General features: G+C 64.2%; 57 protein-coding genes and 2 pseudogenes (1 of these 59 running past the window's edge). 27 read left to right on the top strand and 32 right to left on the bottom strand.

Annotated features, from left to right (window positions below; genetic code table 11):
• A protein-coding gene (locus HWX53_RS15970; RefSeq protein ID WP_175942596.1) for a PDR/VanB family oxidoreductase crosses the window boundary here: on the top strand, nt 1–521 show its 3' portion. Its footprint begins 442 nt before the window's first position; the window shows 521 of its 963 coding nt (coding positions 443–963); the start codon falls outside the window, past its left edge; it ends in the stop codon at nt 519–521.
• Here the strand turns inward: HWX53_RS15970 and HWX53_RS15965 are convergent.
• Nucleotides 518–1,438, bottom strand: a complete 921-nt coding sequence (locus tag HWX53_RS15965; protein WP_175942594.1) for a LysR family transcriptional regulator — start codon at nt 1,436–1,438, stop codon at nt 518–520. The two genes, HWX53_RS15970 and HWX53_RS15965, sit on opposite strands and share 4 nt — an antisense overlap.
• 155 nt (nt 1,439–1,593) lie before the next feature.
• Here HWX53_RS15965 and HWX53_RS15960 point away from each other — a divergent pair, with 155 nt between their 5' ends.
• The 9 genes from HWX53_RS15960 (at nt 1,594) to HWX53_RS15920 (ending at nt 8,636) form a co-directional block, all read left to right on the top strand.
• Nucleotides 1,594–2,877 carry an aromatic ring-hydroxylating dioxygenase subunit alpha gene (locus HWX53_RS15960; RefSeq protein ID WP_175942591.1) on the top strand — a complete coding sequence of 428 codons (1,284 nt, stop codon included), beginning with the start codon at nt 1,594–1,596 and terminating at the stop codon, nt 2,875–2,877.
• Nucleotides 2,874–3,374 (top strand): aromatic-ring-hydroxylating dioxygenase subunit beta, encoded by a 501-nt coding sequence (locus tag HWX53_RS15955; RefSeq protein ID WP_175942589.1) that lies wholly within the window; start codon nt 2,874–2,876, stop codon nt 3,372–3,374. The genes HWX53_RS15960 and HWX53_RS15955 overlap by 4 nt, the downstream gene beginning before the upstream one ends.
• A gap of 19 nt (nt 3,375–3,393) precedes the next feature.
• On the top strand, nt 3,394–3,768 hold the full coding sequence (locus tag HWX53_RS15950) for a tautomerase family protein (RefSeq protein WP_175942587.1): 375 nt from the start codon (nt 3,394–3,396) through the stop codon (nt 3,766–3,768).
• Between the two features lie 63 nt (nt 3,769–3,831).
• Complete coding sequence (locus HWX53_RS15945; protein ID WP_175942584.1) at nt 3,832–4,209, top strand: hypothetical protein; 378 nt, start codon at nt 3,832–3,834, stop codon at nt 4,207–4,209.
• Nucleotides 4,202–4,717, top strand: coding sequence for a nuclear transport factor 2 family protein (locus HWX53_RS15940; protein WP_175942581.1), 516 nt, complete (start codon nt 4,202–4,204; stop codon nt 4,715–4,717). The genes HWX53_RS15945 and HWX53_RS15940 overlap by 8 nt, the downstream gene beginning before the upstream one ends.
• Nucleotides 4,714–5,856, top strand: coding sequence for an amidase (locus HWX53_RS15935; RefSeq protein ID WP_175942578.1), 1,143 nt, complete (start codon nt 4,714–4,716; stop codon nt 5,854–5,856). Before HWX53_RS15940 ends, HWX53_RS15935 begins: the two co-directional genes overlap by 4 nt.
• A gap of 12 nt (nt 5,857–5,868) precedes the next feature.
• Entirely contained in the window at nt 5,869–6,612 is a 744-nt protein-coding gene (locus HWX53_RS15930) for an SDR family NAD(P)-dependent oxidoreductase (protein ID WP_175942576.1), read from the top strand.
• A gap of 121 nt (nt 6,613–6,733) precedes the next feature.
• Nucleotides 6,734–7,279, top strand: coding sequence for a 4-hydroxyphenylacetate 3-monooxygenase, reductase component (gene hpaC, locus HWX53_RS15925; protein WP_175942574.1), 546 nt, complete (start codon nt 6,734–6,736; stop codon nt 7,277–7,279).
• A 220-nt stretch (nt 7,280–7,499) separates the two neighbouring features.
• The gene (locus tag HWX53_RS15920) at nt 7,500–8,636 is read left to right on the top strand and encodes a hypothetical protein (protein WP_244140148.1); all 1,137 of its coding nucleotides are present in this window, start codon (nt 7,500–7,502) and stop codon (nt 8,634–8,636) included.
• A gap of 35 nt (nt 8,637–8,671) precedes the next feature.
• On the opposite strand, the gene HWX53_RS15915 is transcribed toward HWX53_RS15920, so the two are convergent.
• On the bottom strand, nt 8,672–9,646 hold the full coding sequence (locus HWX53_RS15915; RefSeq protein ID WP_175942570.1) for a helix-turn-helix domain-containing GNAT family N-acetyltransferase: 975 nt from the start codon (nt 9,644–9,646) through the stop codon (nt 8,672–8,674).
• A gap of 187 nt (nt 9,647–9,833) precedes the next feature.
• Entirely contained in the window at nt 9,834–10,778 is a 945-nt protein-coding gene (locus tag HWX53_RS15910) for a LysR family transcriptional regulator (protein ID WP_175942568.1), read from the bottom strand.
• Nucleotides 10,779–10,882: 104 nt separating this feature from the next.
• On the opposite strand from HWX53_RS15910, the gene HWX53_RS15905 reads away from it, so the two are divergent.
• The 3 genes from HWX53_RS15905 to HWX53_RS15895 all read left to right on the top strand — a co-directional run bounded on the left by HWX53_RS15905 (nt 10,883) and on the right by HWX53_RS15895 (nt 12,386).
• Nucleotides 10,883–11,650, top strand: a complete 768-nt coding sequence (locus HWX53_RS15905) for an SDR family oxidoreductase (protein ID WP_244140147.1) — start codon at nt 10,883–10,885, stop codon at nt 11,648–11,650.
• 177 nt (nt 11,651–11,827) lie between these two features.
• On the top strand, nt 11,828–12,118 hold the full coding sequence (locus HWX53_RS15900) for a hypothetical protein (RefSeq protein WP_244140146.1): 291 nt from the start codon (nt 11,828–11,830) through the stop codon (nt 12,116–12,118).
• A gap of 10 nt (nt 12,119–12,128) precedes the next feature.
• Nucleotides 12,129–12,386 carry a hypothetical protein gene (locus HWX53_RS15895; protein ID WP_175942566.1) on the top strand — a complete coding sequence of 86 codons (258 nt, stop codon included), beginning with the start codon at nt 12,129–12,131 and terminating at the stop codon, nt 12,384–12,386.
• A gap of 118 nt (nt 12,387–12,504) precedes the next feature.
• On the opposite strand, the gene HWX53_RS15890 is transcribed toward HWX53_RS15895, so the two are convergent.
• The 3 genes from HWX53_RS15890 to HWX53_RS15880 form a co-directional block, all read right to left on the bottom strand.
• On the bottom strand, nt 12,505–14,061 hold the full coding sequence (locus HWX53_RS15890) for a phospholipase D family protein (RefSeq protein ID WP_175942564.1): 1,557 nt from the start codon (nt 14,059–14,061) through the stop codon (nt 12,505–12,507).
• Nucleotides 14,062–14,395: 334 nt separating this feature from the next.
• The gene (locus tag HWX53_RS15885; RefSeq protein ID WP_175942562.1) at nt 14,396–15,385 is read right to left on the bottom strand and encodes a chemotaxis protein CheB; all 990 of its coding nucleotides are present in this window, start codon (nt 15,383–15,385) and stop codon (nt 14,396–14,398) included.
• A 322-nt stretch (nt 15,386–15,707) separates the two neighbouring features.
• Nucleotides 15,708–19,799, bottom strand: coding sequence for a CheR family methyltransferase (locus tag HWX53_RS15880; RefSeq protein ID WP_244140191.1), 4,092 nt, complete (start codon nt 19,797–19,799; stop codon nt 15,708–15,710).
• On the opposite strand from HWX53_RS15880, the gene HWX53_RS27680 reads away from it, so the two are divergent.
• Nucleotides 19,720–19,893, top strand: a complete 174-nt coding sequence (locus HWX53_RS27680) for a hypothetical protein (RefSeq protein WP_241270094.1) — start codon at nt 19,720–19,722, stop codon at nt 19,891–19,893. The two genes, HWX53_RS15880 and HWX53_RS27680, sit on opposite strands and share 80 nt — an antisense overlap.
• A gap of 377 nt (nt 19,894–20,270) precedes the next feature.
• Here HWX53_RS27680 and HWX53_RS15875 read toward each other — a convergent pair whose 3' ends face one another.
• Nucleotides 20,271–20,930 (bottom strand): HD domain-containing protein, encoded by a 660-nt coding sequence (locus HWX53_RS15875; RefSeq protein WP_175942557.1) that lies wholly within the window; start codon nt 20,928–20,930, stop codon nt 20,271–20,273.
• 166 nt (nt 20,931–21,096) lie between these two features.
• Between HWX53_RS15875 and HWX53_RS15870 the strand changes: the two genes are divergently transcribed.
• The 3 genes from HWX53_RS15870 (at nt 21,097) to HWX53_RS15860 (ending at nt 23,513) form a co-directional block, all read left to right on the top strand.
• Nucleotides 21,097–22,509 (top strand): PLP-dependent aminotransferase family protein, encoded by a 1,413-nt coding sequence (locus tag HWX53_RS15870; protein ID WP_175942555.1) that lies wholly within the window; start codon nt 21,097–21,099, stop codon nt 22,507–22,509.
• A 107-nt stretch (nt 22,510–22,616) separates the two neighbouring features.
• Nucleotides 22,617–23,033: a cupin domain-containing protein gene (locus tag HWX53_RS15865; RefSeq protein ID WP_175942553.1), complete on the top strand. Its 417-nt coding sequence runs from the start codon at nt 22,617–22,619 to the stop codon at nt 23,031–23,033.
• 24 nt (nt 23,034–23,057) lie between these two features.
• Entirely contained in the window at nt 23,058–23,513 is a 456-nt protein-coding gene (locus tag HWX53_RS15860; protein ID WP_175942551.1) for a carboxymuconolactone decarboxylase family protein, read from the top strand.
• 146 nt (nt 23,514–23,659) lie between these two features.
• On the opposite strand, the gene HWX53_RS15855 is transcribed toward HWX53_RS15860, so the two are convergent.
• The 12 genes from HWX53_RS15855 to HWX53_RS15800 form a co-directional block, all read right to left on the bottom strand.
• A complete protein-coding gene (locus HWX53_RS15855) occupies nt 23,660–25,603 on the bottom strand; it encodes an EAL domain-containing protein (RefSeq protein WP_244140145.1) in 1,944 nt (647 codons plus the stop codon).
• The gene (locus tag HWX53_RS15850) at nt 25,600–26,040 is read right to left on the bottom strand and encodes a YfiR family protein (protein ID WP_175942549.1); all 441 of its coding nucleotides are present in this window, start codon (nt 26,038–26,040) and stop codon (nt 25,600–25,602) included. Before HWX53_RS15850 ends, HWX53_RS15855 begins: the two co-directional genes overlap by 4 nt.
• Before the next feature lie 83 nt (nt 26,041–26,123).
• Nucleotides 26,124–28,124 carry a TonB-dependent receptor gene (locus tag HWX53_RS15845; RefSeq protein WP_175942547.1) on the bottom strand — a complete coding sequence of 667 codons (2,001 nt, stop codon included), beginning with the start codon at nt 28,122–28,124 and terminating at the stop codon, nt 26,124–26,126.
• 225 nt (nt 28,125–28,349) lie between these two features.
• Nucleotides 28,350–29,048, bottom strand: coding sequence for an SDR family NAD(P)-dependent oxidoreductase (locus tag HWX53_RS15840; RefSeq protein ID WP_175942545.1), 699 nt, complete (start codon nt 29,046–29,048; stop codon nt 28,350–28,352).
• A gap of 46 nt (nt 29,049–29,094) precedes the next feature.
• A complete protein-coding gene (locus tag HWX53_RS15835; RefSeq protein WP_175942543.1) occupies nt 29,095–29,439 on the bottom strand; it encodes a response regulator in 345 nt (114 codons plus the stop codon).
• Nucleotides 29,440–29,468: 29 nt separating this feature from the next.
• Nucleotides 29,469–29,765, bottom strand: coding sequence for a hypothetical protein (locus HWX53_RS15830; protein WP_175942541.1), 297 nt, complete (start codon nt 29,763–29,765; stop codon nt 29,469–29,471).
• Between the two features lie 345 nt (nt 29,766–30,110).
• Nucleotides 30,111–30,488, bottom strand: a complete 378-nt coding sequence (locus HWX53_RS15825; protein WP_175942539.1) for a copper resistance protein CopC — start codon at nt 30,486–30,488, stop codon at nt 30,111–30,113.
• Between the two features lie 13 nt (nt 30,489–30,501).
• A complete protein-coding gene (locus HWX53_RS15820) occupies nt 30,502–31,398 on the bottom strand; it encodes a hypothetical protein (protein ID WP_175942537.1) in 897 nt (298 codons plus the stop codon).
• 102 nt (nt 31,399–31,500) lie between these two features.
• Entirely contained in the window at nt 31,501–31,878 is a 378-nt protein-coding gene (locus HWX53_RS15815; protein ID WP_175942534.1) for a DUF2946 domain-containing protein, read from the bottom strand.
• Nucleotides 31,879–32,020: 142 nt separating this feature from the next.
• Nucleotides 32,021–33,133 carry a hypothetical protein gene (locus HWX53_RS15810; protein ID WP_175942532.1) on the bottom strand — a complete coding sequence of 371 codons (1,113 nt, stop codon included), beginning with the start codon at nt 33,131–33,133 and terminating at the stop codon, nt 32,021–32,023.
• A 165-nt stretch (nt 33,134–33,298) separates the two neighbouring features.
• Nucleotides 33,299–34,798: a SulP family inorganic anion transporter gene (locus tag HWX53_RS15805; RefSeq protein ID WP_175942530.1), complete on the bottom strand. Its 1,500-nt coding sequence runs from the start codon at nt 34,796–34,798 to the stop codon at nt 33,299–33,301.
• A 175-nt stretch (nt 34,799–34,973) separates the two neighbouring features.
• Complete coding sequence (locus tag HWX53_RS15800) at nt 34,974–35,978, bottom strand: serine protease (RefSeq protein WP_175942528.1); 1,005 nt, start codon at nt 35,976–35,978, stop codon at nt 34,974–34,976.
• Nucleotides 35,979–36,402: 424 nt separating this feature from the next.
• On the opposite strand from HWX53_RS15800, the gene HWX53_RS15795 reads away from it, so the two are divergent.
• The 3 genes from HWX53_RS15795 (at nt 36,403) to HWX53_RS15785 (ending at nt 37,839) form a co-directional block, all read left to right on the top strand.
• Complete coding sequence (locus HWX53_RS15795; protein ID WP_175942526.1) at nt 36,403–36,684, top strand: hypothetical protein; 282 nt, start codon at nt 36,403–36,405, stop codon at nt 36,682–36,684.
• 41 nt (nt 36,685–36,725) lie between these two features.
• Nucleotides 36,726–37,025: a hypothetical protein gene (locus HWX53_RS15790; protein WP_175942524.1), complete on the top strand. Its 300-nt coding sequence runs from the start codon at nt 36,726–36,728 to the stop codon at nt 37,023–37,025.
• 100 nt (nt 37,026–37,125) lie between these two features.
• Nucleotides 37,126–37,839: a TetR/AcrR family transcriptional regulator gene (locus HWX53_RS15785; RefSeq protein WP_175942521.1), complete on the top strand. Its 714-nt coding sequence runs from the start codon at nt 37,126–37,128 to the stop codon at nt 37,837–37,839.
• 18 nt (nt 37,840–37,857) lie between these two features.
• Here HWX53_RS15785 and HWX53_RS15780 read toward each other — a convergent pair.
• Nucleotides 37,858–38,729 (bottom strand): annotated as a pseudogene (locus HWX53_RS15780) (LysR family transcriptional regulator).
• 97 nt (nt 38,730–38,826) lie between these two features.
• Here HWX53_RS15780 and HWX53_RS15775 point away from each other — a divergent pair.
• The gene (locus HWX53_RS15775; RefSeq protein ID WP_175942519.1) at nt 38,827–40,026 is read left to right on the top strand and encodes a YbfB/YjiJ family MFS transporter; all 1,200 of its coding nucleotides are present in this window, start codon (nt 38,827–38,829) and stop codon (nt 40,024–40,026) included.
• 47 nt (nt 40,027–40,073) lie between these two features.
• On the opposite strand, the gene HWX53_RS15770 is transcribed toward HWX53_RS15775, so the two are convergent.
• From HWX53_RS15770 to HWX53_RS15755, 4 genes are all read right to left on the bottom strand, one after another.
• Nucleotides 40,074–40,610 carry a DUF2934 domain-containing protein gene (locus tag HWX53_RS15770; protein ID WP_175942517.1) on the bottom strand — a complete coding sequence of 179 codons (537 nt, stop codon included), beginning with the start codon at nt 40,608–40,610 and terminating at the stop codon, nt 40,074–40,076.
• Between the two features lie 189 nt (nt 40,611–40,799).
• The gene (locus HWX53_RS15765; protein ID WP_175942515.1) at nt 40,800–41,219 is read right to left on the bottom strand and encodes an organic hydroperoxide resistance protein; all 420 of its coding nucleotides are present in this window, start codon (nt 41,217–41,219) and stop codon (nt 40,800–40,802) included.
• Nucleotides 41,220–41,266: 47 nt separating this feature from the next.
• Entirely contained in the window at nt 41,267–41,485 is a 219-nt protein-coding gene (locus tag HWX53_RS15760; RefSeq protein WP_175942513.1) for a DUF4148 domain-containing protein, read from the bottom strand.
• A gap of 70 nt (nt 41,486–41,555) precedes the next feature.
• Nucleotides 41,556–41,774 carry a DUF4148 domain-containing protein gene (locus tag HWX53_RS15755; RefSeq protein WP_175942511.1) on the bottom strand — a complete coding sequence of 73 codons (219 nt, stop codon included), beginning with the start codon at nt 41,772–41,774 and terminating at the stop codon, nt 41,556–41,558.
• 364 nt (nt 41,775–42,138) lie between these two features.
• Here HWX53_RS15755 and HWX53_RS27930 point away from each other — a divergent pair, with 364 nt between their 5' ends.
• The 3 genes from HWX53_RS27930 to HWX53_RS15745 are packed head-to-tail and all read left to right on the top strand — an operon-like array spanning nt 42,139 to nt 44,349.
• Nucleotides 42,139–42,261: a hypothetical protein gene (locus HWX53_RS27930; RefSeq protein WP_256443438.1), complete on the top strand. Its 123-nt coding sequence runs from the start codon at nt 42,139–42,141 to the stop codon at nt 42,259–42,261.
• Nucleotides 42,262–42,268: 7 nt separating this feature from the next.
• Nucleotides 42,269–43,009, top strand: coding sequence for a response regulator (locus tag HWX53_RS15750; protein ID WP_175942509.1), 741 nt, complete (start codon nt 42,269–42,271; stop codon nt 43,007–43,009).
• Nucleotides 43,006–44,349, top strand: coding sequence for a HAMP domain-containing sensor histidine kinase (locus tag HWX53_RS15745; protein WP_175942507.1), 1,344 nt, complete (start codon nt 43,006–43,008; stop codon nt 44,347–44,349). Before HWX53_RS15750 ends, HWX53_RS15745 begins: the two co-directional genes overlap by 4 nt.
• 770 nt (nt 44,350–45,119) lie before the next feature.
• Here HWX53_RS15745 and HWX53_RS15740 read toward each other — a convergent pair.
• The gene (locus tag HWX53_RS15740; protein WP_175942504.1) at nt 45,120–45,416 is read right to left on the bottom strand and encodes a DUF4148 domain-containing protein; all 297 of its coding nucleotides are present in this window, start codon (nt 45,414–45,416) and stop codon (nt 45,120–45,122) included.
• Between the two features lie 162 nt (nt 45,417–45,578).
• On the bottom strand, nt 45,579–47,348 hold the full coding sequence (locus tag HWX53_RS15735) for a cytochrome c biogenesis protein DipZ (RefSeq protein WP_175942502.1): 1,770 nt from the start codon (nt 47,346–47,348) through the stop codon (nt 45,579–45,581).
• Between HWX53_RS15735 and HWX53_RS15730 the strand changes: the two genes are divergently transcribed.
• Together HWX53_RS15730 and HWX53_RS15725 are read left to right on the top strand one after the other, a co-directional pair.
• The gene (locus tag HWX53_RS15730) at nt 47,347–47,529 is read left to right on the top strand and encodes a hypothetical protein (RefSeq protein WP_175942500.1); all 183 of its coding nucleotides are present in this window, start codon (nt 47,347–47,349) and stop codon (nt 47,527–47,529) included. The two genes, HWX53_RS15735 and HWX53_RS15730, sit on opposite strands and share 2 nt — an antisense overlap.
• A gap of 25 nt (nt 47,530–47,554) precedes the next feature.
• Nucleotides 47,555–48,118 carry a thioredoxin family protein gene (locus tag HWX53_RS15725; RefSeq protein WP_175942498.1) on the top strand — a complete coding sequence of 188 codons (564 nt, stop codon included), beginning with the start codon at nt 47,555–47,557 and terminating at the stop codon, nt 48,116–48,118.
• 57 nt (nt 48,119–48,175) lie between these two features.
• On the opposite strand, the gene HWX53_RS15720 is transcribed toward HWX53_RS15725, so the two are convergent.
• The 4 genes from HWX53_RS15720 to HWX53_RS15705 form a co-directional block, all read right to left on the bottom strand.
• On the bottom strand, nt 48,176–48,967 hold the full coding sequence (locus tag HWX53_RS15720) for an SDR family oxidoreductase (protein ID WP_175942496.1): 792 nt from the start codon (nt 48,965–48,967) through the stop codon (nt 48,176–48,178).
• A gap of 51 nt (nt 48,968–49,018) precedes the next feature.
• Nucleotides 49,019–49,759 (bottom strand): 3-oxoacyl-[acyl-carrier-protein] reductase, encoded by a 741-nt coding sequence (gene fabG / locus HWX53_RS15715; protein ID WP_175942494.1) that lies wholly within the window; start codon nt 49,757–49,759, stop codon nt 49,019–49,021.
• 22 nt (nt 49,760–49,781) lie between these two features.
• Nucleotides 49,782–51,131 (bottom strand): MFS transporter, encoded by a 1,350-nt coding sequence (locus HWX53_RS15710; protein WP_175942492.1) that lies wholly within the window; start codon nt 51,129–51,131, stop codon nt 49,782–49,784.
• Nucleotides 51,132–51,207: 76 nt separating this feature from the next.
• Nucleotides 51,208–52,146 carry a 3-keto-5-aminohexanoate cleavage protein gene (locus HWX53_RS15705; protein WP_175942490.1) on the bottom strand — a complete coding sequence of 313 codons (939 nt, stop codon included), beginning with the start codon at nt 52,144–52,146 and terminating at the stop codon, nt 51,208–51,210.
• 147 nt (nt 52,147–52,293) lie between these two features.
• Between HWX53_RS15705 and HWX53_RS15700 the strand changes: the two genes are divergently transcribed.
• On the top strand, nt 52,294–53,319 hold the full coding sequence (locus HWX53_RS15700; protein ID WP_175942489.1) for an AraC family transcriptional regulator: 1,026 nt from the start codon (nt 52,294–52,296) through the stop codon (nt 53,317–53,319).
• A gap of 15 nt (nt 53,320–53,334) precedes the next feature.
• Here the strand turns inward: HWX53_RS15700 and HWX53_RS15695 are convergent, their stop codons facing one another.
• Together HWX53_RS15695 and sdhB are read right to left on the bottom strand one after the other, a co-directional pair.
• Entirely contained in the window at nt 53,335–54,216 is an 882-nt protein-coding gene (locus HWX53_RS15695; RefSeq protein WP_175942487.1) for a LysR substrate-binding domain-containing protein, read from the bottom strand.
• A gap of 319 nt (nt 54,217–54,535) precedes the next feature.
• Nucleotides 54,536–54,668, bottom strand: a pseudogene (sdhB, locus tag HWX53_RS15690) (succinate dehydrogenase iron-sulfur subunit); the annotation flags it as partial.

The following is a 54,668-nucleotide window of genomic DNA, read 5'->3' as shown; positions in this document are numbered from 1 at the left end:
CCTTCATGACGCTGCTCACGCGCGCGCCTTTCGAAAGCCACGTGAAGCTGCATTTCGGCGTGCAGCGCGATGCGCTTCCCGCCGCACTCGATGCATGTCTGCGCGATGCAGGTCCCGATGCGCATGTGTACACATGCGGCCCGGCTCCGTTCATGGATCTCGTCGTCGACAGAGCGCAGGCGCGTTTGCCGGCCGAATCGATTCATCTCGAACGCTTCAAAGCCGAGCCTGCGCCGGCGGTCGAAACATCGCTCGATAGCTTCGACGTGCAGCTTGCGAGCACGGGGCAGACGGTGCATGTCGATGCGAAGACGTCCATCGTCGATGCGCTCGCCTCTATCGGCATCGAGGTGGATACGTCGTGCGGCGAAGGCGTGTGCGGCACTTGCATGGTGGATGTCGTGAGCGGAGAGCCGGAGCATCGCGACCATTGCCTGAGCAAAGCGGAACGCGCGAGTAACACGGTCATCTGCTGTTGCGTGTCGCGTTCGCGTTCTCCTGTGCTGGTGCTGGACCTCTAGGACTTCGTGAAATTCGCGAGGATGTCGGAGATGAGCCCGCGCATCCACGCTATGCCTTCGTCCTCGTGGAAGTGCTCGTGCCAGTGCATCGTGACAGCGGCCTTCGGCAGGGGCACCGGCAACGCATAGATGCGAAAGGCGTCGTTGCGATTGAGAATATGCGCGAGCCGCTCGGGCAGCGTCGCGAGCAGATCGGTCGCGGCGAGCACGCCCGGCACGGCGACGAAATGCGGCAGCGCCAACGCGATATTTCGCCCCACGCCTTGCGCGCGCAACGCATCGTCCAGTGCGTGATGACTGTGTTCGAGCGATCGCACCTGCACATGCGATGCGGCAAGAAACTGCTCCAGCTTGAGCGTATTGCCCGCGGGCAGATCGCTGCGCTTGCGCGTCATGCACACATACGACTCCTCGAACAACAGTTGATGACGCGTGCGCGGCAGCAACGCAGGCAGATTGCCGATGGCGAAGTCTAGCCGGCTCGACCGCAACGCTTCTTCTATGTCTTCAACCGGCAGCGGCTCGACGACGAGCTTCACGCGCGGCGCGGCGCTCTGCAATGCGGCGCACAGCGCCGGCAAGTACGCCATTTCACCCGCGTCGGACAGCGAGAGACGGAAGCTGCGCGTGCTCGTCGCCGATTCGAATCGCTCCGCATAACGCAGCGCCTGACGCACCGTATCGAGCGCGCGTCCGACGATTTCCGCGAGCTCCAGCGCCACGGGCGTCGGCTGCATGCCCGCTTTGGTGCGGATGAAAAGCGTGTCGTCGAAGAGCGTGCGCAGCCGTCCGAGCGAGTAACTCACTGCGGGCTGCGATAGGGCAAGCCGCTCGCCCGCTTTCGTCAGACTGCGCTCTTCCACGATGGCCTGAAACACGCGCAGCAGATTGAGATCGATGTGGTCAATGGAAGTCATGGCGGCTCGGTAATATCGGCCGCGCTTATCCGGCGACCTGTTTTTAATCGATTTGACGCATGATCTTCGTAAAGCGAGACTGATGTCAACGAGAGGATGCGCTGATGTCGATGCCTTTCCTCATCTGAGCCACTCAACTACTTCCCACGATCACGATGAGTACGCCGACCTATCAAACCATCGACACGAGCGCGCTCGCGAAGCGCGCCGAGGCCGATCGCATCGCGCCTTCCCTGTACTACGATCCGCAGTTGTTCGAAGAAGAACTCGAACGCATCTTCTATAAAACGTGGGTCTGGGTCGCGCATGAGAGCGAGTTGCCGAAACCGGGCGACTTCGTGACGACCACCATCGGCCGACAGCCGGTCATCGTGGTGCGCGACAAGACGGGCGCGGTGAACGTGCTGCAAAACCGTTGCCGTCATCGCGGCGCGACCGTCTGCGAAGAGCACAAGGGCAACGCGAAGGGCTTTACGTGCCCGTATCACAGCTGGTCCTATGCGCTCGACGGCACGCTGCGCGCGCTGCCCTATGGCGACGGTTATGAAGGCGTGTGCGAGAAAGGCGATCTGCCGCTCAAGAAGCTGCGCGTCGGCGTGTATCAGGGCTTGATCTTCGCGAGCTTCAATGAAAGCATCGAATCGCTCGAAGACTTTCTCGGCGGCGCGAAGCCCTGGATCGATCTCTTCATGAAGCAAGGCGCGGGCTATCCGATCAAGGCCAACGGCGAGCACAAGTTCAAGTTCAAGGGCAACTGGAAGATCCAGCTCGAGAACACGACGGACCTGTATCACTTCCCGGTCGTGCACAAGTCATGGATGAAGTCCATCGACGATGAAACCGCCGCCGCCATCACGAGCTTTATGACGAGCGACGAAGCGTTCTGCCGTTCGCTCGGCAATGGTCACAGCCTCGCGGTGCTGGTGCCGGAGATCGTCGATCTCGACAAAGACGACGGCGCGCCCTTGCCCGAGCGTTTCAATGAACTCGCCGCGCAACTCGCGCAAAAGCATACGCCCGAGGAAGTGCGCCGCATTGTGCGTTCGCTGATGGGCGTGGGCTTCAATCTGAACCTCTTTCCGAACCTTGCGTTGTCGATGGCTTTCTTCCGCGTGCTGCGGCCCATTTCCGCAGAGGAAACGGAAATTCGCCACGTCGCGCTGGGAATGGACGGCGGCCCCGAGGAAGCGAACCGAGTGCGTCTGCGCATACACGAACACTTTCAGGGTCCGTTCGGATTCGGCAGTCCCGACGACGCCGAAGCTTGGGAGCGCGTGCAGCGCGGCTCTTACGCCGGCCCCGATGTACCGATCCTCGTGAACCGCGGCCTGAACCGCGAAACCACCGCGCCGAACGGCGAAAAGACCGCGCACGCTACCGACGAAACCGGCATGCGCGAAGCGTACAGGCAATGGCGCGCAATGATGGAGCAAGCATGATGGACGACCGCAACACACTCTTATCCGACCAGACGTTCGCACGCGCGATCGAGTTCATCTGGCGCGAAGCCGAACTTCTGGACCGCCGTGATTACCGCGCGTGGCTGGAGTTGTGGGACCCGAAAGGCATCTATGTCGTGCCGATCGATCCCGATACGACCGACTACGCCGCGACCTTGAACTACGCGTTCGACGATCAGCACATGCGCGAGTTGCGCGTGCAGCGCATGACGTCGGGCTACTCGGCGTCCGCATCCGATGCGGCGCGCACGGTGCGCACGGTGTCGCGCTTCACGCGTTCGTCGGAGAGCGCCGATCTCGTCGAAGTGAAGTCGTCGCAGATCATCATCGCGTACAAGCGCGGCGTGTCGACCATCTTCGCGGCCGATCTCACGCACAAGATCAGCATGACCGACGGCGAGCCGCGTCTCGTCGAGAAGGTGATTCGGCTGATTAACTCGACGGAAGCACTGAGTTCCATCGGCTTTCTGCTTTGATGCTCGTGGATGAACTGCCATGCCGACTCTCGAAGTCTATCTGCCGCAAGGCCATGCCGATGATCGCAAGGCCTCGCTCATTCACGGTCTGACACAGGCGACCGTCGATGCGATCGGCGCGCCGGCTGAATCGGTGCGCATTCTGTTGTCGGAGTTGCCGGCGTCGAACATCGGTCTGGGCGGAAAACTCACGCGTGATGCGTTGCCGGTCATCATCGCGATTCTGATTGCGGGCCGCACGGAAGCGCAAAAAGAAGCGCTGATCGCGCAGCTGTGTCAAACGAGCGCCGCCGAACTCGACGTGCCGTTGCAGTCCACGCGCGTGATGATCAAGGACATACCGAATACGGATTTCGGTCTGGGCGGAAAGACCGCTCGCGCGCTCGGTCGATAGCGTGCAGTGCAATGCGGCTATCTGTAATCGCCCCATGCAAAAAGGTTGAACAGGAACCTGACGATGCCCGATACGCGAAACCTGCCCCTGCGCGTGCTGTTCTGCTGCGGCGTCTCGCAGAATTTCTTCGATCTGCCGCGCGAGCAGATCGGCGAGGTGTGGCAAGCCTACGGCAAGATGCTCAACGCCATCGAAGCGATGGACAACGTGCGGGTGCTTGGCGTGATGGATGACGACCGGCTCGTCGTCGGCAACGCGGACGGCGCGCCGTGGACCTTCTACATCATGGCCGATGTCGCCGATTTCGACACCGCCGTCGCCGTCTGCAATCTGTATCGCACGACGCCGGTCGGCGAGTACAACTTGTGGCGCTACGGCAAGATCGAAGCACGCGTGGGCCGCGCGCTGACGGTGCCGCCCGCGGTCGGCAATCATGGGTGATGCGATGAACGAGACCATCGTCGAGCGCTTGCGCGCGCTGGAGGCGCACAACGCGGTCCGCAGAAGCATCGCGCGGTACATGGCGCTGTGCGACGTGCCCGCGCGCGCGCTCGAAGGCGAATCGCTCGCCGCCCTCTTCTCCGACGATGCTGTGTGGGAAGGCATCGGCCCGCAGTATGCAAACAAGTTCGGTCGCTTAGTCGGACCGGCAAATATCGTCGCGATGCTGCAGCGCTATCTGCCGCCCACGCCGCATTTCACGACGAACACGCACTTTCTGACAAGCGAGCATATCGAAGTGCACGGCGAGTCGGCGAAAGGCCGCTGGATCATGTTGCAGGCTTCCGGTTATGTCGATGGCCGGGCCGAACTCATCGCAGCGCGGCTCGAAGTGGACTTCACGCCCTCATCGCACGACGAAGCCATCTGGCTGATCCGCCACTTCCGCACCGAGCGTCTCTTCGACGCACCGTGGTCCGTCAATCCCGCTCACGGAGTCATTGCATGAGCGCCTTCTTGCACGAGTTCGATCTCATCGCGCATGCACGTCCGGACGCGCCGACGATTGCGATCAAGGACAGCATCGATATCGCGGGCTACGCGACGACCGCCGCGAGCTGCGCGCTCGCCGATGCGCCGCCCGCCACGCGCCACGCCGAAGTCGCCCAGCGCCTGCTCGACGCGGGCTGGCGCATCACCGGCAAGACCAACATGCACGAGCTGGCGTTCGGCATGACCGGCATCAACGACTTCTGCGGCACGCCGCGCAATCCACAGGATGCGGCGCGCATTCCGGGCGGATCGTCGAGCGGTTCGGCGTCCGCGGTCGGCCTGCATCTCGTCGATGCCGCGCTCGGCACCGACACCGGCGGGTCGGTGCGCGGCCCGGCGGCATGCTGCGGCGTGATCGGCCTCAAGCCGACGTTCGGACGCGTATCGCGCGATGGCGTCGCGCCGCGCGAGACCACGCTCGATTGCGTCGGTCCGTTCGCGCGTGACATGAACACGATCATCGACGTGATGCTCGCAATCGATCCGTCGTTTCAGGCGGGCCGCGCGCGCCGCGATGTTGCGAATGCGCGAGTCGCGATGCTCCATGTGGATGCGGACGACAACATCAGGCACGCGGTTGCCTCTGCGATGACACGCAGCGGCTTGTCCACGCGTCCTGTGGCGCTCGCGTCGATGCGCGATGCCTTTGCAGCGGGGCTGGCCGTCATCAACGCGGAGACGTGGCGCGCGTTTGGCCATCTCATCGATACCGGCAAGCTCGGCGCCGATATCGAAGCCCGCCTGCGCGCGGCGGCCAATACGAACGCCGCCGATCTCGAGAACGCGGAACGCATCCGCCGCGCGATCACGGATGAAGTCGACCGCACGCTCGATGACGCGGACGTGCTCATCCTCCCGACGCTTCCGTCGCTTCCGATCACCATCGAGGCGGCGCGCGCGGGAACGTCGGTCATCGCGATGTCGTCGCTCATACGGCCGTTCAATCTCAGCGGGCATCCTGCCATCACGTTGCCGGTGCCGATAAACGGAACGCACATGAAGGCCGGATTGCAGATCGTCGGCCGCAAGGGCGAGGACGAGACCGTGTGCGCGGTCGCGGCGCGCATCGAATCTGCGCTCGCATCCAACGAATGACGAGGACATGTCATGTCGAAGAGAGTCGTGCTCATTACAGGCGCCGCGCGTGGACTGGGCGAGGCGCTCGCGCGCCGCTTTCATGACGCGGGCTACAAAGTGGCGCTCGGCGATATCGCGTTTGATGCCGCGCAGAGGCTCGCGCGTGAGTTGAGCGGCGACGGGTCGAGCGCACTCGCGCTCAGGCTCGATGTCACCTCAAAGGCCGACTTCGAGGCCGCGCGCGATGCGCTGATCGACCGCTGGGGCGCGATCGATGCGCTCGTCAACAACGCGGGCGCGTCGAAGGTGGTGCCCGTCATGGAGATCACGGCGGAAGAGTTCGATCAGGTCATCGACGTGAACTTGCGTAGCGTGCTGTTCGGCTGTCAGGTGTTCGGGCAGTACTTCGCGACGCATGGCGCGGGGCGCATCGTGAATATCGCGTCGCTCGCGGGGCAGAACGGCGGCTCGGCGACCGGCGCGCATTACGCGGCGGCCAAAGGCGGCGCCATCACGCTCACCAAGGTCTTCTCACGCGATCTCGCGGCGCATGGCGTGACAGTCAACGCGATCTCGCCGGGACCGCTCGATCTGGCGATCGTGCATGAGAGCGTGCCCGCGGACAAGCTGGAGAAGGTGATTGCCGGCATTCCGGTGGGACGCCTTGGCTCTGCCTCTTACATTGCCGATGTCGCCGTCATGCTCGCTTCCGCCGATGCGTACTTCGCCAACGGTGCGTGCTGGGATATCAATGGTGGGCTTTTCATGCGCTAACGATATGGCGCGTGCATGCGAATTTCGAACGGCCATCGTAACCACTCAAAAGTGCGCTAGCCAAGCCACATTTCATCCATGTATCTGCATTCATGGCAGATCAAGCCGGAGACTCAACATCATGTCCGCACAAGCCGCATCCGTCCACACCGAACTCGATTCGCAGCGCCAACAGTTCCGACAAGCGATGGCCCACCTCGGCGCAGCCGTCAATGTCATCACCACGGCCGGCGCGCACGGACGATGCGGCATCACGGCGAGCGCGGTCTGCTCCGTCACCGACGCGCCGCCGACGCTGCTCGTGTGCCTGAACCGGTCGAGCGCGATGCATTCGGTCTTCGACGGCAATCGACAGGTTTGCATCAACGTCCTGCCGGCGAGTCTGGAGAGCATCGCGCGACACTTCGCGGGCATGACGGGGTTATCGATGGAAGAGCGCTTTCAATTGCCGGTTTGGGACGAAGGCGAGAACGGCGTACCCGTTTTGCGTGGCGCGCTAGCGAGCTTGCAAGGCACGATCGTCGAAGCAAAAGATGTCGGCTCGCATGCGGTGATGTTCGTGCAAACGACGCACATCAAGGTGCGAAGCGATGGCGACAGCCTGATCTATTTCGACCGCAACTTTCATCGCGTGCCGCGAGCATGGAAGGCAACGACTCAATCGTAAGGATGAAAAGTCATTTGCTTTTCGATACTTATTACTAAAATGAAGTGTCGGGCGGTTTGGACGCTTTCGGGCTTGCTCCTTCGTGGCCACAACATCCTACATTCCGCGACATCGACTTTTCGAATGGTCGTGCATTTCGATGACGCGAAATGGAGGACGTATGCCGCACGCTACACAGGTTAGCCGAAGCATCGCTGCCACGTTGCGAGCCTTCTACGCAATGCTGTTGATCGCAACCGCGCACGCCGCCCAAGCGCAGACGATCACTACCTTCGCAGGCGGGGAAGGCGCGCAGAGCATTCAGGCCGAAGCCATCGCGGCGGACCGATGGGGCAACATCTATACGGCCGAACCGACGCATCACGTGGTTAGGCGCATCGACCACAGGAACGGCACGGTGACGATCATCGCCGGCACCGGGCAAGCAGGCTATAGCGGCGACGGCGGCCCCGCCACGCAAGCCCTGCTCGACTATCCGACAGGCGTCGCGCTCGACCGCGCCGGTAACGTCTTCATCGGCGATTCGGGCAATGCCAGAGTCGTTCGAAGGGTCGATCGCGAGACCGGCGTCATCACCACGGTCGCGGGCCCCGGAACGCCGAATGTGCCCAATCGCGGTGACGGCGGTCCGGCCACGCAAGCAACGGTATTCGCCAACGATGTCGCGGTGAACCGCGAAGGCGATCTCTACATTGCCGATTCAGCGGCCGGTCTTATCCGGCGAGTGGACCATCGAACCGGCATCATCTCGACCGTTGTCGAGCTGGGCGCCACGTACATCGTGACCATGGCGTTCGACCGGCACGGCGTTCTGTACGTGGTGGATCCGGCGCCGCCGAATGTCGTCCGCTTCGACGCATCGACCGGCACGGTCACCAAGGTAGCCGGCGCGGGGCCCACATGCCAGCAGATTGGCGGCTCCGCGTGCTACAACGGAGATGGCATTCTCGCCACCGACGCGCTCTTGAACTTCCCCACGCACATCACGTTCGATTGCGCGGGCAACCTGACGATCAGCGATACCTTCAACTACCGCGTGCGCCAGGTGAACAGGCACACCGGCATCATCACGACCATTGCCGGCAGTGGAATGGACGGTCATAGCGGCGACGGCGGCCCCGCCACTCAGGCTGGCATTTTGAGCGGTCCCAGAGGACTCGCGTTCGGGCCGGAAGGCGATTTGTATTTTGCCGAAGCGGCGCAGAGCACCGGATACATTCGCAAGGTAAGCGGCCTGCCGAAAGCCGGGCACCGTTGCGAAGAACATGACGAGGATCATCACCACGGGCATGACGGGAGCCGCGGTCACCACATCGATCCAGACGAGCGAGGCTCTTTGCGTCCATGGTGGTGGTGAGATAGCGGGCGTTACGTCAGCAGCGGGTACAGCCACTAGGGGCAGGCGGTTCGACGAACAAAGCGTTGTTCCGTGACGCTTGTTCCCCATTGCGTGCCCTGAGCTTCTTCGCACAGTTTGAAGCCGAATGACTCATACAGGTGCCTCGCTGCGTCCAGACCCTTGAAGGTAGACAGGTACGTCTCGGCGAAATGCGCGTCGACGAACTCCATTGCGCGCGTCATGAGTTGCCTTCCTATGCCCGTACCGCGCAACGCGTCGTCCACGATGAACCAACGCAGATGCGCTACTCCGCTCTTGAGATTCCCATCGATGGCAAGGGATGCAAGCGTGCGGCCGTCGCGTTCACCGAGCCAGAGCGCTTTGCCCTCTTGCGGCAACGCTTCGGCGAACGCGGCCAGTTCCGTCGCGACTCTCTTTTCGAAGAAGGCGCCGAAACCCCAGTGCTGCGCATAAAAGCGCCCGTGCAAGCTGGCCACATCACCGATGCAGCCGGGCCGGTACCCCTCGACTATCGACGCAGAAAGCGTTTTGTTCATCGGTGCGTTGGCTCCATTGTCTTGCCCCAATGCATCGGCATACAGTCCGACTGTACGCACCAAGGCCAATTGATCGGAATGGCTCAAGCGCCCGAGCGCCTTCGACACCTGAGTAGACGCGAAGCGGTCGATCTTCTGCCTGAGTAACTTTCCTGCATGCGTCAAATAGAGTTCTGAAGAGCGGGCGTCGCCGTCGGACGCGCGTCGCTCGACGATTCCGGCCGCCTCCAGACGCGCGATTTGCCTGCTGCTGTTGGACTTATCCAATCTCAGCAGCTCTGCCAGTTCCTTACCGTTCATTCCGGGACTTGCGCCGATTTCGAGCACTGCATGTACGGCAGACGGCGAAAGGTCGGTGCCTGCCAGCGTTGCGCTCATGAATCCTAGTTCGCGAACCAGCTTGCGGGAGGAATCACGGACCTGGCGCACGGTGTTCGACGACGGGGCGGTCTGACGATTTTCGGGTGACATAGAAAGGTTTTCAGTTGCGATACGCAACTACTGTAGTTGCGCACCGCAACTATGTCAACAAGAGCGTCGGCAGGTCGCGGCGGTAGTCTTCCGCAAAACCGACGCGCGAAACGAACAAGGAACGCTAGACGTTCCGAACAATCAGCGCGTTGGCGCCTGTAGCTCCCCGCTAATGTGATCAAAGCAGCTAGGAAGCGTGATCCCGTACGAGTACGTCCCAAGGCGCGGGAGACGGGAAAATGCCCTGTAAAAAGGCGACGAACGCTTTCACGGCAGGATTGCTGCGTCGGCTTTCGGGCCACACGGCATGCAAATGGAATCGGTCATAGGCGAACTCATGCAGCACGGGTACGAGCTCGCGCCTTAGAACGTAAGACGCCGCGATATAAGTCGTTGAAATCCCGATCCCGGCGCCGGCGGCCAATGCCGAAGCAACCGCGTCGCTGACGTCGATCATCAAAGCCGACGCAGGCGTGAACTCGACGAGCTTGCCGCCCACGTTGAACGGCCACGCCGCCTCCTGCCCTGTCGACTGGTATCGGAAGTTCACGCAATCATGCTGCACGAGATCGTTCGGATGCCGCGGCACGCCTCGCTCCCGAAGATACTCGGGCGATGCGAACGCGCAAATCCGATGCGGTGCGAGACGGCGCGCGATTAACCGCGTGTCGCCGGGATCGCCGACTCGAATAGCGACATCCACGCCCTCCTCGATCAGATCGACGTAACGATCGCTCAGGCGCACATCGACGGTCACTTTCCGATGCTGCCGGCGAAACGCGGGCAAAGCCGGCGCGAGGATGTTCACGCCGACGGGCAGCGGCGCCGTCACCTTGAGCGTTCCCGCTGGCTCCGCGCGCGCAGCGGCGACGCCTTGCTCGATACCTTCCGCCTCGCGCAATAAACGTTGCGTGCGCTCCAGAAGGTCGCGCCCCTCCGGCGTCAACGTCAGCGAGCGCGTGGTCCGGCTGAACAGCCTGAGGCCGAAATGCTGCTCCAGTCGCTGGATGCTCTTGCTGATCGCCGATGGCGAAACGGAAAGCGATCGCGCGGCGGCCGTGTAGCTGCCGAGCGACGCCGCGCGCGCAAAAGCAATCAGCCCGGTCAGTCGTTCGATGGCGATTTGTTCCATGATGGCATCATTAAAGCGAACGTCGGCCCCATTATCAAGCCAGTCTTCGCGATTTAACCTTCTTCCATCCACGCCAAACCGGCGAAGTCAAACAGGAGAAGGACATGAACGCGAACATGAAAGCGCAAGACACACAGGCCGAAGAAGTCGCTCAACGCGCGCTGGCAGGCAAGACGGCGCTGATTTTCGGCGGAACGTCGGGCATCGGGCTCGACGCGGCTATTCAGGCAAAGCGGGCCGGCGCGGATGTGATCGTCGTCGGACGATCCGCGGATACGGCTCAGCGCGTCGCCGCGGAACATGGCTTCGCCGGCTGGCGCGCGGCGGACGTAACCGACGCGGACGCTCTCCAGCAGGCCGTGCGCGACATTCCGAAGGTCGATCATCTCGTCTTGCTGGCGGGCACCTTCGTCGCGGGGACGGTGCGCGAAGCCGACGTCGCGCATCTTCGAACGGCGTTCGAGGAGCGCATCTGGGCGGCCGTGCACGTCATTCGCGCGCTGGGAGACCGCTTGAGCGCCGATGGCTCGATCACGTTCATCTCCGGCAGTCTCGCCGACCGTCCGAACGCCTACGGCACCGCCGTGCTCGCGGCGGCGTCCGCGGCCATGGAAGCGCTCGCGCGCGGCCTCGCGCTCGAACTCGCGCCGGTGCGCGTGAACACGCTGTCGCCCGGTCCGATCGACACGCCGATTCTGCGCAAGGCGCTCGGTGACGCGCGCGATGCGGTCGTGGCGAACATGGAGAAGACGCTGCCGTTGCATCGGCTCGGCACCGCAAGCGAAGCCGGCGCAGGCGTCGTGTTCCTGATGACCAACGGCTTCATGAACGGAGCGACGCTGAACGTCGATGGCGGCGCGCGTCTCGTGTGACGTAAGACTCAACGGGAAAAGTGCTTGCGTCGCTCTTGCCGTGAACCGTGGGCGGCGTGACTCTCGTAAGCACAAACCCCTACGCCCCTGCGGATCGAGATGCCGACCAACTAGAATGGTTTTACGTAGGCGGCTGCGGTGGTTGCCGGTTTGATCAGACGGTAGGCGCGCTTGCCGTTGGCGGAAACTCGCGAGGGCGAATCGATGGAGCGAAGCTATCCCTATCGAGGATTCGAGATCACGGTTCAGCTCGAGCCGGTTCGAGCCGTGTCGCAGGATGCGAGATATGGCGGCACGGTGGGATTCATCGCGCTTGTGAGCGTCTGCACCGCCGAGCCGAAGCGGCCGGTCGGCGTGCCGGTTCGGCTGGTCTCCGAAGCCCACACCGTCTTCCGCACGGAGGACGAGGCTCTGTCAACTGGCCTCGAAGCAGCGCAGCGCGTCATCGACGACAAGATACCGAGCTGACGAGTACATCATGATCGCGCGCACACTCAGGTTTATCGCGATCGCCACCGCCATCCTCGCGCTGTCGTGGCCGGATAGCGCTTTGCCGACACAGCAGGCGCAACAACGCCGCGCCGCGCGCGATGTGCGTCAGGACACGCGCCAGTCCGCCCGGCATACCGAACAAGATTGCCGCGCCGCGGATCAGCAATCGAATGCGCAGTGCCGTCAGGACAAGCGGGAGACGAAGCAACACGGACGGCAAGCTGCAAGAGACATTAAATACTGAATAGCCTCGTGCGATTTCGAACCAAGCGTTGAGAAGCGCCTGTGCTTCGGTTCATGAAGCGAGACGCCGGAAAGACGCGCACCATTTCGAAGTCGGTTCCCGCTGCGCGTGCGGTGAATCACAGCTGCGATTCTATCGGCAGAATGCCGAGCATCCAGATGCCCGCGCGCTTGAACGCCGACACGCCCGGCTCCTTTTCGAGCAGCGTAGTGTTGCCGTTGGCGTCCGTGTCGACCCACACCATGCGCGTGCCACCGTTGCCCTCGTCCTGCAACTCGACACGCCATGCGATGCGATCGATATTCGTGCCGATACCGGTCGCCACTTGTTCAGCCGCCGCCGCGCTTTCGCAATAGACGCCGATCTCCGTATTCAATTCGATGGAACGCGGGTCGAGATTCATGGAGCCGATGAAAATGCGCTTGCGGTCGAAGACATAGGTCTTCGCATGCAGCGAAGCCTTCGACGATCCGAATGTCGACTTCTTCTTGCTCTCGTGGTCATCCGTCGACGCGACCGGCTTCAACTCATACAAGCGCACGCCCGCTTCGAGCATTTCCTTGCGATAGCGTTGATAGCCGGCGTGCACCGCAGCGACATCCGTCGCCGCTAGCGAATTCGTCAGGACCGTCACGCGCACGCCCCGCGACGTCATCGACCGAAGCCAGCGCACGCCCTCCTCGCGCGGCACGAAATAGGGCGATACGATCAGCATCTCTTTCTCGGGATCGAGCTTCAGCGCCTTGAACTGCGAAATCAGATGACCTTCGGCATCGCCGGGCGCGCGCGTGATCTTCGCCGGATCGTCGTAGAGAAGCGTTGCCTTGCCCCATGAGAATTCGGTGCCGCGCTGCTCGATCACGGTTGCGAGACGCTCGCGCACGTTCGCCACGTACGGCGAATGTTCTTCCGACAGCAGATAAGCATCGAGCTTCTCGCGATACTCAGCTAATGAGTCCGCGTCGGCATGACGTCGCAGGAGATTTTCAATCGAATAGGCCTCATCCGAGTTCCAGTACAGGTCGAACGCGCTCGATACTTCACGCACGACAGGTCCATGCACGAGCACATCCAGATCGCCGAACGCGACCGTGCTCGATGCGCCGAAGTACTCGTCGCCGATATTGCGTCCGCCGAGAATCGCCGCTTGATTGTCCGCGATGAGCGCCTTGTTATGCATGCGTCGGTTCACGCGAAAGAACTCCGCTGCCGCGCCGAGTCTCTTGAACGTGCGATTCGCCACAGGATTGAAGAGACGCACTTGCACATGTGGATGCGAGGCCAGCGCGAGGAGAAACTGATCGTCGGCGTTCGTGCCGAGATCGTCGAGCAGAAGACGCACGCGCACGCCGCGATCGGCCGCGCGCATGATGGACGCGGCCATCTCGCGACCCGTGAGGTCCGAATGCCAGATGTAGTACTGGAGATCGAGCGTGCGATCGGCGGTCTCGCTCAGAATCACGCGTGCGATGAGCGCATCCATGCCATCGGGTAGCAGATGGAACGCGTTGTCGCCAGGATGAGCGGCCTCGCTCGTCGAGAACGACCTGCCGAGGCGCGTGTTCGAGGTGTCGGTCAGGGCGTGTGATTCCTCGCGTTCGGCTTGCGGCGGAAGGCTTGCGCATGCGGTCATCAACAGCATCAGCGCAACCGCGAACCACTTGCCGAGTTTCATGGCGCACTCTCCTATGCGGTGACGAACCGTGTAGTCGCGCCTGCGCGACGGAGATAGTCACGAGTTATGAAGCGCCTACTTCACGACAGCGCGTTCGACGCACTCTGTAACGCAGCAAGAGAACGATGCGCGAGAGAGCGAGACCCGCCCACTGCCGTTACCCGCTGCCAGTGCAGGCGATAACGGTTGGATAAGACCGTTGGACTCTGACACGTCTATCGCGACGCCCATCGGCCATCCTCGCGCTCAGACCCATGGCTTCCCGCCCTCGGTCTGCGCCAGGCGCGAGTGAATCGATGTAATAACAGCGGTGTTCGCGGCTCGTTATGGCCCATTAAGGCTCGCGAACATTCGCTGCGGCGCGCAGCAGTTCCGCCAGCTTCTCATTCTCGTCGATGCGCGCCTGTTCCACGGCCACGTCCGTGTCGCTGCCCACGCGCTGCGCCCACTGCTGCCGCTCGCGCGCGAAGATGATGCGTTCGTGCACGGCGCGCAGCGCGCTCCAGATCGCGTGATCGGCGGTCTGCGCGGTCGCTTCTTCGAGCGACAGCATCGAGAATGCATGCCCGGTATGGCATCGGTAGCGTAAAGGCCAGTCGTCGTTGAGCCGCCAAAGCGCCCCGTTGCAACTGGGACAGGTGAGCGCCGAACGCTGACCGATCTCGTCGAGCACTTGCGGTTCGACGAGCCCACTCTCACCAATTTGTGCCTCGCGATCGAGGTCTGGCCGATCACTCATGCAATGCTCCTTCCGCCGCTTCGCCCCGTTGACGGCTGCAACAAGGACCCCCGGAAGTTCATCCAGCTTCGCGATGACATCCACGCCCCCGGCGGCGATCGCGCTACGCGGCATGGACGGGGCCTCGCAGTCATCCGGTTGCTGAACCACGCCGTAACCGCCCCGCGCGTGAACCGAGGCGAGGCCTGCGGCGCCGTCATCGAGGTCGCCACTGAGCACGACGCCCACGACGCGGCTTCCATATTCGACGGCGGCCGATCTGAACAGCGGATCGGCGGCGGGCCGCGCGAAGTTCTCCGGGGCGGTATCGAGAAGGCACACCTTGCCGTCGCGCAAAACCATGTGGCGATCGGGCGGCGCCACGTAAATTCTGCCACGCTGCAGCACTTCCTGGTGGCTCGGATGAATCGCCACGTGAGAGCCCCAGCGTGAGAGCAGCTCGGGCAGAACGCTTCGATGCCTGCCTATGTGCAGCACGATGCAAAGCGTGGCGTCCAGGTCCGCGGGCAACTGTGTCACCAGCGTCCTCAGGACGGGAAGTCCGCCGCGAGACGCCGCAATGACAACAATATCTCGATGTTCCATAGGGCCTCCACCCGACGTAGGCCGCATTATTTGCGCCTGCCCTCGTTCGTATCGGTCAAGCCGATCAGTTCGGGGCCCGCTGTGAATCGACAGTGCGCGCGGGGGCGTGCATTGCCGGTCTGACTGACTGAGGAAACGTCGCGATGTGGGTCCGGTGTGCTGCGCTCCGCGAAAGCGCATGAAGTAGTTGAATCAAAGCTCGCATGCGTAAAGCGACATTCACGCGCCGAAGATAAGCGTGCCGGGGCGACGTTGCATTTCATTGAATCGAACCGCCCCGGCCCGCATTGCACGTTGTTGCACCCGCGCGCCAGTGCGAAGCCTAGCCGGTAGCCTGGCTGCCCTGATCGCGGGTCAAGACGCCCAGTGCATCCATCAATCGTGAAAAGTCGAGCGGTTTCGCCAGATGCACATCGTAGCCCGCTTCATGCGCGGCCTGAATGTCTTCATGGCGGTCGTGTCCACTGAGCGCGACGCAGCGCAGCGCAGCCCATTCCGGATTCGCGCGGATCGTTCGCACCAGTTCATAACCGTTCATGCCCGGCAGGTCGATGTCCGACACCATTGCGTCGATCGGCTTCTCCGCAAGAAGCGTCAACGCTGCGTCCGCATCCGTCACGGCTTCGACCACCGCGCCTTCCAGTTCGAGCAGCGCGGTCAGCGAAGCGCCGGTTTCGTCGTCGTCTTCGACCAGCAGAATGTGCAGCCCGACGATACTGGCGTCGTCTCGCGTGACGGCGCTCACAGGCGGCGGGGCGTCGGCCGCCGGCAGCCATACCGACATCGTCGTGCCCATGCCGTGACCTTCCGATGCCGCCGCGACCCTGCCGCCATGCTTCTCGACCAGTTGCTTGACGAGCGCGAGGCCGATGCCGAGACCGCCACGCACGCGGTCGCGCGGGCCCTGACGGAACATGTCGAATACATACGCGACCATCGACGCGTCCATGCCCTGCCCGTCGTCGGCGACGTCGATGCGCAGCATGCGGCCTTCATGCGACAGATGCAGCTTCACATGGCCGCCGGCATGAGTGAACTTCAGCGCGTTTGAAACGAGGTTCCAGATGATCTGCTCGCACCGGACAGGATCGGCGAGCGCGATTGCCGGTCCCTCCGCCAGATGCGTTTCGAGCGAGATGCCACGGGAACCGGCGTCTTCCTCGCATGCATCCGCGATGCTGCTGAGCATTGCAGCCAGGTCCACCCGCTGCACTTCGAGCGTGAGCTTGCCGGTCTGAATGCGCGACCAGTCGAGCAGATCGTCGATGATCTGCGCCTGGCTGCGCACCGCCTGCTTGATCGACACGGCCGCTTCGCGCACGGCGTCGATGTGCCGGACCTCCGGCAAGCGCGGCAGCATCTCCGACTTCACGCCTATCAGATTGAGCGGATGCTTCAGCTCATGCGAGAGCACCGCGATGAACTCGTCTTTCACCTGATTCGCGCTCAGCGCCTGCTCGCGCGCTCGCTGCTCCTGCTCCAACGCCTCGCGGCTCGCATCCTCGCGCTGCTTGCGCTCGGTCAGATCACGGACGATCTTCCCGAAGCCGCTGAACGAAGCGTCCGATATCGGCGTGACCACGCCGCTGCAATAGATGCGCCGGCCGTCCTTGGTGCGATGCCAGCGCTCGTCGTCGGCGCGGCCTTCCTTCAGCGCGGTTTCGCGCTCGCGCGCGGGCACGAACGCCAGCCGGTCGTTCGTCTCATAGATGAGCTCGATATCCCGGCCGATCACTTCGTCTTCCGCGTACCCGAAGATTCTTTCCGCGCCCGCGTTCCAGCTCACGATCAAGCCGTCGCGGTCGTGAATGATGATTGCGTAATCCTTGGTGGACTGAGCGACGAGACGCAGCCTCTGCTCGTTCGCGCGCGCCGCCTCTTCGGCGTGGTGCCGGTCGGTGATGTCGATGAGCGTGATCACCGCGCCGTCGATATGATCGTCGGCCGTGCGATACGGCAACAGGCGCATCAGATACCAGCGGCCCGTCTCGCTCTGAATCTCGCGCTCGGTCAGCCGCAACGACTGGAACGACTGCCGCACGTCGTCGGCGAGTGTCGGGTAGCGCAGCGAATGCGTGATGTGAAAGAGCGACCGGCCAATGTCGCTATCGATGAGATTGAAGATCGCCGTCGCGTTCGGCGTGAAGCGCTTGATGCGAATCTCCTTGTCGACGAACACCGTCGCGATCTCGCTCGACTCGATGATGTTGTGCAAGTCGTCGTTGGCCTTCGCGGTGTCTTCGATGCGCGCCTGCAATTCCGCGTTCGCGGTGGTGAGTTCCTCGTTGACCGACTGCAGTTCTTCCTTGCTGCTTTCCAGTTCTTCGCTGGTCGAGCGCAATTCTTCGTTGATCGCCTGCAGTTCTTCGTTCGACGCTCGCAGTTCCTCGACAGATGTTTCGTACTGCTCGATAATCGTTGCCAGCTGCTCGCGGCTTTGCTGCAACTCCTGTTCGAGCTGCGCGAGCACCGGGTCCTGGCCGGCGGCTTCGGCGTGCTCTTCGTCGGTCATGCGAGCCGACACTTCATCGAACACGATCAGAAGAAAGCCGGCATTCGCCACCTTGTCGTGGAACGGCCGCACCGTCATGTTGATCCACGAGGCGCGCGGCTCGTGCACCCACTTCACGCGGCGCGCCTCGACGCTCGTGCCCGTTTGCAGCGCGCGGAAAATCGCGGTGCGCAGTTCCAGCCGCAAGTCCGGCAGCACCAGCGACATGATGTTGCTCGACAGTTCGCCGCCCGGATGGCGCAGGAAGCGGCCCGCGTTGTCCGACAGATGCACCACGTTCGAGTCCCGGTCGATGATCACGCTCGGCGGCGCATACGTCTCCAGCGCGCGCTGATGCAACTCCGTGAAGGAGAAGCTGCGCTGCGCGGGACTGGCCGGCGCCCGCAGCGGCGCGGTGGCCGCGGCGCGGTCGTCCGCGGTGCCTGCTTCGTGCTGCATCAGCGGTGGGAAACCGACTGGGGGCTTCGTGCGATGCGCGACGGTGCGCGCCCGGTAAATGCGCCATTTCTTGTCGACGACGACAAAGAGGTCGTCGGCGGCATCGGCCGATTCGGCGGTGCCGAGAAACAGGTAGCCGTTCGGCCGCAGCGCGAAGTGGAACAGCTCGAGAATCTGCCGCTGCACCGCGCGTTCGAGGTAGATCAGCACGTTGCGGCAGGAGATCAGATCGAGGTGCGAGAACGGCGGATCGCGCAGCAGGCTATGCGAGGCGAACAGAATGCGCTCGCGCACCGACTTCGCGATGACGTAGTGCGCCGATTGACGCACGAAATAGCGCTGCAGGAGCGCGGGCGGCACGTCGTTCGCAATCGAGAGCGGATACGAGCCGGCGCGCGCACGCGAGATCGCCGCTTCGTCGATGTCGGTGGCGAACACCTGAATCGAGCGGGCCGAAGTCGCGGCGTCGCGCGCCTGCGCCAGTTGCAGCGAGATGGAATAGGCTTCCTCGCCGGAGGCGCAACCGGCCACCCAGACGCGCACCTGCCCCTCGCCCGGCTCTTCGGTGAATAGCGTGGAGATGACCTCGCGTTCCAGATAGTCGAACGCACCGCGGTCGCGGAAAAACTGCGTCACGCCGATCAGCATGTCGCCGAGCAATGCGTTCGCTTCGTCGGGCGTCGCGCGCAGGAAGTCGCGATAGCCCATCAGATCGCGCTGTCCGTTGACCTGCATGCGCCGTTCGATACGCCGCAGCACCGTCGCGCGCTTGTACAGCCGGAAGTCGTGCCCCGTGCGCACGCGCAGGTGCATCAATATGTCGGACAAGGCGCGCTCCGGGTCGCTCGCCATCCGACGCGTGCGGTCGTTTGCCGGTTCTGCCACTTCGAGACTTTCTAACTGAATGCGCTGGGCGTTGGCCCACAATTCGATCAACCGCTGCGGCATTTCGGATGCGGGCAGCACGATGTCGACCTGGCTTGTCGCAATGGCGTGCTGGGGCATCTCCGCGTGCTCGGCATCGCCGGGAGTCTGGGCGAGCGTGATGCCGCCCGCTTCCTTCATGCGGATGAGCCCTGCCGCGCCATCCGATCCCGCGCCCGACAGCACGACGCCGATGGCATGCTGCTCGTGCGCCTCGGCGAGCGTGCGGAAGAAATGGTCGATGGTAAAGGGCGGGCTCTCGGATGCGTCGCGGTCGGTGGCTCTCACGCAGCCGTCCGACATCTCCAGCCGCTTGCCCGGCGCGATCACATAGATATGATTCTTTTCGAGCGGCAGCGTGGCAGTCACCTGCCGCACCGGCATGCCGGTGGTGCGTTGCAGGATGTCGTCGACGTGACTCGCATGTTCTGCCGCCAGATGCACCACGACGACGAACGCCATGTCCATGCTGCTCGGCGCATTTTCGAAAAACGTCTGCAAGGCTTCGACGCCGCCGGCCGACGCACCGATTCCAACCACTGGAAACCGCAAGTCGCTTTTGACCGTAACCGGTGAATCCGTCGTTCGCTGGAGCGTCGACTTTGGCTTTGACACTGCGCCTCTCCTCGTCTAATGCGCGGTTGTGCTATCCACGACCAATGCCGAATTGTGTACTGAATGCCTATTGTAGGACCAGCGATGCAGCACAGCTATTGTAGGGCAGCAGTTAGGCTTGCACGTTGTCGAAAGCGTTACTTAACGGATACGCAGAACGACCGATGGAACAAAGTCCGAGTGAGATGGCAGGCTGCTCATGCCGGGGCGTGCGACGTCGCCTGCGATGGTTGCGACGCTGGCGAGCGGGATCGCGTGCGCGGGTTGCGCTCGATCGCGCGCAGCGGTGCGCCCGTGCCGTGCGCAGCCGTTCAGTGCTTATTCCGGCTCAATGGATGCAAACGGTCGTTCGGCAATCGGACGCAGAGTGAGGGCTCGTGACAACCGTCCACGCCTTCAACGCAGCCTGGAATTGAGGATGATGCTGCACAGGTCCACGCGCTCGAAGCTCGGGTCCTTGTGCGCGAGAAAATCGTCGTTGAACGTGCCGAACGTGGTGCCCGGGCGGTGTTTCATCCCTTCGTAGAAGGCATCGATCATCTTCTCGCCGAAGTCGGCGCCGCGCGGATACGCCGCGATCACCGCCGCGCGCTGCGCTTGCGTGAACGCATCGAAGCCGCGCCCCGCTACGTCCATTCCCGCCCCGGCCTGCACCAGTGCGATTTCGCCGTGCATATGTTCGGGAATACCCGGCGTCGTATGAAGCGCCACCGCGGTCCACACCTTCGCCACGTCAGCCTCGTCAACACGATGACTGCGTAGAAAATCGCGTGCGGCGTTGGCGCCGTCGACCTCGAAACGCAGTTGGCTCGTGCCATAAGCCGACGTCAGCCCGATATCGTGGAACATCGCCGCAACGTAGAGCAACTCCGTGTCGTACCCGATACCGTTTCGTTTGCCCAACAGCGCGCCCCACAAGTAGACCCTTGTCGAGTGGTTGAACAACAATTCGCTCTCGGTGTCGCGGATGAGCTCGGCTGCCTCACGCGCGAGCGGGCTGTCGGGAATGTCGATATCGAGCATGGCTTTCGTCTGCCCGGTTTTGTCTGGCTTCATCGGTTACTCGAATGAATGACAGCGTGCCTTGCTATCGCACGCCACTTTTGATTCGGTCGGTCATCGCGCGCCGCACTCACTCGCGGCGCCGCAGCCGTGAAGTTACGCTTCGCATGGGTCATCGAACAGGCCCAAGATCGTTAGAAGCCACTGTACTATCGCGTCTATGGCAACGCTTTCCATTGGAATCGATCGCGCCGGAGGCCTCCCGCTCTCCGCGCAAATCTATGGTTCGATCCGCCATGCGATCGAGTCGGGTCAGCTTGCCGCCGGCGCACGGCTGCCCTCCTGGTCCGATTTGGCCGCCCAGCTCGGCGTATCGCGAGGCACCGTTCGCGCGGCCTATGAACGTCTGATCGACGAGCAATTCGCGGTCGGATTGGGCGCGGCCGGCACGCGAGTCGTGGCAAGACCGTCGCCTGCGACGGCCGGATGGTCGCCTGAATCGCCGCCGCTGCCACAGCTGTTCAACGACTTCAGCACGGCCCCGCTCGCGTTTCAGATGGGCGTGCCCTCGCAGGACGCGTTTCCGTTCAAACTCTGGTCACGCATTCAGGCACGCGCCGCGCGCCGGGCGGCTTCGGCTCCTGTCGGCTATCCCGACCCTCGCGGCGATCCCGAACTGCGACAGGAGATCGCGTCGTATCTCGCGGTGTCTCGCGGGCTGCTATGCAGTCCCTCCCAGGTGTTCGTTACCGCCGGTTTCGCCGGCGCGCTCAATCTCGCCATTCGCGGCCTGCGCATCGAAGGCAAACAAGCCTGGATGGAAGAGCCCGGCTTTCCGCTCACGCGCACGGCGCTCGGGCTTGCCGGCATGACCGTGGCGGGCGTGCCGGTGGACACGGAAGGGCTCGATGTCGAAAGAGGCATTCGCATCGCGCCCGCCGCCGCGCTGGCAGTAGTCACGCCGGGCCAGCAGGCGCCGCTCGGAATGACGATGTCGCTCGCTCGACGGCTCTCGCTGCTCGACTGGGCCGAGCGCCACGATGCCTGGGTCGTGGAAGACGACTATCTCGGCGAGTTGCAGTTGCGAGGACGGGCTGCACCGGCGCTGGCCTCGCTCGACCGAAACGCACGCGTGCTCCACGTCGGGACCTTCAGCAAGACCATCAGCCCGGCATTGCGCCTGGGTTTTCTAGTCGTGCCTCAGCCCTTGGCGCGCGGCTTCGGCGATGTCGCGGCGTGCCTTTCGCCCGCGCCGGCTGCATCGGTACAGCACGCGGTCACCGAGTTCATGCACGACGGACACTTTCTTCGGCATCTCCGGCGCATGAAGCGTCTTTACGCGGGAAGGCAAGAAGCGCTCGTGCGTTGTCTGAAGGAACTGGGCTCGGAGTCGATCGACGTGCAGGGTTCCGCGGGCATGACCGTCGTGGCCGCGCTTGCGCAGGCCGGCGTATCGGATATCGATATCGCTTCTCGCGCGCGTGTTTTCGGGCTGGCCCCGGTCCCGCTTTCACCGTGGTACACGACCGACCCGAGTCGACAGGGGCTTCTGCTCGGCGTGACCAATCTCGACGAAAGAACGCTCGCGGCCAACTGTTCCCGCTTGCTGGAAGTTGTTCGCGGGCGCCACTGACGAAAGCCACACCCGCCGTCTTGGTGCATCGAAAATGTCCATTCCTGGTGCTTTTGCGTGTCCGCCCGTCACACGACAATGCAGACACACAAAGGAGCCAAACACCCATGAACATGCGATCCATCATGCGCGCCGCGTGCGCCGCCATGGCGCTCGGCATCGCCGTACCGGCCCTGGCGCATGGTGCGGCTGAGACCGTCACGCCGAACTTTCAGCACGCCATTCCCAACGTTCCGGGCAAGTCGTTGACCGCCGTCGTCGTCGATTACGCGCCCGGCGCGGCGTCGTCAGCGCACAGGCATGCAGGCTCGGCTTTCATCTATGCGTACGTTGTATCGGGCGAGATCGAGTCGCAAGTCGATAACGGTCCGAAGCGCGTCTACCATGCCGGCGAAAGCTTCTTCGAGGAGCCCGGCTCGGTTCACCGCATAAGCCGCAATGCGAGCGAAACGAAGCCTGCGAAGCTGCTCGCCGTCTTCGTCGCCGATACCGATGATAAAGCGCTGACCACCCCCATCAAGTAGCGCACCACTTCAAGGAGTCACCTCATGAGCAAGCGTCTCGACTACGTTCAGATTGCGCCCGCGGGCGTCAAAGCCCTCGGCGGCGTCTATGGATATGTGATGCAGAGCGACCTGTCGCCGGTCCTCGTCGATCTGGTCTATTTGCGCGTCTCGCAGATCAACAACTGCGCCTATTGCCTCGACATGCACACACGCGACCTGCTGAAAAAGGGCGTGAAAATCGAAAAGCTCGCGCTGGTGCAAGCATGGAGAGAAGCGGGCCATCTCTTCGATGACCGCGAACGCGCAGCCCTCGCGTGGGCGGAATCGGTCACGCTGGTGGCGCAGACGGGCGTGCCGGACGCGTCGTACGACGCTGCGCGCGCCGTGTTCAACGAGCGGGAACTCGTTGATCTCACGCTCGCCATCAGCCTGATGAACACCTATAACCGCTTGGCGATCAGCTTTCGCAATACGCCGCAGGCCGTGCTGGAACAATGAAGCCGCTGCGGGTTTTCACGCCATAACAATGCGTGAAGTCGAGCATGGGCCGCGCGGCGCATGTTATATGCGGAGGCACTGCGGCGCGCGAGCATGATGTTTTTTCAATCCGCATCGCGAACTAAAAGATCCATTGCAGGCGCTGGTCAGCTAACGACAAGACCAGCGTTCTGCACATCGCACGTGGACCCGAATGGTCGTCGCACGCTCTCCTCGCCCTCTCTCGCCACCAACTCACGGAACTGCTCCAACGACATCGGCCGCCCGGTCAGAAATCCCTGCACCACATCGCAACCGGCATCGATAAGCCATTCGAGTTGCTTCGGATCTTCGACTCCTTCGGCCACCGCATCCAGGCCGAAGCTATGCGCCATCGAGAGGATCGCGGTCACGATCGGCTGACCGTCCTCAGGCAGCCGCTCGATGAACGACCGGTCGATCTTGAGCGTGTTCACCGGAAACGCATGCAAATACGAAAGCGACGAATAGCCCGTGCCGAAGTCGTCGATCGACAGCAGCACGCCCGCCGCCCGCAGACGATTCATCACGGCGATGCCTGTCTCGCGATTCGCGATCAAATGGCTCTCGGTCAACTCCAGTTCGAGCAGCGCCGGCGCGAGCCCGCTCGTGGCAAGCGCCGCCATCACGTCGCCGACGAAGGCCGGATGCCGCAACTGTCGCGCCGACACATTCACCGCTACGCGCACGGCAATACCCGGGCACCCGGCATTCCACGTCGCGGCGGCAACGCACGCGCGCTGCAGCACGGAGCGCCCGAGCAGCACGATCAGATCGCTATTTTCCGCAATCGGTATGAACTCGCCCGGCGACACCGCGCCTTCTTTCATATGCGTCCAGCGAGCGAGCGCCTCCGCGCCCACGAGCGTGCCGCTGCGGCAGTCGAACTGCGGCTGAAACACGAGTTCAAGCGCGTCGCTGTCGACGGCCTTGCGCAATTCCGCTTCGAGATACGCGCGCCGCTGCGCCGCGTGCATCATCTCCGGCGAGAAGCCGACCACCGTGTTCTTCCCGAGCGCTTTTGCTTCGTACAACGCAATATCTGCACTCGTGACAAGACTGCCGCCGTCGTCGCCTGCCTCGGGGAAGCTCGCATACCCCACGCTCGCCGTCACGTTGATTTCGCGGCCGAAGAAGGTCGCCGGGCGGCACAACGCCGTGCCGATCTCGCGCGCCAGTTCCCCGACCGCCGTGCGCTTCCATGAGCTTTCGAGCGTCACCGCGAACTCGTCGCCGCCCATGCGGCTCACGGTGGCGCGGCCGCTCACCGTGTCGTTCAGCACGCGCGCCACGTGCTGCAGCAGTTCATCGCCTGCGCCGTGACCCAGCGTGTCGTTGACTGTCTTGAAGTCGTCGAGATCGATCAACACGATGCCGAAATAGCGGCTCGGCTCCTTCGCGCTGGCCACGCGCTCTTCCAGCGTTTCATAGAACGTGCGACGGTTCGGCAGATTGGTGAGCGGATCGGTGCGGGCAAGGCGCTCCAGTTCGCGTTCGGCCTGGCTCACGCGCCGCCGCATCCGGTTCATCACAAGTGTCGAAATCCACATCGCGCCGAGACACGCAACACCGAGAAAGCACGCGTATTGCGCGAGATGCCGATGCACGAGATCGCTCGTCGCGACGAGCACCACATGTCCCAGGATATGGCCGTTGTGTTCGATGGGCGCGCGCACGAAAACGTCGCCGAGCGAAAGCGCGTCGCGATGCTCCGTCGACTCCAGCGCGCCTTCCGACAGTTCCTCGCGGGTGATGCCCGCGCGCGCATAGCGTGTGTAGAGCCGCCCATCGCTCTCGTAGACACTCAGCGTCTCGACATAGGGAACGCGGCCGAGCGAGCGCAGGACGTCCTGCATCGAGCCTTCGTCGTCGAACATGAGCGACGCGCTCACGTTCTCCGCAATCACCGACGCTTGCAAGGACGCGTCGTCGTAAAGCGCGCTGCGAAAGGCCACGGCCTGATACAGCAGCAGCACGACGCTCGCGACCACGAGCGCGATGCCCACGCTGACCAGATTGGCGCGCAGCGTGAGACGGCCGGTGCTTCCGCTGCGCATTTTGATGGCGCTCACTTGAGCCTCCTTGCCAGCCGCAGCAGTTTTGAACTGAGCACGAGCTTGCGGCGCAGCGCCTCCGTATTGTTGATATCGAAGCGCAGATGATCGTCTTGCGCGATGAGCGCGACGACCGGCTCGCCCGGCGGGGTCGCGCCCACGCCCGCGACGACGAGCAGCGCGTCGTCCGCTGCGAGCGCATCGCGAATCTCAGCGTTCGCGCTGTCGCCGTCATCGAGAGCGAGCACGTCGCAATCGGCGAAGCGCTTTTCCGCGAGCGTGATGAAGCGCCACACGCGCGCGCCGACCGCGCGTCCGTTGAGCGCGGCGAGCGCCTCGCGCATCGAGCTGCGCGCGCTCGCGCAGACGCGCAGCTCGCCGGTGCGCATGCGATCGGCGGGCCATTGCGTGAACTGCGTGAAGTTGAAGATGTACGCGCTCTCGAGCTTACGCATGTCCGCCTGCGCGTGCGCGTGCCATGCCGCGACCGATCCGGCCGCGCAGAGAGACAACGCTATGCAGCGACGCATCCACATCATCAGAACCCGTAGACCATTTTGGCGAGCAACGTACGGCTCTGTTGCGCGATGACGTCCTGCGCGAAGCCGGGGCCGGCGGGATCGGCGTAGCGGCGATCGAACACGTTGTAGACGGACAAGGAAACGTCCGCGCGCGGCACGAGCTTGCGGCTATGAACCGACACGTTCGCGACGCAGTAGCCGCCAGCCGAACCGGCTTCTGCGAGCCGCGACGACATGCACTGCGCTTCCGCGCCCACGCGCGCCCACTTCGCGAACAACGGCGCGCTCACATTGAGTTTGCCCATGTGGCGCGGCGAGTTCTGCAATGCGCCGCCGTTGATGGAATCGCGCGAGAACTGATACGAATAGCTCGCGCGGGCGCGCACGCCCGAGGCGAACTGTTGCTGCCACGCGAGTTCTGCGCCGCGTGCCTGCGCGCGATCGACGTTGCGAAAGACATAGAGGCCCGTATCGGGATCGATCGACTCGGTGATCAGATCGCGCAGCGTATAGCGAAAGAGCGTGACGGTCGCGCGCCCCAGGCTGCCGAGCGCGCGTTCGTAGACGATCTCCTGTGTGTCGATATGCTCGGACTTCAGCATCGGATTCGCGAGCTGGCCGCCATCGCCGGGAATCGCGTAGTACATCTCGTACGCGTTCGGGGCGCGATACGCTCCGCCGTAAATCAGCTTGAGCGTATCGCTCGCGGTCGGCCGCCAAATGAGCGCGATGCGCGGGCTGAAGTTGCCGCCCACGTGCGTCTCCGTGTCGAAGCGCCCGCCGATATCGAGCGTGAGCGGTTCGGCGAGTTTGATTTCATCGTCGATATAGAAGCCCGCGCGCTGGCTCATGCGGTGATCGTCGAGCAGCCTGGCGTACGGCGCGACGTTGTAATTCCATTGATTCTGCGCCGCGTTCATCGTGTAGTCGACGCCCACCATGATGCGATTGCGCGGCACGGTGCGCACGGTCGCGTGGACATCGCCGCCATACCAGGCAGCATGATCGCCGTCGACGTTGGCGGTTCCGGGCGCCGGCGCCTGCAACTCGCGGCTCGTGTAGTCGTAGCGGCCCGCATAGAGTTCGTAGTCGATCGCGATGTCCTCGCGCACGTTCTGCGTGTACGTGGCATCGAGGAAGGAGCGCGTGTCAGTCACGCTGAACGGCGCGTTGAACACGGCTTCATACGGCGCGCCAGGCACGTCTTTCGTCCGATTGCCATAACCCGCGCTGACGCGAAAGCCGCCCATGCCGAACTTGGCGAACACCGTCTGGTTGCGCTCGCCGTCGAGGTTCTGCGCGATGCCGTGGTTCTGGTCCGGCGTATCGAACTCCGGATAGTAAAGGTCTTGTCCGTGGCGCTCGTAGGCCGTGGCGGACAGCACGAGATCGGCGCCATTCACGCCATGCCAGCCGTAGGTGCCGCGCGCTTCCTTCTCGCCGAAGCTGCCGACCGCGCCCGCGACTTGCGCGCCGCCGATTGCGCTGCCCTTCTTCGTGATGACGTTGACGACGCCGAACAACGCGTTCGAGCCATACACGGCCGATCCCGGACCGGGTATGTACTCGATGCGCTCGACGAGATCCATGTCCACCGGAAAATCCAGGCCGATCGGCGCCTGGCCATAGACGGCATCGTTCAGGCGCATGCCGTCGATCAGCAACAGGAAGCGGCTGTTGTAGTCACCCGGACGCTGGAAGCCGCGCGCGCCGAGATACGAGTACATGCGGTCCGAGCTGACATGGAGGCCCGGCAGCGTGGCGAGCGCGTCGCCGAGCGTGCGCCAGCCGTAATCGCGGATGTCGGTCGCGGTGAGGACCATCACGGCCGCAGGCGCGCTCGACGCGGACTGCTCGATGCGCGTCGCGCCGCTCACGGTGAGGCTCATCAGCGATTCGAGCGGCATCGACGCGAGGTCATCGCCCGCGCCGCCGTCGGCCTGTGCGGAAGCGCCCGCCAGCGACGCCGCAGACGCGGCGCCAACAGGCGAGGTCCAGGCGCTCAGTGCCGCGGCCATGACCGCACCGGCAAGCAGAGGCAGCGACGCGGCGGCGAGGCACGGGCGTCGCGATGGGACACAGGGGATCAACATCTCTTGCGGCTTTCTTATGAACGTTTCCGTTCGTTCTTATCGGCAACGATGAAGGGGCGCTTTAGCCGGAATTGCTTGCGTGGCCTCGCGGGCCTTTTCGTATCGGCAATTCTTCCCTGAACTTGAGCTTATCCTGCGCGGGTCATGGCTTCAGAACCGTTCTACCCACGGCCTCAGTTCGATCTCCCATGTCCACGCACTGCGGTGCTGCCGGTGCACGTGAAGATATTCCCGCGCGATCGCATCCGGGTCGAGCAACGCGTCGGGCGCATTCGCGACGTCGCGGTGCATCGCGCCGCTCGCAATGCCGCCGTCGATCACGAAGTGCGCGACGTGAATATTCTTCGGTGCCAGTTCCCGTGCGAGGCATTGCGCCATGCCGCGCAGCGCGAACTTGCCCATCGCGAACGGCGTCGAGCCGGGCAGGCCTTTCACGCTCGCAGTTGCGCCGGTCAACAGGATGGAGCCGCTTCCGCGTGCGAGCATGCCAACGGCCGCCTCCTGAGCGACGAGCAACGCGCCTATGGCTGTGACGTCGATCGCATCGCGGAGCCTTTTGGCGTCGATCTGTCCGACGGGCGCGCGATACCGGCCGCTCGCGTTGTACACGACGAGATCCGGCACACCCAACTTGCCGCTCACCTGCGCGAAGAGACTCTCGACGTCCCGCGCCTCGCTCGCGTCGCATGCAACGGCAAACGCGCCGGTTTCATCGACGAGTGGCGCGAGCTTGGCCGTATCGCGTGCGGCCAGCGCGACCTGCATGCCTTCTTTCGCGAAGAGCCGAGCCAGCGATGCGCTCAGACCTGGCCCCGCGCTGACGATCAGCGCCGTTTCCGTTCTGTTCATGGCGGTTTCTCCGTTTCAGGACATCGAGCCCGCGACGAACGTTCGACTAGAACCGCCGGAAGATCGGTTCGAGCAGGCGCAAGTCCAGCGGCTTCTGAAGGAACACGTCCCACGCTTGCGGGCCATCGGCGGGGCGCTGTTTACCGGACGTAAGAACGACAGGAATGCGCGCCAATCCGGGAACGGAGCGAAGCCGCTCACACAGTGTCACGCCATCGAAAAGCGGCATTTCCCAGTCGGTCACGACCAGGTCCGGCAGCGCGCGAATGGCGGTGGCGAGCGCGTCGACACCGTTGCGCGCCAGGAGCACGCTGAAACCGCGGGACTCGAAGACCGCTTCGAGCGCGTGAAGGGAGAGTGTGTCGTCATCGACCAGAAGAACGCATGTCATGAGGCCGCCGGCGTAGAAGTCATCTCAGCCTACGCAACCGTTGTGCCGCGACCTCGGCGGCGCTTTGCGCCTTTCGAGCGCGTCGCGGCATGCGTGTGCTCTACCGGCTTGCGCCGGATGATGGCGTGGCCGATTTCATCGGGCGCGAGGGAATCGGAGTTGGCGGTTCGGAGCGCGGTTTGCGGCGCGCTCCAGCCGTTCGGCTGCGCGATGACGAAGTCGATGATTGCGACCGCCGGCGCTCGTCCCGCCACGACGCGCCGCCTCACCCCGCAGTTCGCGGCCTCGGCCCCGGAGCAGCCTGCGCGGTAGAAGACCTCCGGCAAGCGAGGCGCGCGCGGGGTCGTCGTAGACCAAGCAACGCGTCCGGCGAGCCACGAGTCGCGGGCAGCGGGGCGCATCACCGCGCGCGCCGGCGCTTGTTCTACCACGACGCGCCGCCTCGCCCGCAAAGTCGCTGCCTCGGCCACGGGACACCGCCTGCGTTGTAGACCGCCTCGGCAAGCGAGGCGCGTGCCGTGGTCGTCTTAGATCAAGCAACGCGCGCGTGGCGGCTCCGCGATATGCCCCGCTTCCCGCGTCGGGCGGCGCGTCCGGCGAGCCACAAGTCGCGAGCGGAGCGGCGCTTCACCCCGCGCCCGCCCCGAAACCGCACGCAAGCCCCGCGCGGATCACTTCACCTCGAAGCTGTAATCCCCATGCGTGCGATGCCCGTCGTCCGCGACAGCCGCCCAGTGGACGGTGTAACGCCCCGCCGGCAACGCCGGCAGCGCAAGCGTGGCGATGAACGGCTGCTGCGCATCCACCTTCGACTTCTCGGTGTTGACCTGCTTGCCGCTTGCATCGGTGACGGTCAGCGTCGAGAAGGCGGGCTCGAGCGGCCCGTCGAAGACAATGCGGATGCGCGCCGGCGCAGCCACCGTCGCGCCCGCGCCCGGTTCCTGCTTCTGCGGAAACACATGCGCGCACGCGGCGCCGGACAGCATCAACCCGACCGCCCACGCCGCACCGCTCGCGAGCCACCGCCCGGCCTTTCGATGTTTTCTCATTTTTCGGCCTCGCTTATTTGAAGAATGGCTTGCCGAGCGTCCTCGGCGCGACGTCGTCGAAGAAAATGTGCGCCTGAACCAGAATGCCGACATGCGAGCCGCTCGCGCGGTTGAGCGGTATCTGCGCTTCGACGCCGAACTGTCCGTAGCGGTTGATCCAGATGAAGCCGGGATTGACCGTGCCCGTCGTTTGACCCTGGCTCCTCGATAGCGGAATCTCCACGAGCGGAACGATGTTCGAAAACGGCTGCGGCAAGCCCACGTCGCGCACGTGCTGCTGGAGATACGGCAGGCTGTACTGCACCGTGAATCCATAGTTGAAGGCGTTCGGCTGGCCCGAGCCCGTCGTCAGCGCGGGCCCGACTTCCGCCGTAATCGCCACGGGACGCAAGTACGCGAGCGAGTCCGGCAGATCGCCCATGCCCTTGCCGGCATAAAGCGTCGGCGAAATGGTCGAATGGCTGTCCGCGATCGCGCGGCTTCCGGTGCCGCCCAGTTCGGCGCTGACGCCGACGGACGTCATGAACTCGTGCGCCTCGTTGACGTAAAGAAGGTACTTGAGTCCGACCTCGACGTTGTCGAAGCCGTGCGCCGTCGGATTGTTCTGCATCGCGTACGCGCCGCCGACCGACACCGCGAGCCTCGGCGTAATCAGCTTGTCGTATTCGAACTCGAAGGTATTGATGCTCTGGTCGCCGTCGTCGCCGGGCACGCGAATGTGCCCGAACTGGAGATTGGCCTCGTCGCCGACGCCGGGGTCGTCGACCGCCATCGTCGAGGGGAAGATGCGATCGCCGGCAACGGAGTGCGCCCCGGCGACAGCAGGCAAGAGAAGCAGAGCGGCCGCGATGGCCGAAGCGAGTGACGCCGCAGGCAGCGAATGCCCGCAGCGCGTCGGGATGACGTGCATGTCGTGTCCTTGAATGAGGTCGTCGTCATGCCGCCGCGCGTCGGTTAGCCGATGCGCGAGGCACTGCGATGCGCTTCACGCATCGCGTCGATGAGATTCATATCAGGACAAGACAGGAGGCGCGCGAGGCTGCGACGGCGACACGCGCGCCACGAGCCGAACGCTTTCGAAGCGCGTCGCCGCCTGATGGACGATGGCCTCGACCGTCAGCGCAAAACGCGTTTGCGCGATGGGCACGGTGGGCATGTGCGCAAAGAGGCCGCAATAGCCGCACGCCTGCCCGTCGGACATCGAAGTGCCGTCCTTCGAATTCCCGGCGGGCGCATGCTGCATCTCCGGCATGGAACAGTCCATGTCGGCTGCCGCGTGCTCGTGGTGCGACGAAGCGAGTGTCTGCGAAACGGTCGGGGCGAGCGAGACCATCAGGATTGCAAGCAATCCCAACAGTGTGCCAATGGTCCGAGTAAAACGGCTTCGCATGAACCCGACGTTCCGGTGAATACCGTGCCGAGTATGCCACGCGCTTTCGCTGCGTTCGCCGGTTTTTTGCGCAGGATCATGGCGCCGACGGCCGCAGAGCCGGAAAGCTCGCGCGGCCGTCGATTGTTCCAGCCGTCAGAGATCAGACGTTGGGCGTGCCGCTTTGCGGATCGGCCGGCGTGGCCGGGTCGGCCGTGGTGGCCGCAGGCGCGTAGTTGACGATGTTCGGCAGTCGCGGGCTAGTCGAATTCGTGCTGTCGAGAATGCGCGATTGAATCGTCGTGTTGTCCGTCACGCCCCAGAAGTTGTTCGAGAAATCGAGCGTATGAATCGTCGACGCGTTGTACGTGCCGTGCGCCGCGATGACCTGGCGATTCAGATTGGGCGAATCCTTCTTGAAGAGGAAGGAATTGTTCTTCGCGATGCCGGTGGGCGCGCCCGTCGCCGGGAAATCGTCGATCAGCACGAGTCCGTCGACCATGTTCACGAACAAGTTGTTCTGCATGACGACCGAAGGATCGAAGGCGAACGCGGCGGAGTCGACGAACGTGTTGTACTTCAGCGTGGCGTTCTTGAAGCTCGGATAGCCGTTCGTTCCGGCCTGATAGGTGGTGACGCCCGCGCGAACGATCCGCGTGACGTTCAGCCGGTACGCCTGGCTGTAGGTCATCGAGAACGGCGCTGCGGGGCTGATCTGCACGAACGCGTCTTGCAGCAGCGTGTGCTGGATGCCGACGGTGCCGCCGCCCACGGTGCCGTCCACGTTGCTGACGGTCACGCCGAGCAACTGCGACTGGTTGCTGCCGCCGACGTTCAGTTGCCCCGCCACGTTGATGATGCCCTTGGTCGGCACCGTGCCGATGCAGTCGGCCGCGCAAGGCACGGGCTTGAGGCCCTCGACGACGACGCCATCCGGAATCGTGAGCGTCGCGCCCTTGGCGACCTGCACCGTTCCCGCGATGTAGTACGGCGAGCCGCTCGCGGGCCACGTCGTATTTGCGGAGATGACCGTACCGTCAGCGATGACGGTTTGCGGCTGCGCGTACACGTAGGCCGTGACGACCTTGCCCGACGCATCCGAACACACTTTGCTCGCGTCCGTGGTGAAAGGACCGCCCGAGCACACCGTGGCCGTGGAACTGGACGCAGGCGCGGCCGACGCCGCCGTCGTTCCACCGTTCGATGCACCCCCGCCGCCACCGCCGCCGCACGCAGCCAACAGGACACTCAACGCAACCGCTGCACGTGATTTCATTTGCTTCCCCGTATCTGTTTTCGCTTGTTCCGCCTCTCAAGTCGGGCGGTCAGGGAGAACAGTACACGCTGGGCAAAGGCGCAATTGTGCGGTGTTTAACGTATCGGGCGAATTCGTCTTACCTTTGACTTCGGCGCGTCATTCGACGGCGGATCGCACCGCCTTTCAACCGGCATTCAAGTTGCCGCTCAACCGCGCGTGAAACGCCCGGCTGCGCTCGTCCAGCCCGACGAACTGCACGGCCACATCTCGCTGCCGGTACTTGCCCTCGATGGAGTCGAGCACCGCGACGGTCGAGGCATCCCACACCTGCGATTTGGCGAAGTCGATGACGACCGAGCGCGGATCGGCGTCGTACTCGAACTGGTCGACGAGATCGTTGCTGCTGCCGAAGAAAAGCGGTCCGTGCACTTCGTAGCGCACGCTTTCGCCGTCGTCCGATACGGCGCGCGTCGTGCGGATCACGTGAGCGACGCGCCGCGCGAACAGCACCGTCGCCAGCAACACGCCGCCGACCACGCCGATCGCGAGATTGCCCGTGTACACGGTCAGCGCGATCGAGGTGAGCATGACGGACGTTTCCATGAGCGGCATGCGGCGCAACGTGGCCGGGCGCAGGCTGTGCCAGTCCACCGTCTTGACCGCGACGACCATCATCACGCCGGCGAGCGCCACCATCGGGATGCGCGCCATCACCGAACTCAGGCCGGTGATGAGCAGAAGCAGCGTGGCCGCCGCCGCGAGCGTGGACACGCGCGTGCGCGCCCCGCCGATCTCCACGTTCACGACCGTCTGCCCGATCATCGCGCAGCCGGCGATGCCGCCGAAGGCGCCCGCGCCGAGATTCGCGAGCCCGAGCGCCCACGATTCGCGCGACTTTTGTGAACGCGTCGCGGTCACTTCGTCGACGAGCTTCGCGGTCAGCAGCGTCTCCAGCAAGCCGACGAACGCAATGGACACCGCCGTCTGCCACACGATCTTCAAGGTGCTCAGATCGAACGGCACCGACCAGGGCGTGAGGCCGGGCAAGTCCGACGACATGGGACGATCGCCGCCGACCGTCGGCACGGACCAGTGCAACACAATGGCGAGCACGGTGGCCACGATGATCGCGATGAGCGGCGCCGGCACCGCCCGCGTCACGCGCGGCCCGATCACGACGATGGCGAGCGTGATCGCGAACAGCGCGTACACCGCAAGCGGTTCGTCGACGAGATGCGGAATCTGCGCGCAGAAAATAAGCACGCCGAGCGCGTTGACGAAACCGAGCATGACCGAGCGCGGAATGAAGCGCACGATGCGCGCGAAGCCCAGCGCGCCGAAGGCGATCTGTATCAAGCCCGCGAGCAGCACGGCGGGGAGAATGTAGCCCGCGCCGTGCGCGTGGACCATCGGCGCGACGACGAGCGCCACCGAACCCGCCGCGGCAGTGACCATGGCGGGCCGTCCGCCGAGCAGCGACGTGACGATCAGCAGCACGACCGAGGCGAACAGCGCCGAACGCGGCTCGACGCCGGAAATGAAGGCGAACGAAATGACTTCGGGGATCAGCGCGAGGCTCGTCACGACGCCCGCCAGAATCTCCCGCACCCATTCGGCGCGTGATGACGGCAATGAGAGGCGCGAGACGACGCGCGTGTGAGTCCCGGTCGCGGGTTGAGTCATGGCGGTATGGATTCGGACGAAGACGTGCGGCGCAAGTGCGCCGGACACTGAGACAACAGAGGCTCGGCCCGCTGGCAACGCGATAGCTGCGGTGCGCGCATGCGATGCGTCGGGACGTGCGAAGAGCGCCTATTTTAACAGGATGGTGAAAATCGCGTCCGGACGGCGCGCTCGCTCAACGCGTCAACGTCATGAGAATGTCCGAGTACCACGCGCTGTTGAGGCCGAGCGTTTCATCCACCTGCACGTCGCGGGAGCCCATATCGATTGTCGATGAGTGAATGCCGAGCAACAGCCACGGCAGCCGTGACGCTTCAGGCGTGCCCGCCTTCGACGGATCGCGGGTGACGACCGGCGCGCCGCTCGTGCCGCGATGCGTGCGCGCATCGGTGATGAAGCATCCCTTGCCCTGGAAGCGCAGCCCGAACGCCGACGCGATGACGCCCTGCCTCACGACCGGCAGATGATGCAGCGAATCGTGAAAGCCCAGCGGAAAACCGACGATCAGCACCGAAGCGCCGACCGGCAGCGCGCCGTCGGGCTTCGGCAGATGCTCGGGACCGAACGCATCGAAGCGCGCGGTCGCGGGCAGGCGATCACGCGCAAGTTCGAGCACGGCGACATCGATCGCGCCGCCGTCATCCGCGCCTTCTCGCCATAGCGCGACGCCATCCGCATACAACGGCAACGAGAACCAAGTCGAAGCGCCGAGGTTGTCGGCGTCGATGTGCAGTTCTATTTCGAGCCGATCGGGAAAGTGCTCGCTCGGCGCATCGCTGACCACATGACGGCTCGTCACGAGAAAGAGCCGTCCGTCGCGAGCAAAGAAAAACCCGCTCGCATTCGTCAGATGCGCTTCGTCCGCGAAGGTCCGGACGCGCGCAGCGGTGAGCAATAACGGATCGGCAGCGGACTTGCGAGGCACGGCGTGTTCATCGGATGCAGGCGTGCTCGGCTGCTGGCCATCGCGCCGCAGTTGGTCGAGCAGGACGACTAGCGCCTCGCGTTGCGGCGTCGCTTCGTCGGACGATAGGAACGCCTCTACCGACATCTCCGATGCCTGCCCGCCCGAAGCCGCGTTAGGGACATGTTGAACGACGCGCGATTCGTCGGCGCCGATGCGCAAGCGCCATGTGTCGCCATTCGGGCTCGAATAGACGTCGAGGATATGCGCTTGCATGAGTGAGTGTCCTGTTGAAGCGCCATTGCGCGTTGCGCTGATGACGACTGTGCGGCAAGCGACGCGAGCGCTCGATATGAGTCTTTGATTCGAAGCCGCGATGAATGCTAATGCGGACCATGAGGCGCCAGGGAATCACGCGCCTCTTGCAGGAAGGATGTGTCTAGTGCGGTCCATTATAGGCACATCATGCGGCAACGTCGTGGCCTCTTCGAACGCTTCGAGCCGCTCGGGACGCAAGCCGGAAATTTCGCTGTACAAAGTCTCCGAAGCGCGTACGATGGACTAGCTGAGCGACTCGTGACCGACGGCGAATGACCCTCGCGTGGTTCGCGGCCGTGCAACGCGGCCAAAGCGTCATCACTACCGATACCTTCCACGCCCTGTACATATTTGCCGCCACCGCGCGGCGCGAGAGCCTCTCATGACAGTCGACTTCCGTCTTTACCGTGGTCTAGAAATTCATCCGCTCGTGTTTCCGCATCGGCCGCAGGTCTCGGGCCGCGCCCACAATTACGACGACGGTTTCGACGCCGCCGTGCGCATTCAGGAGCCGGGCCTCGCAGACGGCGTGACGCGAAGCCGCGTGTTCAGGCTCGACGCGCGAGAGCCGTTCCGCAACGCGGGTGACGCGCGGCGCGCATCGACCGCGTACGCCGAGAAAATGATCGACACGTGTGCGAAGGATCGGACGCTCTTCGATTGACGCGCAGAACAGCGGACACGCTGCATCGAAGGAAGAGCATCATGCAATCCACTTCATCCCCTTATCGCATCGACCCGACGCCCCGCCGGGCGGACGGCGAATACATCGCGCACGCGCGCATCAGCGCGACGAACGCGGACGGCAGCGAGACCGACGTCTTCATGAGCGGCGATCTCGCAGGCTTCGACTTGCGTGACGACGCGGTGGCCTTCGCGCGGCAATGGGCGCAGGAATGGCTCGCCGCGCGCTTCGGCTCGCTCGCGGACGAAGCGCCCGTTGCGGGCGCGCATCGCGCGATGACGGACGAAAGATCATCGCGTGGTGAATCTTCTGTGCCGTGACCGGACAGACCGCGCGCGCTCTCCATGTGGACCGGTCTTTGACATTTCGCCCTGAACGCATCACCATAAGTTTCCAATGTAAAAATGCGATGCCACCGACATGGTCGACAACAGCGAAAGCGGTCTCGCCGAGCCGACGCGAGCCAGAAAGCGCGCGGCGAAGCCAACGGAAAAAGAACAGCACAAGCCCTATCACCACGGATCGCTGCCGCAAGCGTTGTTGCAGGCCGCCGAAGTGGTCCTGAAACGCGACGGAATCAGCGGGCTGAGCCTGAGAGCCATTGCGCGCGAGGCGGGCGTGTCGCATACGGCGCCTCAGCATCACTTCGGCGATACGGCGGGCGTGCTGAGCGAACTCGCGGCCGATGGCTTCATGCGTCTGTCGGCGTGCATCGCGAATAGTGCGCGGGACGTGCAAGACGCGTCGGAGAGGCCGAGGGCCATCGCGCGTGGCTATATCGAATTCGCGAAGAAGAATCCGGATCTCATGCGGCTGATGTCGCGCGCCGAGATGTTCGATGCCGACCGGCCATCGCTCATCGAGGCGCGACGAACCGCAGGCCTCGCGTTGGCCGGCGTATTTGGCGACGCGCCGCTCGGCCCGCCATCGGGCAAGCATACTTTCGGGCCGATGGACGCGTCGCGCGCCGTCGCGCTGACCGCAGCGTGGGCGTATGTGCACGGGCTCGCCTTGCTGCTGATCGATGGTCGTCTGGACGGGCTCGCCGCATCCGCCGAAGGCATTCGCCATGCAGACGATCTCGTCATGGCGGCGATCGACCAGGTGCAGTTGAACATCGGCAAAGCGTCTTAACGGGCGACGCGTGGGCGCTCACGACCGCGCGAGCAGCAAGTCGCGCAATGCGCCGAGCGCCGCCGAGAAGTGGCCCTTGCGCCACACGAGCAGCGTGCTCACGCGGCCGAGATCGCCGAGCGAATGCAGTTCCACTTCGTCGGCCAGTCCCGCGAGTTCCAGCACCGAGCGCGGCGCGACGGCCACGCCCGCGCCCGCGGACACGCACGCGACGATCGCGTGATACGAACCGAGTTCCAGCACGCGCGCCGGCCGGATGCCTTGCTCTTCGTACAGCGCATCGCATAGGCGCGATACGCGCAGCCGCGCTCGAATGCGACGAGCGTGAGCCCGGCGATCTGCTGCGCCATGGCGGTCGGATGCTGCCCGCGCGGCGTGACCAGCACGAGTTCTTCCTCGAACACGGGCACCGTTTCGAACAGCTCGGCGGGAAGCGCGTTCGGCTCGATAGGACGCGCGAGCACGGCGGCATCGACTTCATACGCACGCACGCTGTCGATGAGCGCGCGCGTCACGCCCGTCGCCAGTTCCAGCGTCACGTCCGGCCAGCGTTGATGGTAAGCCGCGAGCACGCGCGGCAGCCGGCTCGCGGCCGTGCTTTCCATCGTGCCGAGACGCAAACGCCCTTGCGGACGATTTTCGCGCACCGCGTGACGCGCTTCGTCGGCCAGCGCGAGCAGGCGCTCGGCGTACGGCAGCAGCGTCTCGCCCGCGGGCGTGAGCACGAGCTTTCGGCCGTTGCGCTCGAAAAGCTCGGTGCCGAGCGTCGCCTCCAGTTGGCGAATGCGCGTCGTCACGTTCGACTGCACGCGATTGAGCTTGGCCGCCGCTTTCGTCACGCCCGCTTCGCGCACGACGGTCCGGAAAATCGCCAATGAGCCCAGGTCCATGATCTGCATCCGAGATTGATCGCATCTTGATTATTCATTTTTCAAGATGCGGCGGTCAAGCTAGCATCGAGAAACTGCTCGTCTTTCTCGATCTGTCATGGCTACGTCTGCTGAAGCTCACGCACTATCCACGCATCCCGCGCGCGATGCGGCGCTCGCCTGTGCCGTCGCGCTCGCCGTGGCGCTCGGCGTCGGTCGATTCGCGTTCACGCCGCTCTTGCCGTTGATGCTCAAGAGCGGCGCGCTCGATATTCGTCAGGGCGGATGGCTCGCATCGGCCAATTACGCGGGATATCTGATCGGCGCGCTTACGTGCGCGGCCATTCGCGTCGATCACGGCCGCATGGTGCGACTCGCGCTCGTGACGACCGCCGTCTTCACGCTGGCGATGGGTCTCGTGCACGTCTTCTGGGCGTGGACCGCGATACGCTTCGCGGCGGGCGTCGTCAGCGCGTGGGCGTTCGTGTTCGCATCGCAGTGGGGCCTGCGACGCCTCGCGGAACTGAACGCGCACGGCATGAGCGGCGTGATCTACGCGGGACCGGGCGTCGGCATCGTCGCGACTGGTCTGCTCGGCGCGGGTGCCGCCGCGTACGGCGTCAGCGCGCCGTGGGTGTGGACGGGCTTCGCGGCGTGCTCGGCAGTAGCGATCGCGTTCATCTGGCAGGCGTTCGCGCTGACGCCCCCGCCGGCCTCGGCGCACGCGCGCGCTGCAAGCGCCACCGCGCACGCCTCGACCCGTGGCGATGCATTCTGGCTCGTCAGCCTGTATGGTCTCGCCGGCTTCGGCTACATCATCACCGCGACGTTCCTGCCGGTCATCGCGCGACACGCGTTGCCGGGGTCGCCGTGGCCCGATCTGTTCTGGCCGGCCTTCGGGCTGGCGCTGATGGTGGGCGCGGTCTTCGGCGCCCGTCTGCCGATTGCATGGGACAACCGGCGCTTGCTGGCTGCGTGCTACATCGTGCAGGCGGCGGGCATCGGTCTCGGCGTCGTGTCGCCGACTGCCATCGGGCTGGGCGCGGGCACCGTGCTGCTCGGTTTGCCGTTCACCGCGATCACGCTCTTCGCCATGCGCGAAGCGCGCCGCTTGCGCGGCGACGCGGCAGCCGGGCTGATGGGCTACGCGACGGGCGCGTATGGCCTCGGACAAATCGTCGGGCCGATCGTCGCCGCGCCGATCGCGGAGCGAACCGGATCGTTCTCGTACGCGCTGTGGATCGCGGCCGCGGCGCTGGCGCTGGGCGCGGTGGCGTTGGCTATCGTGAGCAGGCGCGGCGGCGGCGCGGACGCTTAGCGAACCGCGCCTCGCGTCGATATGCCTGTCGGACGCTCGCCGCAGCGTTAGCTCGACTCGGCCTGTCCTTCGACGGCCTTCGTCCCGCGCGGCTTCTTCGCGGGCTTGGAAGCATCGGCACCAGCCGTCTTGCTGCCGCGTTTGGCTTTTGGCTCGCTCGCGGCGGCGGTGGACTTGGCCTTCGCTTCGGCCGCCGGTTCCTTCGGCTTCGCTGGCTTCTTCGCGGCGGACTTCGGTTCGGACTTCGCCGCAGTCTTGGTCGCGGTCTTGGTTGCGGTCTTGGTTGCGGTCTTCGCTGCGGTTTTGACCGGCGTCTTCGTCTTCGCTTTCGCCTTCTTGTCGGCCTCGGGAGTAACGGACGTATCGGAGGCCGCAGCGCCCTTCTTGACCTTCGACGGCTTCTTCGCGCCTGACGGCCCATGTTCGTCGATGACCGCATCGCGCGACGGCGCGACGCCTTCTTCCTTCAGTTGAGCGATGGCCTGCTGCCAATAAACGTGATCGCGCCCGGAATGTCGGCCATCGGCCTCCCAAAGGAGATAGGCACGGGTTCGAATATCTTCTTCGCGCAACTTGGACTGCATCGTGACTCCGAGAGCTGAGTGAGGTTCAAGCGAACATATCAGGTCGTCTCGCGCCGTTCAACCGCGGACGCGCAATCGACGACCGTTCTCGCTCATGGCACGCGCCATGCCCGCTCTTACGCGTCCCCGGAAGTCACGACATTCCGGCGGCAGCGAGCGCATCCTCGCGCCGCCGCCATGCCGTCGCTCTCATACGACCTCGATGGTCACGTCGATATTGCCGCGCGTCGCCTTCGAGTACGGGCAGGTCTGATGCGCGCCCTCGACGATCGCGTGCGCCGTATCGCGGTCGATGCCCGGCAGGCTCACCGCAAGCCGCGCGCGCAGCAGATACGCGCCGTCGTGCGTGCCGAGATCCACTTCGGCGTCGACGGCCGTATCGTCGGGCAGCTTCGCTTGCAGCACGGCGGCGGCCTTGCGCATTGCGCCGATGAAACACGCCGACCAGCCCGCCGCGAACATCTGCTCCGGGTTGGTGCCCGCGCCGGCCGCGCCGGGCGTCGAGAGCTTGACGTCGAGCCGGCCGTCGGAGCTGCGCGCGTGTCCTTCGCGGCCTCCGGTTACGCGCGTTTTGCCGGTATAGAGCACAGTATCCATGTGTGTCGTCATGGTGATCCTCGAATGGTTGGAAATCAGGCGATGCGAAACGCAAGCGCTTAGCTACCGCGATACAGACTCGCCAGCGCCGCGATCTGTCCGCTCTTTTGCGCCTGCACGAGTTCGCTGCGGACTTCGGCGCGCGTCTTGCCCATGACGCGATGCACCGCCGACGACTGTTTATCCTGCGACGCGGGCGCGGTATCGTTGACTGCGGCTTGCGCGGCTCCCGCGAAAGCGCTCGCGGCGACGAACAAAGCGATGATCGAGGTCTTCATCATTAAGCTCCTTGAGGTTGAAAGTGATCTTGCGAATGATTGGAAATCGGGCGATGCGCAACGCAGTCACTCAGCTACCGCGATAGAGACTCGCCAGCGCCGCGATCTGTCCGCTCTTCTGCGCCTGCACGAGTTCGCTGCGGACTTCGGCGCGCGTCTTGCCCATGACGCGATGCACCGCCGACGACTGTGTATCCTGCGACGCGGGCGCGGTATCGTTGACTGCGGCTTGCGCGGCTCCCGCGAAAGCGCTCGCGGCGACGAATAAAGCGATGATCGAGGTCTTCATCATTAAGCTCCTTGAGGTTGAAAGTGACGACGCTTATCAGGTGCCGGCCCGCGCTCACTTGCGTGCGTACTTGCGTGTGTACTTGCGTTGTCTGCACCGTCTGCTGCCGTGACGCCATTGAAACGCCCCCGTGTATCCGCCATGTTTCAGATGAGCGCCGTGTTCGAATCGCTCTGTATCAGGCTGCTTCCGGATACATGGCGATACAAACGCGGCGCCGCGCGGGTCGCAACGTGATCGACGCGTGCAACGCTATGTATCGCCCAAAGCCGCGGATACACTGCGATACAAAACGCGCCGCCCGCCTGTCGAAACCGCGCGCGCTTTGGGCTATAAAGCTTGCATGTCAACGCTGGAGTCATCCGTGAAACGCATGCTGGCAATCGTCGCCTTCCTCGCGGGCGGACTGGCGGCCGAACTCGCGCATCCGGTGCAGTGCCTGTTGCTCACGCCCGCCCGGGTGCAATACAAGCGCAAGAAGCCATGAGCGATCGATGGAAACCAACGACCACGTGCTGATCGTCGACGACGACCGCGGCATCCGCGAACTGCTCGCGACGTATCTGGAGAAGAACGGCATGCGCGTGTCGCTTGCCGCCAATGGCCGGCAGATGCGCGCCGTGCTCGAACAGGGCGCGCCGGATCTGATCGTGCTCGATCTGATGCTGCCGGGCGAAGACGGACTCGTGCTATGCCGCGAACTGCGCGCGGGCAAGTTCCGCTCCGTTCCGGTGCTCATGCTGACCGCGCGCAACGAGGAAGCCGATCGCATTCTCGGCCTCGAAATGGGCGCGGACGACTATCTGCCGAAACCGTTCGCCGTGCGCGAGCTGCTCGCGCGGATGCGCTCCGTCCTGCGCCGCACGCGCATGCTGCCGCCCGGCATGCAGGTGACGGAGACCGCGCCCGTGCTGGCTTTCGGCGACTGGCGGCTCGACACGACCGCGCGTCATCTGCTCGACGCCGATGGCACGATGGTCGCGCTCTCCGGCGCCGAATATCGCTTGCTGCGCGTGTTTCTGGATCATCCGCAGCGCGTGCTCACGCGCGATCAGTTGCTCAATCTGACGCAAGGCCGTCAGGCCGATCCGTTCGACCGTTCCATCGACCTGCTCGTGAGCCGCCTGCGTCAGCGCCTGAAGGACGAAGCGCGCGAGCCGCGCTACATCAAGACGCTGCGCAGCGAGGGCTATGTGTTCTCCGCCGCGGTGACGCCGCTCGGCGGCACGCCATGAGCACGCGCATCGGGGTATCGGAGGACGCGCCGCGCGCAGCCGCCGCGTGGCTGCGCTTGCCGCGCACGCTCTTCGCGCGGCTCGCGGTCATCTTGCTGATCGGGCTCGCGGTGGCGCAGGCGGCCGCGTTCTGGCTCACCATGACCGAGCGCGACCGAAGCATGACGAACGTGATGACGGGCTATGTCGAGCGCGAAGTGGCGAGTTCGGTCGCGCTGCTCGATCACCTGCCGCCCGGCGAGCGCGCCGCGTGGTTGCCGCGACTCGCGCGGCGCACGTACGATTTCATCCTCGGCCCGGGCGTGAGCGGCGCGCCGCCGGACGCCGCGTTGTCCGAGCGATTCGCGCAGTCGATCGCCGAAGGCATCGGCAAGCGTTATCCGCTGACGGCGAACGCCGTGCCCGGCCACGCCGAACGGTTCCAGATCCACTTGCGCCTCTCCGATGGCTCGCCGCTCACCATCGACATGCGCCCGATGAAGGGCACGCCGCTGTCGAGCTGGCTGCCTTTCGTGCTCGCGTTGCAACTGGCGGTGGTGGTGGCGTGCTGCTGGCTCGCGGTGCGCCTCGCCACGCGCCCGCTCGCGGAACTGGCGCACGCGGCCGACACGCTCGGTCCCGATCTCAAGGGACAGCGCCTGCCCGAAGAAGGCCCGGACGAAGTGCTGCGCGCGGCGAAGGCGTTTAACGCGATGCAGGATCGCGTCGCGATGTACATGGCGCAGCGCATGCAGATACTCGCGGCCATCACGCACGATCTGCAGACGCCGATCACGCGCATGCGCCTGCGCGTGGACGTGATGGACGACAGCGCGACCGGCGCGAAGCTGCGGCAGGACTTGCAGGAGATGGAAACGCTCGTGAAGGAAGGCGTGACGTACGCGCGGACGTTGCACGGCACGCATGAAGCGCCCGTGCGCATCGATCCGGATGCGCTCATCGAGAGCATCGTCGACGACTACCGCGACGCGAGAAAGAGCGTGTCGCTCGAAGGCCGCATTGGCCATGCGATGGTGACGCGTCCGCAGGCGTTGCGGCGCATCGTCGGCAATCTCGTCGACAATGCGCTGAAGTTTTCGGGCGCGGCGGAGATCGAGATGAAGCCGCTCGCCGATGGCCGCGCGCGCATCTCGGTGATGGATCGCGGACCGGGCATTCCGGAAGCGTCGCTCGAAGCGGTGTTCGAGCCTTTCGTGCGGCTGGAAAGCTCGCGCAATCGCGATACGGGCGGCACGGGGCTGGGACTTGCCATCGCGCGGCAACTCGCGCGCGCGATGGATGCTACGTTGACGTTGCATTCGCGGGACGGCGGCGGGTTGGAGGCGCGGCTGGTTTTGTGAGTAGTTGTTTCGCGTTGCATGCTGCACGACTTGTTTCGTGCGATGCGAGGCTCAAGAGAAGTTTGAGCACGGCGGCGAGTGCTTGCGATCTTGCGGCTATTGACGCGACGTTGATCTCGATATGCGCGAAGGCGGCGGTTTCGAAGCGCTGCTCGATCCTTGGACGGCGGTGTCGCGTTGCATGCTGCACGACCTGCTTGCGCGATGCGGTGCGGGTGGCAAGCTTCGAGCAATCGGGACACGAGCGGCATGCCGCCGGCGCTTGCGATCGCGCGGCAAGTGGCGCGGGCGCTGGAGGCCACGTTGACCTTGCATGCGCGCGAAGGCGGCGGTTAAGAAGCGCCGCTGGTGTCGCGAACGGGCGTTTTACGTTGCATGCCGCACGACTTGTTGCGCGATGCGACGTTCGCGGGAAGATCGCGCAATCGGCATGTGAGCATGGCGCGGCACTTCGCGCGGGCTATCAACGGCAACCCGGGTCTGATCCGCGCGAAGGCGGCGGTTTGGAAGCGCGACTGGCGTCATTAACACCGGTTAGACGTATGAGCAGACGCATCGCCAAGACGCGACGCCGAGTGCAAGCTTAGAGCAGTCGCGACACTAGCGGCACACCGCTGAAGTCGCAATCGCGAGGCAACCCGCGATGAACGCCACGACGAACTTGCATCCGCGCCAAGGCGGCCGTACGAAAGCGCGGCCGATGTCGTATCGCGTGAAGGTTCGGCGTTCGCACCGCGCAACCACATCCGCGCGATGCGAACGCATCCGCATCACGGACGCGCGTACACCGAGCCGAGCCCGACGACCTCACCCTGTCGCGCGCCCGTTTGCGACGCGCCGGCCGCCGCGCCGCCATACGCGGCATCACCCGAATGCAGGCGCGCAACCGCGGCCTCGATGTTCTTCGGATACTGCGAATGATCGCTTGCCGGGTTATAGCCGGCCTTCTCCAGTTGAACGAGCTCGGCACGCACTTGCGCGCGCGTGATGTCGTTCCCGCTCTGCGCGAAGGTAACGATGGGCGCGACGGCAAGCGCGGCGGCAGCAATCAGTTGCATGGCTTTCATGATGTTCTCCAAAGGTCGAGGGGTTGACTGCAAGGCCGGAAGCGAATCGGCCTTGCCTGAGACGTATTGAAACGCGCCAACGTATCTGGCTTGTTTCCGCCAGCGCTGCCCGGTGCAAGCGCATGTGTCACGCGCCGCGCCGGATACACAGCGATACAAACATCAGCCGAAGGTGAATGCGTAAGCGCGCGCGCCGCTGTCGAGAAACTCAATCTGGAACGTGCGGTCATCGACGCTTCCGCTCTGGCGCACGAGTTGGTAGAGGCGCGCGGCATCGACGACGCCGTTGCCGTTCGCATCGACGTCCGCCCCGTGCGACGCGCCCGGCGCCGCGCCATCCACGGTCACGCGAATGCGCACCGGCTTTCCGTCGGCGGCGGGCGCGAGCACGAGATGAAGATCGCGCGCATGAAAGCGATACGCGATGCGCGCATGCGACGCGACCGGCACGGCCGCCTCCGCGCCGATGTTCCACCGCCCGCCGAGCGCCCATTCGTTCAGCGCAAGACGTGGCGGCAGCGCGTAGTCGGCGGCGGCATCGCGCAGGACTTGCTGGCCGGGCGCCTGTCCTTCCGCCTCGCGATAGCCGACATACGTTTCGCTCGACGCCTCGTGCGCCGGATCGGCCGCCACTTGCGTGCCGCTCGCGACGACCGCCGGGCGCGCGCTCGTGTCCGGCGTCCGCGCAGCATCGCCGAGCAATTGCCGGATCACATGCTCGGCCTCCTGGTAGCCGCCCTCGCCGAAGTGGTGATAGCGGATGCGCCCTTCCTGATCGACGATATAGAACGCCGGCCAATAGCGATTGCCGAACGCCTGCCAGATGCGGTAATCGTTATCGACGGCGACCGGATACGACACGCGCAGATCACGCAGCGCGCGCTGAACGTTGCCGGTGTCGTGCTCGAAGCCGAATTCGGGCGTATGCACGCCGAGCACGACGAGTCCGTTGCCGCCGTACTGCTGCGCCCACGTCCGCAGATACGGCAGCGTGCGCAGGCAGTTGATGCACGAGTACGTCCAGAAGTTGACGACGACGACCTTGCCGCGCAATGCATCGCGCGAAAGCGGCGGCGAGTTGAGCCACTGCGTCGCGCCGTCGAGCGCGGGCAGCGAGCCTTGTACCGGAAGATTCGCCGATGCATTCGGCGACGACATCGCCACGCGCACGATGCGCGGCTTTTGCGCTTCGCCGCGCAACGGCGTGCGCGCGGACAAGAGCGCGACGAGCCGGCTCTCGATGCCATCGGTCGAGACGCCCTTGACGAGCGCGAGCACGCGCGTGTCGACGCCCGAAGCGATGGCGGCGACGGTCAGCAGCACGAGCGCGCCCATCGCCCGGCGCACGTGCTCGCCGATGCCGAACGATCGCTTGAGGCCGTCGAGCGCGCGCTTGCCGAGCGACGACGCCACCGCGAGCGCGCACGCCGCGCCCGTCGCGTAGGCCGCGAGCGCCGCGCCGGTGTGCCAGCTGGCGCCATTCAGCGCCGCGCCGGAGAGAATCGCGCCGAGTATCGGACCGGCGCACGGCGCCCAGAGCAGCCCGGTGGCCGCGCCGAGCAGCATCGCGGGAACGATGCGGCGCGATGCGCTTTGCGCCTGAGACCGCGCGATGAAGCGGTCCGCCAGCGCGGAGAGCGGCAACGCGAGCCGCGCGGCGATAGCGGGAAAGAGCAGCGACGCGCCGAACAGCGCAAAAAGCCCCAGCGCGAGCCAGCGGCCGTACTGGCTCAACTGCGCCGCGCCGGCGAGGCCAGCCGCGCCCAGGCCGGTGACGAGCGTGAACATGCCGGCAAGGCCGGCGAGGAGCGGCAGTCGATCGGTGAGAAACGGCCGGTCGGTGCGTGCGAAGATGAACGGCACGACCGGCAGAATGCAGGGACTGAGCACGGTGAACGCGCCGCCCAAAAAAGCCACGATGACCAGCAACATGAGACTGCCCTCCATGAATGAGCGATGGCGCTATTTCACGGCTGGCATGTATCGCGAGAATGTCGCGATCCGGGCGTTATGTATCGCCATGTATCCGCGGCGCGCGGCGATACATGAGGACGCGATTCGCTTCGACGCGGGACACAGTGCGGATACATCGGCGCGCTGCAATACGGGCTGACATCAACCACCCAAGGAGAGGCACCATGTTCGGTCGTCTGAGGATTGCAGCAGTCGCGCTCGGCATCGCGGCGACGGCGGGCTTTGCGGTATTCGCGTCGAATGGCGCTTCGGCGCTCGGCTCCGCGGCTATCGCAAGTGGAGAACAAGCGCCCGAATTCACGGGCATCGACAACTGGTTCAACAGCGCGCCGCTGCAGCTAAAGCAGTTGCGCGGCAAGGTGGTGCTCGTCGATTTCTGGACCTTCGACTGCATCAACTGCGCGCACACGCTGCCGTATATCAAAGAGTGGAACGCGCGTTATCGCGACAAGGGGCTCGTGGTGATCGGCGTGCATTCGCCGGAATTCGCATTCGAACGGGATACGGGCAATCTCAAGAAAGCGATTGCGAAGAACGGCATTACGTATCCGGTCGCGCAGGACAACCAGTTCGCGACGTGGCAGGCTTATGGCAATCAGTACTGGCCCGCGCTGTATCTGATCGATCAGAACGGCAAGCTGGTGTACAGCCACTTCGGGGAAGGGCAGTACGCGCAGACGGAGGAGAAGATCAAGAGCTTGCTTGCGGGTGGGGAGAAGCGGGAGTGAGCGCCGTTGGCTTGCTAGTCAGCGCGGCTTCGCTTCCGCGCTGACTGAACGTGCTGCCTACAAATACTCCACGTTCCCATCGACGCTGATAGCCTGCCCCGTAATATTCCCCGCAGCCGGCGAAGCAAGAAAAAGCGTCATCGCTGCAATGTCTTCGACCGTCACCATGCGACGCAGCGATATCTTCTTCAGATACTCGTCGCGCATGGCATCGAACGAAACGCCGACCGACTGCGCGCGCGCCGCGATCACGCGATCCATCCGTTCGCCCTGCACCACGCCGGGCAAGATCGCGTTGACGCGAATGTTGCTCGGGCCGAGCTCGATGGCGAGCGACTTCATGAGGCCCACGAGCGCCCACTTCGTCGCGGCATACGGCGTGCGAAACGCATAGCCGAGCCGCCCCGCCACCGACGACATCGTGACGATGCTCGCCCGCTCCGACGTCTCCTTCATGACCGGCACCGCCTTGCGCAAGAAGTAGAACTGGCTGTTGAGATTGGTCGTGACGGTGCGCTCCCACTGCGAGGGATCGAGTTCTTCGACCGGCCCCGTCGGACCCGCGATGCCCGCGTTGTTCACGAGCACGTCCAGGCCGCCGAGCGCGGCGCGCGCTTCGTCGATGACCTTATCGACCTGCTGCGGATCGCTCACGTCGGCCAAGCAGCCATGCAGCGACGCGTGCGTGGCCGTGAAGCGTTCGACCGCCGCGGCATCCACATCGCAGATGAATACCTGCGCCTGCGTCTCAAGAAAGGCTTGCGCGATGCCCGCGCCGATGCCGGACGCCGCGCCGCTAATCAGCACGCGCAAGCCAGGCTGCGGTTTCAGAAGTTCGAATGTGTTCATGTTCAGGTGGAACCATGCAGTAGCGCGCGGACGTATCGAAGCATCGAAGCATTAAAGCGTCATGCCGCCGGATACCTCGATGACCGCGCCGTTGATATAGCTGGCTTCGTCGCTTGCGAGAAAGGCGTAGACGTTGGCGACTTCTTCGGGACGCCCGAGCCGTCCGAGCGGCACTTGCGCGCGCATCTTGCCGAGCACGTCGTCGGGAATAGTCGACAGAATCGGCGTCTCGACGAAACCCGGCGCGACCGCGTTCACGCGAATACCCTTCGGCCCCAGCTCGCGGCTCCAGGTCTTCGTGAAGCCAATCACGCCGAACTTGGATGCCGCGTAATTGGTCTGCCCGAAGTTGCCGTAGATGCCGACCACCGAACTCGCGTTGAGAATTACGCCCGAGCCTTGCGCGATCATGCCGTCCACCACCGCCTGGCTGGCATGGAACACGGCGCGCAGATTCACGTCGATGACGGCATCGAACTGTTCGATGGTCATCTTCTGCAGGCGCGCATCGCGCGTGATGCCCGCGTTGTTCACGAGCACGTCGATTCTGCCGTGCCGCTCGCGCACGGCAGCGACCATCGCATCCACGCTGTCACGGTCGGACATGTCGACGCGAAACGCCGAAGCCTCGGCGCCGGCCTCGCGGCATTGCGCGATCACGTCCTTCGCGGCTGCGTCGTTGATATCGCACGCGACGACGATCGCGCCTTCGCGCGCGAACTTCAATGCCGTGGCCGCGCCGATGCCCTGTCCCGCGCCCGTGATGATCGCTACTTTGTTCTGGAGTCTCATCGTTGAAATCTTCTCGTGTCAGTCAGGAGTGGATGGCCGCCTTGCCATTGCTCATTGCCGACGCCGCGCCCGCTTCGCGCCGGATCGCTCGCGCGAAGACCGGCACGAGCGCGAGCCCGAGCACCGACGCCACGACGATCACGAGGAAGCCGGAATCGCTGCGCCCCGTAACCGTCTCCGTCATGCCGAACAGATACGGTCCGACGAAACCGCCAATCAGCCCGATCGTATTGATGAACGCGAGGCCCGCCGCTGCCTGAATGCCTTGCAGCCGCTTCATCGCGATGGCCCAGTACGAAGGCAGGACGCCGCCGCCGAAGAACGCCGTGACCGCGAGCAATGTCATGCGCGCCGCCGGATGGGCCGTCGCCACGAACGCACACGCGCCCGCGACGAGCCCAGCCGTGAGTATGCCCAGATACACGCAGTCGTTGCCATACCGACGATGGATGCGCGGCAGGATCAGCACGCCCAGCAGAAAGCCCACGCCCACGCTGCTGGACAGCAGCCCGACGATGAACGGCGAGTTCACGTGCATCTGATGAATCATCGCGGGCGTGAAGAAGTAAAGCCCGACAAAGGCGACCTGATTCAGAAAGTAGATGAGTCCGATGAGCACGGTCGTCGGCCGCTTGAGCGCGGCGAGCCAGTCCGCCGACGTCAGTTCCGGATGCCCGTGCGTGTCGATGACCGCGCGCGCTTCGAGGGCCTGCGCTTCATCGGACGAGAGCCAGCGCGCATTATGCGGACGCTCCGGCAGCTTGAAGTACAGCAGCACGCCCGCGAGCACGCTGGGAATGCCTTCGATCATGAACATCCACTGCCAGCCGTGCAAGCCGCCGATGCCGCCCAACTGCATCAGCGCGCCGCCGATCGGATTGCCGAGCACCAGCGCGAGCGCCGGCGCCGTGTAGATCCAGCCCACCGCGATAGGCCGGTCAGCGGGCGCGAACCACAGCGTGACCATGTACATGAGCGCGGGAAAAAGCCCCGCTTCCGCGATGCCCAACAGCACGCGCAGCACATAGAACGACCACTCGCCCTGCACGAACATCATCGCGGTCGAAAGAATGCCCCAGCTCACCGCGATGCGCGCGATCCAGCGGCGCGGTCCCACGCGATGCGCCGCAAGATTGCTCGGCACTTCGAGCAGCGCATAGCCGATAAAGAAGATGCCCGAGCCGAGGCCGTATGCGGCCGCGCTGATGCCCACGTCGGCGGCGAGTTGCACCTTCGCGAGCGCCACGTTCGTGCGATCGAGAAAGGACATGAAATAGATCGCGCACATGAGCGGGATGAGCCGCAGCATCGCCTTGCGCGTCGCGGCGCGATGAATCGCGTCGACCGTGTCGTTGAGAGCGCCGGTGTTCATGTTGTCTCCTGAAAGAATGGCTGCCGTTGTTATGTGTCGCTTGAGGCATGCCGTGTGGAATCGATAACTGCGTTAATCAGAGCGTGACGTGATCGCGTCCCTTGAGGCCGAGCATCGCGCGGGCGTCCGCGGGCGTCGCGATTTCGAACGACAGGTCTTCGAGAATGCGGCGGATTTTCCTGACCTGCTGCGCGTTGGATCCGGCTTTCACGCCCTTCGCGAGATAGATGCTGTCTTCGAGCCCGACACGCACGTTGCCGCCGAGAATGGCGCTCATCGTGACGAGCGGCATCTGATGGCGTCCCGCGCCGAGCACGGAGAACAAGTAGTTCTCGCGGCCGAACAAGCGGTCCGCGGTGGCGCGCATCACGGTCATGTTCTCCGGGTCCGGGCCCATGCCGCCGAGAATGCCGAACACCGACTGGATGAAGAACGGCGGCTTGACGAGCCCCTGATCCACGAAATGCGCGAGATTGTAGAGATGTCCGAGGTCGTAGCATTCGAACTCGAAGCGCGTGCCCTTGCCGCCGAGTTCGAGCAGGATGTGCTTGATGTCCTTGAAGGTGTTGCGAAAGATCATGTCTTCCATGCCTTCCACGTAGCCCTTCTCCCATTCATACCGCCACGTCGAGATCTTCGATGCCAGAGGATGAATCGAGAAGTTCATCGAGCCCATGTTGAGCGAGCACATCTCAGGGGCCGCTGCGAGCGGATACGCGAGCCGTTCTTCGAGCGTCATGCGGGTGCTGCCGCCCGTCGTGATGTTGATGACGGCATCCGTCGCCTCGGCGATAGCGGGCACGAACTGCCTGAAGATGTCGGGGCTCGGCGTGGGGCGTCCGTCGATAGGATCGCGCGCATGCAGATGGATAATCGCGGCGCCCGCTTCGGCGGCTTCGATCGACTGCGTACGGATATCGTCGGGCGTGAGCGGCAGATGCTCCGACATCGAAGGAACATGCGTGGCGCCCGTGACGGCGCACGAAATGATGACCTTGCGGCCGGGATTGCTCATGATGCTGTCCTCGTCTCCATGATGCCGCCGCGCTTCGCGCAACGGCGGCTTGTGACACTGATGTTATTGAGTTAGCATCCGGCCGGAAAGGTCTTTTCCGGACAGGCGAGAGTCCTGCGAGGACATAGCGAATCCAGCGAGCGAGTCATGGCGACGATCCGGCCCCCACTCAACGAACGCATGTACGCGCCGTACAAGATCGCGGCTCTGGTCGAGGTCTTGGCGGAGCAAGGCATCGCGCCCGCCGACAGTCTGCGCGGCACGGGCGTCAGCGTCGAGGCGCTGCAGGATGCGTCCGTGCTCACGTCCATCGGCCAGTACGCGACCGTGTGCAGGAACGCGATCTCGCTGTCGTGCGATCCCGCGACGCCGTTCAAGGTCGGCAGGAAGCTGCATCTTTCGGCTTACGGCATGTACGGGTATGCCCTCATGTCCTGCCTCTCGCTGCGCGACTACTTCAAGCTGGGCGTGAAATACCATCGGCTCGCCACGCCGACGGTTGCCATCGAATGGACCGAGTATCCAGACCGCATGGTCTGGACGTTCCCCGATGCCTTTATCTCTAGTCCGTCGCGCGAGTTGCGGGAGTTCATCATCGAGCAGCAGTACACGCAGCACGTCACGCATCTGCAGGATGTCGCGGGCGGGCTGTGTCCGCCGATCAAGGCCTGCTTCTCCTACGCCGCGCCGGCGCATGCGGACATTTACCCGGAGTATCTCGGCTGTGTTTGCTACTTCGAGCAAGAGCAATGCGAGCTGATCTACGACAGCGCGATTCTCGATCGCAAGCCGCAGCTTGCGCACCAGCTCACGGCGTCGCTCCTGCAGGAAACGTGCGACAGGCTCATCGGTCAGGCGAAGACATCGAGCGGTGTCGCGGGCGAGGTCTATCAGATACTGATGAGCACGCCGGGCGTCTTTCCCGGCATGGAGGCGACAGCCGAGCAGATGCACATGACGACGCGCACGCTGAGGCGGCGTCTGCAAGCAGAAGGCACGTCGTTTCTCGCGATCGTCGACGATGTGCGCCGTTCGCTCGCGCTCGAATACCTGAAGACCACAAAGATGAATACCGACGACGTCGCGATGCTGCTCGGCTTCAGCGATACGGCGAACTTCCGTCGCGCGTTGAAGCGCTGGACGGGCAAGGGACCGGGCGAGCTACGAAAATAACGTTCGCCGTCCTTATTATGTTGCGGCGTCCTTCAATGCCTCGCGCACATGGCGCACGAAGCGGGCCGTGACCGCATTCTCTTTCGCCGATGGCCACGCCAAACCCACGCGCCACTTCGCATGTTTGCCGTTGAGCGGCAGGACGGTTGCATCGCGTAGCAAATGCTGCGCGCGCGACGGGATAAACGCGACGCCCACGCCCGCCGCAACGGACGTGAGCACCGATTGCACGTCCTCTGCATGCTGCGTGACGTGCGGCACGAAACGTCGTTCGCCGCACCATCGGTCGATCTGCGCCGCGAGGCCCGGACCGCGTGCGCGCGACAACGCGATGAAGCCGATGTCATTGAGCACGCCGAGGTCCGTCGGAAGCCGCTTGTATCGGATATCGGCGGGCATGGCGAGCGCGAGACCTTCGTCGATCACTCTGAACGATGTCAGTCCGCTCGCCGCCGGCAGACGCATGAAGCCTGCATCGAGCTTGCCGGCGAGAATGCGACGGCTCTGTTCCGACGATGAGAGGTCGGAGAGCGTGATCGCCACGCCGGGATTCTGCCGGCGAAAGTCCGCAATGAGCCGCGGCACCAGCGTGAGCACCGAAAGACAAATGCCGATGCGCAAATGCCCGGTTCTGCCGCTGCTGGCATCGCGCGCGCGGGCGAGGATATCGTCGGCGTCGCGCATCAGTGCCTGCGCATCCGGCAGGAACGCTTGACCGAACAACGTCAGCTCCGCCCCATGCCTGCCGCGTTCGAACAGCTTGCCGCCGAGACTCGCTTCCAGCGCGCCGATCTGCTTGCTAAGGGCGGGCTGACTCAGGTGCAACGCGTCCGCCGCGCGGCTGAAGTGGCGCAGTTCCGCCACCGCGAGAAACGTCTTCAACAGTTTCAGTTCCATTCGATGCCGTTATCAGATGCGGAAAATCATTCATTTTACAAATGGAACGCGCAATCGTTGAATGAGGGCTCGAATTGAACTCAAGGAACGGACATGACATCTCGCACGACCATGCGTCGTCGCGCTGCGCGTCGCGGCAACGATATGCAGGGTGAAGCGGCTTCGGTGAAAGATGAACGGGAGGCATCATCTCGACCGCCGCGTTACCGGGCGGTCGAGAACGAAGGAGAGGACAGGCCCGCGACCGGATCGATCGCGTTGAGCTTTGCGGTAGCCAGACGCGGCCCACGATGAGTCGCGAGTCGGAACGATGCGTGTCTTAAACCGCCCGCCGCACCAGCATTTCCCGAATCTTGCCGATGGCCTTCGTCGGGTTGAGTCCCTTCGGGCACACATCGACGCAGTTCATGATGGTATGGCAGCGGAACAGGCGATACGGGTCTTCCAGATTA

This window comes from Caballeronia sp. BCC1704, from assembly GCF_902833455.1.
In the GTDB taxonomy this organism is placed as follows: Bacteria; Pseudomonadota; Gammaproteobacteria; order Burkholderiales; family Burkholderiaceae; genus Caballeronia.
This window is presented reverse-complemented; position numbering and strand designations above follow the sequence as displayed.

What these genes read in the sequence shown, in the direction of transcription:
- HWX53_RS15965 (WP_175942594.1), bottom strand. Translation starts at nt 1,438, where the DNA reads ATGACTTCCATTGACCACATCGATCTCAATCTGCTGCGCGTGTTTCAG.
- HWX53_RS15960 (WP_175942591.1), top strand. Translation starts at nt 1,594, where the DNA reads ATGAGTACGCCGACCTATCAAACCATCGACACGAGCGCGCTCGCGAAG.
- HWX53_RS15955 (WP_175942589.1), top strand. Translation starts at nt 2,874, where the DNA reads ATGATGGACGACCGCAACACACTCTTATCCGACCAGACGTTCGCACGC.
- HWX53_RS15950 (WP_175942587.1), top strand. Translation starts at nt 3,394, where the DNA reads ATGCCGACTCTCGAAGTCTATCTGCCGCAAGGCCATGCCGATGATCGC.
- HWX53_RS15945 (WP_175942584.1), top strand. Translation starts at nt 3,832, where the DNA reads ATGCCCGATACGCGAAACCTGCCCCTGCGCGTGCTGTTCTGCTGCGGC.
- HWX53_RS15940 (WP_175942581.1), top strand. Translation starts at nt 4,202, where the DNA reads ATGGGTGATGCGATGAACGAGACCATCGTCGAGCGCTTGCGCGCGCTG.
- HWX53_RS15935 (WP_175942578.1), top strand. Translation starts at nt 4,714, where the DNA reads ATGAGCGCCTTCTTGCACGAGTTCGATCTCATCGCGCATGCACGTCCG.
- HWX53_RS15930 (WP_175942576.1), top strand. Translation starts at nt 5,869, where the DNA reads ATGTCGAAGAGAGTCGTGCTCATTACAGGCGCCGCGCGTGGACTGGGC.
- hpaC (WP_175942574.1), top strand. Translation starts at nt 6,734, where the DNA reads ATGTCCGCACAAGCCGCATCCGTCCACACCGAACTCGATTCGCAGCGC.
- HWX53_RS15920 (WP_244140148.1), top strand. Translation starts at nt 7,500, where the DNA reads ATGCTGTTGATCGCAACCGCGCACGCCGCCCAAGCGCAGACGATCACT.
- HWX53_RS15915 (WP_175942570.1), bottom strand. Translation starts at nt 9,646, where the DNA reads ATGTCACCCGAAAATCGTCAGACCGCCCCGTCGTCGAACACCGTGCGC.
- HWX53_RS15910 (WP_175942568.1), bottom strand. Translation starts at nt 10,778, where the DNA reads ATGGAACAAATCGCCATCGAACGACTGACCGGGCTGATTGCTTTTGCG.
- HWX53_RS15905 (WP_244140147.1), top strand. Translation starts at nt 10,883, where the DNA reads ATGAACGCGAACATGAAAGCGCAAGACACACAGGCCGAAGAAGTCGCT.
- HWX53_RS15895 (WP_175942566.1), top strand. Translation starts at nt 12,129, where the DNA reads ATGATCGCGCGCACACTCAGGTTTATCGCGATCGCCACCGCCATCCTC.
- HWX53_RS15890 (WP_175942564.1), bottom strand. Translation starts at nt 14,061, where the DNA reads ATGAAACTCGGCAAGTGGTTCGCGGTTGCGCTGATGCTGTTGATGACC.
- HWX53_RS15885 (WP_175942562.1), bottom strand. Translation starts at nt 15,385, where the DNA reads ATGGAACATCGAGATATTGTTGTCATTGCGGCGTCTCGCGGCGGACTT.
- HWX53_RS27680 (WP_241270094.1), top strand. Translation starts at nt 19,720, where the DNA reads ATGTCCATGCTGCTCGGCGCATTTTCGAAAAACGTCTGCAAGGCTTCG.
- HWX53_RS15875 (WP_175942557.1), bottom strand. Translation starts at nt 20,930, where the DNA reads ATGAAGCCAGACAAAACCGGGCAGACGAAAGCCATGCTCGATATCGAC.
- HWX53_RS15870 (WP_175942555.1), top strand. Translation starts at nt 21,097, where the DNA reads ATGGCAACGCTTTCCATTGGAATCGATCGCGCCGGAGGCCTCCCGCTC.
- HWX53_RS15865 (WP_175942553.1), top strand. Translation starts at nt 22,617, where the DNA reads ATGAACATGCGATCCATCATGCGCGCCGCGTGCGCCGCCATGGCGCTC.
- HWX53_RS15860 (WP_175942551.1), top strand. Translation starts at nt 23,058, where the DNA reads ATGAGCAAGCGTCTCGACTACGTTCAGATTGCGCCCGCGGGCGTCAAA.
- HWX53_RS15850 (WP_175942549.1), bottom strand. Translation starts at nt 26,040, where the DNA reads ATGCGTAAGCTCGAGAGCGCGTACATCTTCAACTTCACGCAGTTCACG.
- HWX53_RS15845 (WP_175942547.1), bottom strand. Translation starts at nt 28,124, where the DNA reads ATGGCCGCGGCACTGAGCGCCTGGACCTCGCCTGTTGGCGCCGCGTCT.
- HWX53_RS15840 (WP_175942545.1), bottom strand. Translation starts at nt 29,048, where the DNA reads ATGAACAGAACGGAAACGGCGCTGATCGTCAGCGCGGGGCCAGGTCTG.
- HWX53_RS15835 (WP_175942543.1), bottom strand. Translation starts at nt 29,439, where the DNA reads ATGACATGCGTTCTTCTGGTCGATGACGACACACTCTCCCTTCACGCG.
- HWX53_RS15825 (WP_175942539.1), bottom strand. Translation starts at nt 30,488, where the DNA reads ATGAGAAAACATCGAAAGGCCGGGCGGTGGCTCGCGAGCGGTGCGGCG.
- HWX53_RS15820 (WP_175942537.1), bottom strand. Translation starts at nt 31,398, where the DNA reads ATGCACGTCATCCCGACGCGCTGCGGGCATTCGCTGCCTGCGGCGTCA.
- HWX53_RS15815 (WP_175942534.1), bottom strand. Translation starts at nt 31,878, where the DNA reads ATGCGAAGCCGTTTTACTCGGACCATTGGCACACTGTTGGGATTGCTT.
- HWX53_RS15810 (WP_175942532.1), bottom strand. Translation starts at nt 33,133, where the DNA reads ATGAAATCACGTGCAGCGGTTGCGTTGAGTGTCCTGTTGGCTGCGTGC.
- HWX53_RS15805 (WP_175942530.1), bottom strand. Translation starts at nt 34,798, where the DNA reads ATGACTCAACCCGCGACCGGGACTCACACGCGCGTCGTCTCGCGCCTC.
- HWX53_RS15800 (WP_175942528.1), bottom strand. Translation starts at nt 35,978, where the DNA reads ATGCAAGCGCATATCCTCGACGTCTATTCGAGCCCGAATGGCGACACA.
- HWX53_RS15795 (WP_175942526.1), top strand. Translation starts at nt 36,403, where the DNA reads ATGACAGTCGACTTCCGTCTTTACCGTGGTCTAGAAATTCATCCGCTC.
- HWX53_RS15790 (WP_175942524.1), top strand. Translation starts at nt 36,726, where the DNA reads ATGCAATCCACTTCATCCCCTTATCGCATCGACCCGACGCCCCGCCGG.
- HWX53_RS15785 (WP_175942521.1), top strand. Translation starts at nt 37,126, where the DNA reads ATGGTCGACAACAGCGAAAGCGGTCTCGCCGAGCCGACGCGAGCCAGA.
- HWX53_RS15775 (WP_175942519.1), top strand. Translation starts at nt 38,827, where the DNA reads ATGGCTACGTCTGCTGAAGCTCACGCACTATCCACGCATCCCGCGCGC.
- HWX53_RS15770 (WP_175942517.1), bottom strand. Translation starts at nt 40,610, where the DNA reads ATGCAGTCCAAGTTGCGCGAAGAAGATATTCGAACCCGTGCCTATCTC.
- HWX53_RS15765 (WP_175942515.1), bottom strand. Translation starts at nt 41,219, where the DNA reads ATGACGACACACATGGATACTGTGCTCTATACCGGCAAAACGCGCGTA.
- HWX53_RS15760 (WP_175942513.1), bottom strand. Translation starts at nt 41,485, where the DNA reads ATGAAGACCTCGATCATCGCTTTGTTCGTCGCCGCGAGCGCTTTCGCG.
- HWX53_RS15755 (WP_175942511.1), bottom strand. Translation starts at nt 41,774, where the DNA reads ATGAAGACCTCGATCATCGCTTTATTCGTCGCCGCGAGCGCTTTCGCG.
- HWX53_RS15750 (WP_175942509.1), top strand. Translation starts at nt 42,269, where the DNA reads ATGGAAACCAACGACCACGTGCTGATCGTCGACGACGACCGCGGCATC.
- HWX53_RS15745 (WP_175942507.1), top strand. Translation starts at nt 43,006, where the DNA reads ATGAGCACGCGCATCGGGGTATCGGAGGACGCGCCGCGCGCAGCCGCC.
- HWX53_RS15740 (WP_175942504.1), bottom strand. Translation starts at nt 45,416, where the DNA reads ATGAAAGCCATGCAACTGATTGCTGCCGCCGCGCTTGCCGTCGCGCCC.
- HWX53_RS15730 (WP_175942500.1), top strand. Translation starts at nt 47,347, where the DNA reads ATGAGACTGCCCTCCATGAATGAGCGATGGCGCTATTTCACGGCTGGC.
- HWX53_RS15735 (WP_175942502.1), bottom strand. Translation starts at nt 47,348, where the DNA reads ATGTTGCTGGTCATCGTGGCTTTTTTGGGCGGCGCGTTCACCGTGCTC.
- HWX53_RS15725 (WP_175942498.1), top strand. Translation starts at nt 47,555, where the DNA reads ATGTTCGGTCGTCTGAGGATTGCAGCAGTCGCGCTCGGCATCGCGGCG.
- HWX53_RS15720 (WP_175942496.1), bottom strand. Translation starts at nt 48,967, where the DNA reads ATGAACACATTCGAACTTCTGAAACCGCAGCCTGGCTTGCGCGTGCTG.
- fabG (WP_175942494.1), bottom strand. Translation starts at nt 49,759, where the DNA reads ATGAGACTCCAGAACAAAGTAGCGATCATCACGGGCGCGGGACAGGGC.
- HWX53_RS15710 (WP_175942492.1), bottom strand. Translation starts at nt 51,131, where the DNA reads ATGAACACCGGCGCTCTCAACGACACGGTCGACGCGATTCATCGCGCC.
- HWX53_RS15705 (WP_175942490.1), bottom strand. Translation starts at nt 52,146, where the DNA reads ATGAGCAATCCCGGCCGCAAGGTCATCATTTCGTGCGCCGTCACGGGC.
- HWX53_RS15700 (WP_175942489.1), top strand. Translation starts at nt 52,294, where the DNA reads ATGGCGACGATCCGGCCCCCACTCAACGAACGCATGTACGCGCCGTAC.
- HWX53_RS15695 (WP_175942487.1), bottom strand. Translation starts at nt 54,216, where the DNA reads ATGGAACTGAAACTGTTGAAGACGTTTCTCGCGGTGGCGGAACTGCGC.